48 protein-coding genes and 2 CRISPR repeat arrays (1 of these 50 only partly in view) are annotated in these 57,671 nt (G+C 48.5%); of the genes, 5 read left to right on the forward strand and 43 right to left on the reverse strand.

Translation table 11 applies throughout. The annotated features are described in order from the left end of the window. From BUA14_RS12370 to BUA14_RS12475, 21 genes are all read right to left on the reverse strand, one after another. A protein-coding gene (locus tag BUA14_RS12370; protein ID WP_072772860.1) for a hypothetical protein crosses the window boundary here: on the reverse strand, positions 1-1,206 show its 5' portion. The gene continues 852 nt to the left of window position 1, outside the view; only the first 1,206 of its 2,058 coding nucleotides appear in the window; the start codon lies at positions 1,204-1,206; its stop codon lies beyond the left edge, outside the window. 156 nt (positions 1,207-1,362) lie between these two features. Further along, on the reverse strand, positions 1,363-1,707 hold the full coding sequence (locus BUA14_RS12375) for a HepT-like ribonuclease domain-containing protein (protein WP_018212750.1): 345 nt from the start codon (positions 1,705-1,707) through the stop codon (positions 1,363-1,365). Next, the gene (locus BUA14_RS12380) at positions 1,697-1,996 is read right to left on the reverse strand and encodes a nucleotidyltransferase family protein (RefSeq protein ID WP_018212749.1); all 300 of its coding nucleotides are present in this window, start codon (positions 1,994-1,996) and stop codon (positions 1,697-1,699) included. Before BUA14_RS12380 ends, BUA14_RS12375 begins: the two co-directional genes overlap by 11 nt. 493 nt (positions 1,997-2,489) lie before the next feature. Continuing rightward, positions 2,490-3,055: direct repeats of the CRISPR family, unit length 30 nt; unit sequence CTTTCAATCCCTTATAGGTAAGCTAACGAC. 447 nt (positions 3,056-3,502) lie between these two features. Further along, positions 3,503-3,619 (reverse strand): helix-turn-helix domain-containing protein, encoded by a 117-nt coding sequence (locus BUA14_RS28875; protein ID WP_345788635.1) that lies wholly within the window; start codon positions 3,617-3,619, stop codon positions 3,503-3,505. Positions 3,620-3,840: 221 nt separating this feature from the next. Beyond that, entirely contained in the window at positions 3,841-4,953 is a 1,113-nt protein-coding gene (gene cmr6, locus BUA14_RS12390) for a type III-B CRISPR module RAMP protein Cmr6 (RefSeq protein WP_084078579.1), read from the reverse strand. Then, positions 4,940-5,350: a type III-B CRISPR module-associated protein Cmr5 gene (gene cmr5 / locus BUA14_RS12395; protein ID WP_072772862.1), complete on the reverse strand. Its 411-nt coding sequence runs from the start codon at positions 5,348-5,350 to the stop codon at positions 4,940-4,942. The genes cmr6 and cmr5 overlap by 14 nt, the downstream gene beginning before the upstream one ends. Continuing rightward, entirely contained in the window at positions 5,347-6,291 is a 945-nt protein-coding gene (gene cmr4 / locus BUA14_RS12400) for a type III-B CRISPR module RAMP protein Cmr4 (protein WP_072772863.1), read from the reverse strand. The genes cmr5 and cmr4 overlap by 4 nt, the downstream gene beginning before the upstream one ends. A gap of 20 nt (positions 6,292-6,311) precedes the next feature. Continuing rightward, positions 6,312-7,532: a hypothetical protein gene (locus tag BUA14_RS12405; protein WP_072772864.1), complete on the reverse strand. Its 1,221-nt coding sequence runs from the start codon at positions 7,530-7,532 to the stop codon at positions 6,312-6,314. Then, complete coding sequence (gene cmr3, locus BUA14_RS12410; RefSeq protein ID WP_072772865.1) at positions 7,529-8,569, reverse strand: type III-B CRISPR module-associated protein Cmr3; 1,041 nt, start codon at positions 8,567-8,569, stop codon at positions 7,529-7,531. The genes BUA14_RS12405 and cmr3 overlap by 4 nt, the downstream gene beginning before the upstream one ends. 2 nt (positions 8,570-8,571) lie before the next feature. Continuing rightward, positions 8,572-10,290, reverse strand: a complete 1,719-nt coding sequence (cas10, locus tag BUA14_RS12415) for a type III-B CRISPR-associated protein Cas10/Cmr2 (RefSeq protein WP_072772866.1) — start codon at positions 10,288-10,290, stop codon at positions 8,572-8,574. Beyond that, on the reverse strand, positions 10,287-11,159 hold the full coding sequence (gene cmr1 / locus BUA14_RS12420) for a type III-B CRISPR module RAMP protein Cmr1 (RefSeq protein ID WP_072772867.1): 873 nt from the start codon (positions 11,157-11,159) through the stop codon (positions 10,287-10,289). The genes cas10 and cmr1 overlap by 4 nt, the downstream gene beginning before the upstream one ends. A 712-nt stretch (positions 11,160-11,871) precedes the next feature. After that, positions 11,872-12,755: a CRISPR direct-repeat array (repeat unit 30 nt; unit sequence GTTTCAATCCCTCATAGGTAAGCTAACAAC). Positions 12,756-13,162: 407 nt separating this feature from the next. Then, the gene (cas6, locus tag BUA14_RS12430) at positions 13,163-13,903 is read right to left on the reverse strand and encodes a CRISPR-associated endoribonuclease Cas6 (RefSeq protein WP_072772869.1); all 741 of its coding nucleotides are present in this window, start codon (positions 13,901-13,903) and stop codon (positions 13,163-13,165) included. Positions 13,904-14,529: 626 nt separating this feature from the next. Continuing rightward, on the reverse strand, positions 14,530-15,060 hold the full coding sequence (locus BUA14_RS12435; protein ID WP_072772870.1) for a GNAT family N-acetyltransferase: 531 nt from the start codon (positions 15,058-15,060) through the stop codon (positions 14,530-14,532). 231 nt (positions 15,061-15,291) lie between these two features. Then, entirely contained in the window at positions 15,292-15,489 is a 198-nt protein-coding gene (locus BUA14_RS12440; protein WP_072772871.1) for a HepT-like ribonuclease domain-containing protein, read from the reverse strand. Then, a complete protein-coding gene (locus BUA14_RS12445) occupies positions 15,486-15,776 on the reverse strand; it encodes a nucleotidyltransferase family protein (protein ID WP_072772872.1) in 291 nt (96 codons plus the stop codon). The genes BUA14_RS12440 and BUA14_RS12445 overlap by 4 nt, the downstream gene beginning before the upstream one ends. 383 nt (positions 15,777-16,159) lie before the next feature. Beyond that, complete coding sequence (locus tag BUA14_RS27915) at positions 16,160-16,327, reverse strand: hypothetical protein (protein ID WP_178371682.1); 168 nt, start codon at positions 16,325-16,327, stop codon at positions 16,160-16,162. A 1,263-nt stretch (positions 16,328-17,590) separates the two neighbouring features. Then, a complete protein-coding gene (locus tag BUA14_RS12455; RefSeq protein WP_005817543.1) occupies positions 17,591-17,845 on the reverse strand; it encodes a zinc ribbon domain-containing protein in 255 nt (84 codons plus the stop codon). Between the two features lie 89 nt (positions 17,846-17,934). Continuing rightward, positions 17,935-18,135, reverse strand: coding sequence for a hypothetical protein (locus BUA14_RS12460; RefSeq protein ID WP_072772874.1), 201 nt, complete (start codon positions 18,133-18,135; stop codon positions 17,935-17,937). A gap of 15 nt (positions 18,136-18,150) precedes the next feature. After that, positions 18,151-18,759: a TetR/AcrR family transcriptional regulator gene (locus BUA14_RS12465; protein WP_072772875.1), complete on the reverse strand. Its 609-nt coding sequence runs from the start codon at positions 18,757-18,759 to the stop codon at positions 18,151-18,153. A gap of 255 nt (positions 18,760-19,014) precedes the next feature. Next, positions 19,015-21,063 (reverse strand): HelD family protein, encoded by a 2,049-nt coding sequence (locus tag BUA14_RS12470; protein ID WP_072772876.1) that lies wholly within the window; start codon positions 21,061-21,063, stop codon positions 19,015-19,017. Positions 21,064-21,302: 239 nt separating this feature from the next. Beyond that, positions 21,303-21,536 (reverse strand): helix-turn-helix domain-containing protein, encoded by a 234-nt coding sequence (locus BUA14_RS12475; protein ID WP_072772877.1) that lies wholly within the window; start codon positions 21,534-21,536, stop codon positions 21,303-21,305. Between the two features lie 104 nt (positions 21,537-21,640). On the opposite strand from BUA14_RS12475, the gene BUA14_RS12480 reads away from it, so the two are divergent. Further along, positions 21,641-21,829, forward strand: coding sequence for a hypothetical protein (locus tag BUA14_RS12480; RefSeq protein WP_058491696.1), 189 nt, complete (start codon positions 21,641-21,643; stop codon positions 21,827-21,829). 103 nt (positions 21,830-21,932) lie between these two features. Here the strand turns inward: BUA14_RS12480 and BUA14_RS12485 are convergent, their stop codons facing one another. Next, complete coding sequence (locus BUA14_RS12485; RefSeq protein ID WP_072772878.1) at positions 21,933-23,666, reverse strand: FAD-binding protein; 1,734 nt, start codon at positions 23,664-23,666, stop codon at positions 21,933-21,935. Between the two features lie 102 nt (positions 23,667-23,768). Between BUA14_RS12485 and BUA14_RS12490 the strand changes: the two genes are divergently transcribed. Beyond that, on the forward strand, positions 23,769-24,566 hold the full coding sequence (locus tag BUA14_RS12490) for a MerR family transcriptional regulator (RefSeq protein ID WP_072772879.1): 798 nt from the start codon (positions 23,769-23,771) through the stop codon (positions 24,564-24,566). Here the strand turns inward: BUA14_RS12490 and BUA14_RS12495 are convergent. The 16 genes from BUA14_RS12495 to BUA14_RS12575 all read right to left on the reverse strand — a co-directional run bounded on the left by BUA14_RS12495 (position 24,563) and on the right by BUA14_RS12575 (position 50,872). Continuing rightward, entirely contained in the window at positions 24,563-25,891 is a 1,329-nt protein-coding gene (locus BUA14_RS12495; RefSeq protein ID WP_072772880.1) for a salicylate synthase, read from the reverse strand. The two genes, BUA14_RS12490 and BUA14_RS12495, sit on opposite strands and share 4 nt — an antisense overlap. Before the next feature lie 207 nt (positions 25,892-26,098). Continuing rightward, on the reverse strand, positions 26,099-26,875 hold the full coding sequence (locus tag BUA14_RS12500; protein WP_072772921.1) for an alpha/beta fold hydrolase: 777 nt from the start codon (positions 26,873-26,875) through the stop codon (positions 26,099-26,101). After that, positions 26,856-27,938, reverse strand: coding sequence for an NAD-dependent epimerase/dehydratase family protein (locus tag BUA14_RS12505; RefSeq protein WP_072772881.1), 1,083 nt, complete (start codon positions 27,936-27,938; stop codon positions 26,856-26,858). Before BUA14_RS12505 ends, BUA14_RS12500 begins: the two co-directional genes overlap by 20 nt. Positions 27,939-27,956: 18 nt before the next feature. Continuing rightward, a complete protein-coding gene (locus BUA14_RS12510) occupies positions 27,957-33,716 on the reverse strand; it encodes an AMP-binding protein (RefSeq protein ID WP_072772882.1) in 5,760 nt (1,919 codons plus the stop codon). A 37-nt stretch (positions 33,717-33,753) separates the two neighbouring features. After that, on the reverse strand, positions 33,754-37,320 hold the full coding sequence (locus tag BUA14_RS12515; protein ID WP_072772883.1) for a non-ribosomal peptide synthetase: 3,567 nt from the start codon (positions 37,318-37,320) through the stop codon (positions 33,754-33,756). Positions 37,321-37,334: 14 nt separating this feature from the next. Then, a complete protein-coding gene (locus BUA14_RS12520) occupies positions 37,335-38,924 on the reverse strand; it encodes a (2,3-dihydroxybenzoyl)adenylate synthase (protein ID WP_072772884.1) in 1,590 nt (529 codons plus the stop codon). A gap of 194 nt (positions 38,925-39,118) precedes the next feature. Further along, positions 39,119-39,817 carry a 4'-phosphopantetheinyl transferase family protein gene (locus tag BUA14_RS12525; protein WP_072772885.1) on the reverse strand — a complete coding sequence of 233 codons (699 nt, stop codon included), beginning with the start codon at positions 39,815-39,817 and terminating at the stop codon, positions 39,119-39,121. Continuing rightward, positions 39,814-40,551, reverse strand: coding sequence for a thioesterase II family protein (locus BUA14_RS12530; protein WP_242954643.1), 738 nt, complete (start codon positions 40,549-40,551; stop codon positions 39,814-39,816). The genes BUA14_RS12525 and BUA14_RS12530 overlap by 4 nt, the downstream gene beginning before the upstream one ends. 129 nt (positions 40,552-40,680) lie before the next feature. After that, positions 40,681-42,405 carry an ABC transporter ATP-binding protein gene (locus BUA14_RS12535; RefSeq protein ID WP_072772887.1) on the reverse strand — a complete coding sequence of 575 codons (1,725 nt, stop codon included), beginning with the start codon at positions 42,403-42,405 and terminating at the stop codon, positions 40,681-40,683. After that, positions 42,399-44,189 (reverse strand): ABC transporter ATP-binding protein, encoded by a 1,791-nt coding sequence (locus BUA14_RS12540; RefSeq protein WP_072772888.1) that lies wholly within the window; start codon positions 44,187-44,189, stop codon positions 42,399-42,401. The genes BUA14_RS12535 and BUA14_RS12540 overlap by 7 nt, the downstream gene beginning before the upstream one ends. Positions 44,190-44,560: 371 nt before the next feature. Continuing rightward, the gene (locus BUA14_RS12550; RefSeq protein ID WP_072772922.1) at positions 44,561-46,234 is read right to left on the reverse strand and encodes a nickel ABC transporter substrate-binding protein; all 1,674 of its coding nucleotides are present in this window, start codon (positions 46,232-46,234) and stop codon (positions 44,561-44,563) included. An 8-nt stretch (positions 46,235-46,242) separates the two neighbouring features. Next, positions 46,243-47,034, reverse strand: a complete 792-nt coding sequence (locus BUA14_RS12555) for an ABC transporter ATP-binding protein (RefSeq protein WP_178371683.1) — start codon at positions 47,032-47,034, stop codon at positions 46,243-46,245. Between the two features lie 2 nt (positions 47,035-47,036). Then, the gene (locus tag BUA14_RS12560) at positions 47,037-47,810 is read right to left on the reverse strand and encodes an ATP-binding cassette domain-containing protein (protein WP_072772891.1); all 774 of its coding nucleotides are present in this window, start codon (positions 47,808-47,810) and stop codon (positions 47,037-47,039) included. Beyond that, on the reverse strand, positions 47,800-48,618 hold the full coding sequence (locus BUA14_RS12565) for an ABC transporter permease (protein ID WP_072772892.1): 819 nt from the start codon (positions 48,616-48,618) through the stop codon (positions 47,800-47,802). Before BUA14_RS12565 ends, BUA14_RS12560 begins: the two co-directional genes overlap by 11 nt. Continuing rightward, positions 48,615-49,544 carry an ABC transporter permease gene (locus BUA14_RS12570; protein WP_072772893.1) on the reverse strand — a complete coding sequence of 310 codons (930 nt, stop codon included), beginning with the start codon at positions 49,542-49,544 and terminating at the stop codon, positions 48,615-48,617. Before BUA14_RS12570 ends, BUA14_RS12565 begins: the two co-directional genes overlap by 4 nt. Positions 49,545-49,915: 371 nt before the next feature. Then, positions 49,916-50,872, reverse strand: a complete 957-nt coding sequence (locus BUA14_RS12575) for a helix-turn-helix domain-containing protein (protein ID WP_072772894.1) — start codon at positions 50,870-50,872, stop codon at positions 49,916-49,918. Between the two features lie 562 nt (positions 50,873-51,434). Here BUA14_RS12575 and BUA14_RS12585 point away from each other — a divergent pair. From BUA14_RS12585 to BUA14_RS12595, 3 genes are read left to right on the forward strand one after another with little or no spacing between them, the layout of a single operon-like run. Further along, complete coding sequence (locus BUA14_RS12585) at positions 51,435-52,052, forward strand: TetR/AcrR family transcriptional regulator (RefSeq protein WP_018212717.1); 618 nt, start codon at positions 51,435-51,437, stop codon at positions 52,050-52,052. Next, the gene (locus BUA14_RS12590; protein ID WP_072772896.1) at positions 52,039-53,205 is read left to right on the forward strand and encodes an alpha/beta hydrolase; all 1,167 of its coding nucleotides are present in this window, start codon (positions 52,039-52,041) and stop codon (positions 53,203-53,205) included. The genes BUA14_RS12585 and BUA14_RS12590 overlap by 14 nt, the downstream gene beginning before the upstream one ends. Next, the gene (locus BUA14_RS12595; protein WP_072772897.1) at positions 53,202-53,864 is read left to right on the forward strand and encodes an L-2-amino-thiazoline-4-carboxylic acid hydrolase; all 663 of its coding nucleotides are present in this window, start codon (positions 53,202-53,204) and stop codon (positions 53,862-53,864) included. Before BUA14_RS12590 ends, BUA14_RS12595 begins: the two co-directional genes overlap by 4 nt. 14 nt (positions 53,865-53,878) lie before the next feature. Here the strand turns inward: BUA14_RS12595 and BUA14_RS12600 are convergent, their stop codons facing one another. From BUA14_RS12600 to BUA14_RS12615, 5 genes are all read right to left on the reverse strand, one after another. After that, a complete protein-coding gene (locus BUA14_RS12600) occupies positions 53,879-54,406 on the reverse strand; it encodes a GNAT family N-acetyltransferase (protein ID WP_072772898.1) in 528 nt (175 codons plus the stop codon). A gap of 121 nt (positions 54,407-54,527) precedes the next feature. Next, positions 54,528-55,016 carry a GNAT family N-acetyltransferase gene (locus tag BUA14_RS12605; protein WP_072772899.1) on the reverse strand — a complete coding sequence of 163 codons (489 nt, stop codon included), beginning with the start codon at positions 55,014-55,016 and terminating at the stop codon, positions 54,528-54,530. A 116-nt stretch (positions 55,017-55,132) separates the two neighbouring features. Next, on the reverse strand, positions 55,133-55,297 hold the full coding sequence (locus BUA14_RS27920; protein WP_018212710.1) for a hypothetical protein: 165 nt from the start codon (positions 55,295-55,297) through the stop codon (positions 55,133-55,135). A gap of 107 nt (positions 55,298-55,404) precedes the next feature. Continuing rightward, positions 55,405-56,001, reverse strand: coding sequence for a VanZ family protein (locus BUA14_RS12610; protein ID WP_072772900.1), 597 nt, complete (start codon positions 55,999-56,001; stop codon positions 55,405-55,407). A 156-nt stretch (positions 56,002-56,157) separates the two neighbouring features. Beyond that, complete coding sequence (locus BUA14_RS12615; RefSeq protein ID WP_072772901.1) at positions 56,158-57,423, reverse strand: hypothetical protein; 1,266 nt, start codon at positions 57,421-57,423, stop codon at positions 56,158-56,160. Positions 57,424-57,671 lie beyond the last annotated feature (248 nt).

Raw genomic sequence — 57,671 nt, forward strand, 5'->3', positions numbered from 1 at the left:
ATTGCCACGGGACAAATCACCGGAATAATAGAGGATGGTCAAGCGATGCTCATCTCCCATTTCCGGAACGATCCTGTCGATGCCTGCCAGCACTTTAAGCTGCAGATCGCCGTCACTTTGTTTCTCGTCGCGCTTTTTCAGCAGCCTTTGATACTTGGCAAAAAGCTGCTGTGAGTCGCCGTCCGTCAGAGGCAGAACCATGGGAATACCGTAAATGGATTCAAAGCTTTCCACGCTCATCATCTTCTTCGCTTCCACACTGGTAATAGGCGCAAACATCTCCTTAAGAACAGCACTGGAAATGGGCACCTGAATTTCCTTGAGGAATTGTACTCCGTATAAATAGGCGGCATAGCTTTCCTCATCCACTTTAATTCCTTTAGTCCATTCATCGTCATTCCAGTAGATGGAGCGTGGAGATTCCCAGGTAGGGGACAGCCAAAGCCAGGATTTGTTGTAGATGGAGACCACCTCATCCGTCTTGCGATTGGTGAAGGTGGATAGGGCATTCTTCTCTTTGCCCAACTCAGCAGCCTCGTAAAACTTGGCCCGGCCAATTCTTTTCAGGACCTCTTCCCCGTCTAAATGGAGGTGAGCTCCTGGAGTCAGCGGGCTTTCAGCGATCCACATGGACAGCTCATTCTCTCTCTTTTCCTGATATTTATGAAACATCGGCAGCTCTTGGTCGAAGATCATCATGACTCCCAGCTGCTTGTCCTCAGTGATCAGTTCGGCCCCCCGAGCAGCTAATAATTCAGTAATCCGGTCGGCTAAAGCAACTCTCTCTGCCTCCGTTCTATCCCGATAGCCTAGAGTCTTGCCCAGGCGGGGAAGAAGAAACTCTTTTTTAAAGGCCTCTTCATCCTTCATGGCTTTAATATGAGGGTCGTACACCAAATAACACGGGAGAGGATAAATGCCTTGGGCATGGAGAGGATTGCCCCCATTGGGATAGAAAATGGGAAAGGCCACATTTCTTACGGGATTGACTTGGAAGGTTTCTTTCTTTTCCTTGGTCTCCCTGTCCCCTACCTCCATCGGCTGAAAGCCGATGTCCTTCTCCGTGATCTCAAGCAAGAAGACATGGCGGAAAAAATTTTTGCAGTTTTCACTGCTTACATCGGTCAACAGCCGGATTTTATCCCGGCAAGGCATGTCGCTGTCTTTGATCGGACGGCCGATGCGGATGATGGCTTCGGCTAGCATTGGATCACCTTCTTGTAGTTTTCTTCAACCGTTCTAATATTTGAACCATCTACTGAGAAATACAGAAAACAAGGACAGGTTTTTACCTATCCTTGTTTTCATTCGACTAAATAATACCAATTCCTGCATATACTTCTATTTATTTTCGCCAAAAAATTAAGTTCTCTTTTCACCCAAGAGCTGATTTATTTGTCGCACTAGCTCGGGAAGGCTTTCCCTGATAGTACCCCATAAAACCCCCAAGTCGACATTTTCATAATCATGAACAATTTTATTGCGCATACCACGAATACTTTTCCAAGCAATCTCAGGATTTAATTCTTGTGTCTCGGCACTGATGTCTTTTGCCAGCTCCCCAATTTGTCCGATACAAAAGGCACAAGCAGCTATTGTTTTACGATCACCCACAAACTGTTTATAGTCCATATTATCGACATAGCCGATTATCTCCTGGGCATAATTCATAATCTTATGAAGAATGATTCTATCTTTATCGGTCATAGAGCAAAACTCCCTGCTGCCTAATCTCGTAGTCGATGGGTGAACCAGGCCTTATTTCGGAAATTTCAAAGAGATCTACTTTGCGCCCTAACGTCTGAGTAATATCCTCCAGCACCCCATAAAATTTGATATTTAACAATTCTCCCCGGCTGTCAATTACAATATCCACATCACTGCTGTCGGTAGCCTTATTTTGGGCAAAAGAACCGAAGAGTATCGCCTGGTAAATAGGGGCAGCCTCAAATATAGGGAAAAGCTTATCTTTTATCTCCGCTACGTCCATTGACATCGTGATCATCCTCCGTTATGAAACTATCACTATCGGCCTCAATATCCATTGTATGGAAATAGTATATCATAGCCTGCTTTTATTCTCCATATCTAATCCCTTAATATAGAATTCCCCGGCAATGTTGTCACACCTGACACCATTGCCGGGGGAAATTTATCTGTGATGCTGATTATCAACTCAGTAAATGCTTGTCAAGGGGCGGCGTCAGCCGAGACAAAGTCCTTGCCCCTGATTGGCTAACATAGCCAAAGACCCTTATGCCTCAGAACAGTTTAAAGACCGTTCTTCTGCCACCCGGCGGAGGCGGGGTTTCAGGGGCGGGCCCCTGAGAGAGCAGCTTGGAGTATTTACCTGAGATGAAAAAAGAAGCAATCTTGCGATTCTGAGAGAATCTCTAACTCTGGAGTGTCTGTTTTATCGAGACAAGGTCACTTATAGGTAAGCTAACAACACTTACCGGCCTTTCTCATGCTCAGCTCAAAGAATACGGGTTTCAATTCCTTATAGGTAAGCTAACGACATGAAAGAAGGGGAACGATTACAAATGACCACAATGAGTTTCAATCCCTTATAGGTAAGCTAACGACGGTGAATATTCCCCTTATTTCGACTCGACAGTAAGTAGTTTCAATCCCTTATAGGTAAGCTAACGACTCTTCTTCCACCCTTACTCGCTTCTCTTCTGCAAGCTCCTTTCAATCCCTTATAGGTAAGCTAACGACAATGTATATTCTGTTTGAATGTGCCGGATGCAATGCCTCTTTCAATCCCTTATAGGTAAGCTAACGACCCCTGCCGCTTTGCCTAATTTCCTTTGGTCAGGAGCTTTCAATCCCTTATAGGTAAGCTAACGACACCTCTTTCGAATCATCCGGGAGCAGCCCGATGAGTTGGCTTTCAATCCCTTATAGGTAAGCTAACGACTCTGCCAAAGAATAGCACATGTCTTCTTTGTAGACATCTTTCAATCCCTTATAGGTAAGCTAACGACTGATGAGAACGGAGGAATTGGAAAGTGAGTGAAATCTTTCAATCCCTTATAGGTAAGCTAACGACCCATTTCACCCGCATTAAATCAGCAAGTCCAGCAAACATCAAAATTATCCTAACTTAACCCTTTGCTCCTCAATCCGCTTATTAAGCCATATTCTTTGTCGTCGGTCTCAGGGCATTTTTACCTTACTGCACATCGACGACAAATTTACATAATTGAATCCAACCGCTTACTAACCTCATGTACTTCGAATCATAAACTCTAGCTGATCTCTTCTTTCACCTCTTTAGCGTCAGGTCATCAATTTTACCCTACTAAAATAATGTTAGCATATAAAGCGATGAAATCAAAGACAAACTCCTTTAAAAGGATTTTGTCTCAGAGTTCTTAAAACCTTTTTGTGTAACCACCTCTGCTCTAGAATGAGCGGCAGGAGGTGACTTGAATGAAGCTCTCAAAGTCCCATGCTCAATCGATAAGCCAGCTTCGGAATTGCATAGATTCTCATTTCACTTTCTAAAAAGACCATCGTAAGTAATTTCCAAGATAGTCCTTATTGCATGTAATTCTTCAACTGAAATATGCCTGATCCCAGCCTCTATTTTCGCCAGTGTTCCTCGCGAAATATCACAGCCATGAGTCTGTAATTAAGCCGAGAGCTGTTCCTGAGTCATGCCCTTGGCACTTCTCTCTTTGCGAATATTCTCGCCAATGCTTTAGCTGCTTTAATGCTTTGTCCCATAATAGCATACCTTTCTTCGTTCTAATTTCGGAGCATATTTACCTTGATTATAAAAGTAACCTGCTCGCACTTAATTAAGTTTTTCTTTTTTAACATCACTCATATCTACACCTGATTCAACTCGCCCACACCATAGCCTACAGCTGTTTTCGCACCTGCACCATGTTCCGCTAAACACTCGGTCATCCATTGCTCCACAACTTGCATTGGAGTTTTTTCACTGAATACGCCGGTTTGGAGAGGTTTATCGTCTTCTTTCTTGATGCCAACTGTCACTATAAACGCTGTATTTTCCACAGCAAGAAAATCTATCGGGTTAGGAGAATAGTAATCGGCAGGTGGTTCTCCATTTGAATAATACGGTCCGTAATGAGGTGTCATCACATCAAAGACAATTTTAGGCTCCACTATAGGTAAAGCATCAAAAAAGCACACTTCTCCCTGATAATTTCCATAAATGCTATTTTTGGGGCTCCCGAAAATTTTGCAAAAGCCCCTATCACTTAATGCTCCTTTTTCGCCATTGCCCTCCACCTGAGCAAAGACCCTCGTAATGATCCAATTTCTCACCAAGCCCTTTAAGGCACTGGCTGGAATATAAGGAAACCCATAAATGTGGTGCAAGCAAATAGAAGTCTCAAAAATCGAATGCTGCCCTAAGCCAACAATAAGCCGCCAATCCGGTTCAAATCTCATCTGGATGAAATCGAAACCGGCATCGGCAATAGCAGACTTTTGGCGCTGACATAAGCCGGAAAAATCAATATTCTTAAAAACAGGGGTCACCTGAAATGGCGGCTTCTTTCTATCCAACATTACAAAACTAAATTTCCTTGAATCTTTATTTTGAAAAGAAGCAGCTGCCTTGTTTAGCTTTAAGTAATAATTATCAATGTCACACGGATCAATAATCTGCTGCGTATCTTTGGGAAAGTAATGCTGCTTATCAGGTTCAGGAACACCTTTGGGCAGTGCCTTGCTTTTTTGATACGTTCCATTTGCTCCCTTATCATGGGGCAGCGTTAGTATATTTTTCGCTTCCCAGCGACCTTTGCTGTCTTTTTTTATTTCAAACTCCACCCAAGCTCCTTCCCCTATATTCTCCAAGTTATCAACTTGAGAGCAATGGAAAAAGATTTTTCGATCACTGTTATCGTCAATAAAGCCATATCCCTGATTACTAAAATATTTTTTAACAATCCCTTTAAGCTTCATCATCAGCTCCTCCTTCTAAAAGCCCTTCGGAAAAACGGCTTAACCAAGAAAAGAGTGCTAATATTTCCACCGTAACCGCCCTATACGCGGATGAGTCAAGACTGATGATAGCCTCTGTCAGGCTTGTTTGAGAAAGATCAACCAAATTTTTATCATCCTTTTTTAACCACTGGGCAATTTGTTTATAAATTTCCATGTATGCCTTTTTGGTTTTTCCTTTTGCTTCTATATAAGCTATTGTCGCACCTAGTCCGTTTGTTTTAATCAACATGGGAATTTTCTTGGCATAGGCTTTATAATCCCCTTCTCCCGCTGTATCTTTTTGTGATGCCACCGCTAGATAAGCGAATTGTGCTCTTCCTTGCTCCAAACCTTTAATGGTTGACTTTTGTGTATTCATGCCTCCACCACCTTAAGCCTGACCAGCCCTTTTCCGAGGGTAGCATTGCCCCCCAGCTGGATAACCCCCGGCAGATTTGTGATGAAATATTCCATAACCGATTTTTCTCCCGCTCCAATCCCCTGAGCTGTAAACGGACTTTTTTCCGATGAAAAAACAGGCGTACTCAAAGCCAAAGTATAGAGCAGCGTTTCTGCCGGCAAGTATTCTTCTGTGAATAACGCGCCATTCTCCACAGTCCCGGTTTTTGCATTGATTTTTGTCCTTGTCGCGACCTCTGTGGAAATCTTAACAAAATCGGTGAAATCCGAATCGGAAAGAACAACCAAACTGGCCGCCAACTTTTTGCGCCAATACGCATATTCGTCATTTTGAGGCACCAGATTATTGCTTATCCATCGAATTAATTCCGTACAATGCTCATTATCGGGATGCTCAATTTCGAAGGTAAATTCCTCCAAGACTATCTTATTATCTTTCACAAATAATCCCGACTCTTTAGGGGTCGAATTTTCCGGCGGCAAGCCGAATTCCGGCTTCAAGCCGCATCGCTCCAGATCCTTTTTCAATCGTTCCAGAATAAAAGGGCAAGTAATCCAGGCAAAGATCCCTTTCATGGATTTAATCGGAAAAAGCAGTAATCTGGCATCCGTAAAGCCTAATGCTCCTGCGTAAAGGTCTCCTTTTTCCGGACCAAAACTTAGGTTAATACACCTCTCTCGTTCAACTCTGTCCCTAAAAAACGTACCCTTGAAGGAAACTTCTTCTAAACCTTCAAAAGCCTCCCGTAAAGCTCCTTTCAGGCCCGAGGCCTCCACTTTGGGAAAACCCGTGTGTTTTTCTCTCTGGATCGGAAGATCCACCACACCCAAATCATTACCGCAACCGACATGAAGCGGTGTTTCGCAAATCAACCCAAGGGGCTTTGCCAGTTTATACATTGAATAACCTCCTGCCTATTCTAACATTTTTTAATCGGTATGGTTATAAACTCTATAGTGCCTGCCGCTCGCTGAATTTTGTATTTTCTTCTAAATTTAGAAATATATCGGGTGTGATCAAAACTCCCCCGCAAATATTCATAGATTTTTATACTCAAATAATTTTTGATAAATTCCGGTTGGTAAACAATCCTTATTTGGGCTTTGTCTGTTGATTTAAAGATAAATATATTTTTTTGAGGATTCTCTCCATGCCGTAAATCATGCTCAGTTCCCAAACTTTCAATATGTTTAAGAAGACCTTCTTGAGATTTTAAGAAGTTATTCTTGATTTCATTATCTAACCTTTGATAAAGCTCCCTTGTTGCTTCTATCACTTCTTTCAATTTCCCAGGCGGTTCAGAAGAGAACTGATTTGATTCTTTCGGCACCTTCACCAAGATATGTTCTTTAAAACGATGCCACAATATATCCCATACCGAATTAAGACCTACTAAACCTTCATCTTCCCATATGCAATCCGGAAATTCAGGCTCCAGATTGTTCCTCCGCTTGAACTGAGCCCAATCCTCCTCGAGTCCTTCATCTAGCTTTTCAAATATATCCACATATTTTTCGAATAGACCCCAGTTAATATCTACTGGCATCTGAGGAATTTTAATCAGTTCATCCGTATCTTCGAAGATATAATAAAGGGGAATATTTTTAAGCATTCCGAGCATTGAAAGGTAAGGAATAAGCGCTTTATATCCTCCGGTAATATTAAACAAATCACCATTGCCAAAGTCTTGAGCATCTAAGTATCGTGCTAATCTAGACACCCCTTCCTTTTCAAACAACTTCCGTTTTCTTATCTGAAGGTTTTTAATCACATCGTTTTCCGGATCAAAGATTACGCTAATTTGACAATTGTTGATTATCTTTCCTTGAAGCTCATCTCGAATAATTTCTGCCGCTAAACGGGATAATATGGTGTCTGTCGCCACTAACTGTACTAAAATATTATCATGCACTTCTTTTTGAATCTTTAAAATGCTTTTAATTTCTGCTGATGCCGTATTATTCTTCTTTACCCAACTTGATAGAACATCTTTTAATGGTTTAATCCGCTCAAGTTGATCATCCCATTGCCAATTCAAACTATTTTCTATCTGCTTGAAGTGAGCATCAATGTCTCCATGCTTTTCTTTAATATAATTTGTAAATATAGAAGCGCCTACCATTGTCATAACCCGCATCATCTTATTTCTCCCATATAGGCCAGTCCAAACCCCTGTTCAGCCAAATTATCCGATATGTTTTTTCCATGGAAACTTTGAATTACCTCTTCCCACTGTCCTTCTATAATTTCGAAATAATAAACGCTTCCCGCTGGAACTGCTTTTTGCATGGGCTTAGGCCTTTTCTGTTTCATATCGAATCCGCCGATAAAAACAGGGCGACCGACGGCTGCCGCGAGCATTTTTACATGTATCCCTTGGTAAACCCCTTCCAGTGTGTTCTGATCCATCCACTGAGGGATCCATCCTTTGCCATAGATTGCCGGCGTAGCCAGATACAGTTTGAACCGTTTGCTCTCACTTTGAGGCGCAGGAATTGGTCTCATTGAAATCGGTTTACAAATTGCCCCCTTTCCTTCCCCTCCCAATTTGATAAATCCCTCCTGTGGTAAACTGATACCCGTGTAACCAACCACAAAAGATGCCTTATCCATTCGGCGCATATCTACCCGGTAAAGCATATGCTCTTGACTGGAGTGGGTTTGTTTGCTTCGTGTTATACCGATTTTCGGCTCGTTATGAATATAGTCACTTAATTTTTTATAGTAAAATTCTTCAGCCCCTGAGTTTAGATATTCTTTAAATGTTACCGAATCAAGATAACCCTCTAAATCCTGCTCAACTTCCTCCTGATTTTTGGGCTGTAAAAGAAAGGACATCGGGGAGCTGTTAACCCCATCGTTTTTTATGAGAGAGAGAAGACATGCCTTACTATTCCGGGATTTTTTGGGAGTCACGCAATCTAAGGGCATCGGGAAACAGATATCCTGACCCAGTTTCATAAACAAACCGTTAATTATTAGAGCAGCAGTAGGGTCGTCAGGTAGCTGGGCTTTGGCAAAACTCTCCATATGATTGGAAAAGTAGACACTGCGCAAGGCCCCGTAGAAAACAGCCGGAGACGGAGGAAAGTTGCTGTTTGCCCATGTGTCCTCTCCTTTGGCAAAAGATTTACCGTCGCGAAAAAAAAGAGTATCCAATGCTTCAATTTCCAGCATAGCTAAATCACCTCTCTTTGCAGGAATGTTACAATATTTAAAACACTCAAGAAATCCATCGGGTTTTTGCATGAGAAATACAGTTTACTAAGATCCTCTGTCAAAACATTGACCAAATCTGTTCTTCTGTTCTCAAATCTTTCTCTATCCTCTCCTATCAGTTTTTCAACTGTAACAGACCTTCCAACCAATCTCTTTATCTCCGCTTTTATGATAAGGTCGGCGTGGTCAAAGGTATTTCCGTCCGACTCAAAAAGTTTGAGAAAAATTTGATTAAGCTGTTTTATAAATGTCGTAGAAACGTCTTCTTTCTTGACACGCTCCATTAATCTTTCAATCAGCTGAGGTATCCACAAATCATTGCTTCGCCATTTCAAACGGGTCATTTGAGTTTCGCCGGAATGTTTCAAAACGGCTATACCGAAAGCATCTTTGTGTGTATCTATCTCTTTCGCCCACTTTTCCATCTTCTTTGCCCATTTTAAAACTTCAGACAAAGGCGTTTTATAATGAGCAATCGCTATTCCCGCAGAAAACGTAGGTCTATCTTCTGTATATTCCTGGATATTCAATCTTCCAAACCGCTCTCTCAACTCAACCATAACTTTTAAAAGATAGTTTATATTGATGAACCCTAAAAAGTCTTCCCCTCCCGCATAAATAACTCTACCCCTGGGTTCAATAAGTATTTTTTGCACCTCATCGGCAAAATCAACCATCCGGGCGCTTAATGCACTATGGAAGTCATATTGAGAAACCCCCGCTTTTAAATGAGGTTCCCCGTACCATTTCCCCATATCATCTCCATCAAAAAGCATAATGGCGTAATAAGGGGAGCAATGAATTTTATGCTCCTTTATTAACGCGGCTGCTTGAATGGTTTCTTTATTTAAGCTGTCTGATTTTTCTTCAGCGGAAGAATTTTCTACCAGCTTAAATAGGGCCAACTCTTCAACACCTTTCCAAATCCTTTGGTGATCCGGTCTTTCCTTTTTCAGCCGTTCTCCTGCCTCCATCAATGCAATCCGAGCAGTTGACGGAAAACTGCTATCAAAATCTTCCTTAAAATATGGGCCTAAACAGCGTTTTATAAAGTTCGCTGCGTCCAACCCTTCATTATCATCTATCAAACGAATCGGAAAACTCCGGGGCAAGGCCGATCCGGTAGGCCCTCTTTCTCCGCCTCTATCTTTTCGGTAGAATACAATATTATGTTCGCCGCTGACGGAACACTTCTTCCCAGGTGCTTCAGTTATTTGCTCAAATATTTTTGTACCCTTTATGGTTCTTAATCCCGCTATAATGCTCCGATAATTATCAAGATAATCCGATTGGCCCCATGGCTGAAATAACCAATAGAATTCCAAATGTTGCGCTATCTGTTCCTTGAATTCAGTAGATTCTTCTAAAGAAAAACTTGCTAGGACTCCATTGGCTATAGTCCGAAACTCGTGTTGTACAGCGCCTTGTATCGACTGTCCTATAGCTTTAAGCTTTTCGTTGTCGCTTTCAGAGAAATAAGCTAAAAGCCGATTAGGAATAGATCTTTTATGCGGATCAGGAAATATGATTTCGCCGCCTAACTCAATTGTCTTTTTAACAGCAATATCCGCAAGGTGAGAAAGCAAGTAACTGCCTGCGTAAAGATCCTGGGTTTTACGTGCCTGAAAAATAAAGGACTGTACGGGGCCCAGGGTGAATAAAAAAAGCGTTTTATTCATAGAATCGCCTCCTTAAACTCCCTTTGCTTGTTTTTTCCAACAGGATGAAAGCCCTCTTGGAAAGCAACGTGTAACGTCGTAACCAAAGGATGATAATTCTCTCCCAGTTTGATTACAGAAACATATACAGGAGAAGCTAGCCTCTTATCAAAGTGTGCAAATCCTGTGTATTCTGAGCCGCCATCCAAACAAACCTGGTGAGAAACTTGTCCAATCTTCTTTAGCAAATTATTGTAATCGGAATAGGACTTACCGATTTCTACAGTCTCTATGTAAGGATATTCACTTGGAAAAGTACCGAAAAAAGATAGTTTGTTCTCCTCTCGTTTGACCTCACATTCTTCATTAACAAGAGCTATTAAAGCTGAAATTCCCTCTATATTTTTAGGTGTAACATACTCCTCATTATTTTTTTCCAAAATCAATATGGAGCCGAATCCACGTCTGACTCTTTTCCCTATTCCTCCCAACAATAATGTGGTCTCAAGTAAATGTTCATAATAAGTATGTTCGGAGCTTGGTAAAAAATCGCTTAGAATAATATCTATTTCAGAACCGGGCACAAACGCACTCGATATTCCTTTATCTTTATGAGGCAAAAGATTTTCTCTTCTCGTTACTATACTTTTGGAAATTAATCTTAGATTTACAGGAGATCTACCTATGTCAATATTGCTACTTCCAAAAAGGGAAGCCTCCTTTTTTCTCAGTTCATCCAAAGATAAATTTCTATTAATCGCCCTCCACCAAAAGCGCATTGCCCCTTTCAGCGAAGAAGCCCGCAATTCTGGTTCATTAGATCTGCCGTATAAAAACATTGGCGTGATTAATCTGCATTTGTAAACAGTTTTATTGAGCTCTTTGAGCATCTATGTTCCTCCCTCGAAAAATTCCATTTATTAAAACATTCATCAAATCTCTTCCATGGTAAAATATTCTACAAAAAAATACTCATACCTCCTTAATGTGGTTTTAAATAAACGAAAAAAGGAGGTGTTTCAAAGTGTTTCCATATCTTTTATGGTTCTACCAGATAGACTTAGGCCAAAGCATAAAACTATTACCAAAGCAATTTTTAGCAAACAAAAGTCTGTCCGAAATTGGTACGCGCGTACCGATTTCGGACAGACTTTTCTCTCAGCCTATAACTGTTATAAGGATTGATACCTGCGGATGAGAGATTACCAATTTCAAGCCCTCACAAAGTAAGCCAAAAACCATTTACCCGTACCAAATCAACCATAAAGCCAGTAATTCTAATTTCACTTCATAAAAAAATCGTCGTAAGCAATCATCTTCAGGATGCCCAGCGTGATGGAGAAAGTGAATACATTGAGACACAGGATGTTTCTCGAACTATTTTACCCGCTTCAGTTGATGAAAAACTACCGAATAGACGGTGGCTTTTGTCAAGAAATTGGTTATTGTCGAAAAGTACTCTCACTTGAAACAGTTGAACTATCCCCAGACCCTCCTTCATTCATAAAAAGGTCTGTCCGAAATTAGTATGCGCGTACTGATTTCAGACAGACCTTTCCTTCTACGTAGTTAAGCTTGGAATGGAATGATCGATACTTGGCAGTTTCAATTCCTCATAGGTAAACTAACAACGTGGATGGGAAGATTGATTTCGACGGTGCCCTGGCTGTTTCAATCCCTTATAGGTAAGCTAACAACTATCGATGAGAAACTTGCTGCAGCCGTTCAGCTTGCGTTTCAATCCCTCATAGGTAAGCTAACAACTCCGGAGAGACCTCATCCGTCCCCTGGTACTCTTGTTTCAATTCCTTATAGGTAAGCTAACAACGGAATTGGTTAAACCATATATTTAGTTAGTAGGTGGTTTCAATTCCTTATAGGTAAGCTAACAACTTTCGAATGAAGCCTTGAGGGCCGCCCGGCGCGATGTTTCAATCCCTCATAGGTAAGCTAACAACATGAACCTTAGGCCGTTAACTAAACGGGCTGCAGGAAGTTTCAATCCCTCATAGGTAAGCTAACAACGGAAGAGGCCGAAAGGAGAAAAGAGATGTTATCATCGTTTCAATCCCTCATAGGTAAGCTAACAACTACCACGGGTGACAATTGCTTCTCCACCACTGCCCATGTTTCAATCCCTCATAGGTAAGCTAACAACGCTTATATGCAGCATGGGATACAGACAAATATGAAGTTTCAATCCCTCATAGGTAAGCTAACAACGATGGCGGAGCGCGGAGAGATGCCAAGGATAGAGGGTTTCAATCCCTCATAGGTAAGCTAACAACCTGTGCCAAGTGTGCGTCAGGAAGTTATACGATACTGTGTTTCAATCCCTCATAGGTAAGCTAACAACGAAACGTGCGCGGTCAAGCTCAAGCTTCGAACACGGTTTCAATCCCTCATAGGTAAGCTAACAACACTACTCAACCGGCTTTCCCTCGCTGTATTTCAGGGTTTCAATCCCTCATAGGTAAGCTAACAACCCATTTCACCAGCATTAAATAAGCCATTACAGCCATTGACCAAAATTAACCAAATCAGCACTTCTCTTCTTAGCCCGCTTATTTAGCCATATTCTTTGTCGTCGATCCCCGGGCATTTTTACCTCACTGCACATCGACGACAAGAGCTACGATTAAAACCTAGCCTTTTATCCTCCCCCTAATCTAGTGGTAGAAGTAATAAACCGGCTAGTTTATCTAAATCGAAATCAGGCCCATCTCTCATGTTAATATTAGCACAGCAAGGGATTAGATCAAAATCGAAATTCTGGGATTGTTGAAAAAGTAAACTCTTTAATACTAAACTCCAGTATCACTTTGCCAGGAAAAGGTCCGTCCGAAATAGGTACGCGCGTACCTATTTCGGACAGACCCAGCGACGACGTTTACTATCCATTGATAATCTCCACACACCCAAACCCCTGGCTGTTCTTACTTCCTATTCCTCCATCGACGGCCAATTGAAGCAGCTCTTTCGGCCCCGATAAAAACAGCTTACCGGCATACCCTTTAATTACCGTGTTTTTATAATTGACGATCCTCATCCTTTGTATACCCAGCGGTCGTATTTCCACTTCCCCTTCCGGTCCTTCTGATCCATAAAGGGCCCGGTATTTCTTGCGCAGATTTTCATTGAATAAACGGCTATAATCCGTTTCCCCCGGTTGAAAGTAGACCGTATACTTCCTGCCATCCGGCCTGAGCAGCGTACTGTACAGCACCACCGGGGAAAGGGTTCTCACCATAACCTTATTTTCTCTCACCTTATACTGACCGGCACTTATTCTATCGATCTCCAGCTCCTGGGGCCCTAAGCGCATAACCCCTTTTGTAAGCAGCACATTGACCAGGGACTGACAAAAATCCTGCAACGGAGAGGATACCGTCAACTTCAGCTCTCCTTCAAAAGCAATCCTTTTATTCACCCTATCCATTTGATACATACCCTGGATTAAAGAAAAACAAAACATCTTAAAGGCGCGGTTTCCGTCGCTATAGCCCTTCTCATGCAAAAAAGCCGCCAGCTCCTGATCAATGGAATTGTATAACGCTGCCTGAACCAAATAATTATAGTGAATAGGCAATACAACCGGTTCCCTCAAAGGTTTAAAATAAATCTCTAAATTCATTTTCTGCCACTCCCCATCCTTCCTCGGTATGGCCTGAATTAACAACCACGTTTCAATTCCTCATAGGCAAGCTAACAACATAACGTCATGAAGACTGCACCGACAACGACCACGATGTTTCAATCCCTCATAGGCAGACTAAAGACCCAGAGCATCCTTACCTTACTCCATACCGACGGCAAATTCACATAATTAAACCTAACCCATGCCCTTCTAACATCCGCCCGTCCCCTACCCTTCCTGATAATGTTAGCATATGGAACACTAAAATCAAAGACAGCAGTCCTTTAAGCCTTCCTATTCAACTATTCCAACTATCCCGAACCAGACAGGACAGGACCTTGATTCTTTCATCCTTCTCCCTCCCGGCTTTGCCCCTATGACTATACGGTTTTGTGAACTATACGGTATACGATGAAGCAGCCACAGAATCAATACCCGGAGGTATCTGTCCGAAAGCAGTACGCTCTGCTAATTTCTGACAGACCTCTGTTATAAAGCCACTCTATACCTTTAAGACAGTTGCTTCCGCTCCCTTGAACCGCTCTGCTTCCGTCTATTTTATTACCCTATACCAGCAGGCCGGACACCATTCTAGCTGCCAACCCCATTTACCCTTAAGTGAGCTAACCTTTCAATTGACACATATAAAGAACATGTTCAGATAGAGGACTATTCTCAGCAACATGGGGGTGTTTAAATTCCATAACCTTTTTCATACCAAGCTTCTTCATCACATTTTCCGATGGAAGATTAACTTTCGCCGTGAAGCTATAGACTTTCTCCAATCCCAAGCTATTAAATCCATAGTCCAAACATGCTTTTGCCCCTTCAGTAGCATAGCCATTTCCCCATGCCGCATAGTTAAGCCGCCATCCTATTTCCACACAAGGAGTGAATGCCGCCTCAAATGTTGCTCTATGAAAGCCTATAAACCCGATAAACTCATGATTGTGTTTGGTTTCCACAGCATAAAGTCCATATCCCAAACTGAGTTCATCGCCAATCTTCTCATAGAGTGAATCGGTTTCCTGCTCTGTAAGGGTTTCGGGGAAATATCTCATCACCCTTGAATCCTTATTCATCATTCTGAATTCCCTTAGATCCTGTTCCTTCCAGTCACGAAAAATTAACCTTGGCGTCTCAAAATAAATCATTACCTGCTCCCCCTAAACATAATCGCCCATCGGGCATTGAGTTTGCATCATTCTCATAGCCCAGCCCTAAATGGCATTAAGCACTGAACAAAATCATCCAGTGCTTATTCCAAGCATTCCACCATCTTTCGTTTGAGCTGTGGCAACTCATTTCGCACCACATTCCTATAATGTTTAAACTAATGCCCATGTAATCATGGATCACACATCACGAAGTCCGGCCATTTGCCTCTATGGAATTTCAGGCGTTTGCTTCTTAAGCCCTTGGGAAACCCGCTTTGCCGCTTCACCAATAATTTCAAGATTCCGAATCACCGCATCCTGGATAATTCCTGATGTCATGAATTCCTCTTTTCCTGAGATCGTATATGTTTCAATCTTTACAATGCTCTCCAGAATACTGTGAAGATAGACCTTGTCATCTTTCATATAGGCCTGGCCTCCTGGAGAATCTTATCTTTTAACGTCCAATGAACAGAATCGGGAGTGACCACATCTATCTTTCTGCCCAGGATTTCTTCAAGATCATATTTAAGGGAGATTAAATCGAATAAAGAACAATCCTCGCCGCACTCAACCAAAAAGTCTATATCGCTTTCCGTCTTTTCTTCCCCTCTCAGTACAGAACCAAACAGCCTCACATTAAAAAACTTGTATTGAGCTGCTGTGGATAGAATTTGGTCACGTTTAGCCATAATCTCATTAATCGCCGGCATAGCTTCACCCCCTAAGCCTATTCTACCGTATTTTTCCACAATTATAAAGCCTCTATCAAACCTTCCCCGCCACCCGCCAAGCCTGCTGATCCTCTGATGAAATCAGACTTAAGCCAATTAATCAAAGGAGATGGTTTCATGGGAAAAATCCCTGAATTTGATTTTAATTTTATAGTAGCTGAACTAGAGCGGATTCAAAACAATCTTTAGACCTCTTTTCTGGGAGGTCTATTTTTTCAGGAAGAAGGCTCCTTTAAAAAAACTGGTGCGAGGGACGGCCGGCACAAACATGTCCAAAAAACATGTCCCCAAACACGACAACGTTGTCGCATTTGGGGACAAACCCGGTTTCCGGCATTTTACTAATCAGAGCCAAGACTTCCTTATTCACACTCACAGCTTTCATCTTGAATGACCATGACTTTCCCCTCAGGAAACGGCTCCCCATCCATGTATTCCTTCTCACCCTCCCGCTGTGCTTTTAAAAGGATGTCCATGACATCGGCAACCTTAGCCGCCAGTTGAAAATACATCTTTTTATAGTCCGTCATTTTCCTCTATACCCCCTATTTCAAGCAGCGGCAAGGCTCCGGGCCCTGGCCCGGTCCTGCCGTCTGCTTTGATAGGGGAAATTAAAAAGCACATATGCGAGGTTTTTCTACCCTACACATGTGCCATGCTTCGTTATCTGCTGAATCCTAACACCTAACCCCACTCAACCGGAAACAAACCGGCTGTGAACAGAAAAGCGGTCCGCATAACCGGTATGCGAACAATTCCTTTCCGCTGCCTGGGTCAGGAATAGGCTGAATCTCCTGCTGCGTGAAGCCGCACAGTCTGCTCTGTTCCCTGCCGGCACCTCATTACACTCACTTCACCCGCGGCACAGGCAGCTTGCTTGTGCAGAAAGGGGCGGCATTGTATAATAAGAATGTCGTCGTGGACAGCTGGACTGTTACGTGTAGGTGCTGTTCCACCTGCTCGTGCCTGGAAGTGCTCCAACACTTTCAGGTCACGGCGACTTTTTAATTTCCACCTATTACTAATTATAGCTTGTTTGAAGGAAAATGCAAGGGAGCATGCATATTGGCTAAGTTTATGGGAACACGGAACACCTTGCCATCTGGAGCCGGAAGCCCCAGATATATACTATAAAAAAGGCCCGGATAGGTTGTCTTTTGTTCTTATTTTCTTATCAATCCTTAAAGGGTTTGAAACCGTCAATTAACAGGCGATCCAAGTCCTCGCGGTCCGTTGTTAGCTTACCTATGAGGGATTGAAACCTTATATCACTTTGGGGGATGCCCGTCTTGGCCGAGTTGTTAGCTTACCTATGAGGAATTGAAACACTGGCTCTCCGTAAATATCAACTGCTCTCCAACACAGTTGTTAGCTTACCTATGAGGAATTGAAACACCAATGCTTGTGGTTCCCCGGCTCCTTTGGCAAACGTTGTTAGCTTACCTTAAAGTAATGGTCGATATCAAGCAGCCAAGTGAAACCAGTAGAAAAAACCTGACCTCATTCAGTATGGATTGCTGGGACTGGTTTCAAACCCTATGTATTTCCGCCCCTGTTTGCGGTGGCCCTCAGTGTCCTGCTGCCCCCCTGCCTATCGCTGCTTTAAACATCATCAGATTGCCTAGGCCGGGCCTAACTTAAATCTCCTTGCACTTCGGTTTATAAAAGGTCTGTCCGAAATAGGTACGCGCGTACCAATTTCGGACAGACCTTTTTGCTTAAAGCCACTCCAGTGCATTTAAGCCTATGCCTTAAAATCAAAGCCTATCCCTGTTCGTTCAGTGCTGTCAGGTCTAACAAGACGTTATTTCCCGATCCTGCCACGCCGGGAGCTTGCTCAAGGTGCGGATGGCCGTCTGCCGGGCCGCCTCTTGGTCCAGACCTTGAGTGCGAATGAGAAAATCCGTCATCCCCTCCACTTTCTCCGGATAAGACTGCATGGAGCCGTCGGGCCTCGCGCAGTAGAGACAATAATCCTTGCTCTCGTCCCCCAAAGCATAATCGGCGGCTTTCGTCATGGGCATACCACAGGCAATACAGGTTTTCATGGTCAATCCTTCTTTCTCAAATTCTTAATTTAGAAATTCAACTATCTAAAAGAGCATCAACAAGATCATCAGCGGATTTTGCAGAATTGTTACCTTCTTTTCTCATAAATGTCCACCCCTAATTCCTCAAACCCTTGTTTACCCCGCTCCGTCAATAAGTAAACCGTAGACTTTTCCTGCTCGAACCAGCCCAGTTCCACCAGCCGCTCAAACAGCCTTCCCCCTAAGGTTCCGCCGAGATGCCCGTAGCATGATCGCCCTTTAAGGACCTGGGGCGTTTTGGCCATCATTCCCTCCCCCCTCCTTTACTCCCATCCTTTACCCCCATCCCTGCGGATCATCTTCATATAATGATCCACCAGGGTGTCACCGTAACGGCCGACCACATTGCCTTCCGGGGCAAACAAATCGCCGTTGGCCAGATAATAGTGAACCAACCCTACCCAGGTATTGAAAAGGAAATAGAGGGGAAGGTCGATACTTTGACCCGACCCTATTTCCCGCTGGGCCACCTGGCTGAAGTGAAAGGAAATAGCGGATTGAATGGAAACCCAGACATCCCTTGCCTCAGGCGGCAACAGCCGGTTCTCAATCACCAGCCTGGCATAAAAAGGTTCAAATTCCCCAATTCCGGCCAGATGTGCCGCCAGAAGTTCTTCCATATGCTCGCAGGTGCCTGCCGCCTCATGGGTACGCCGGGCAATCCTCTCTCCATAGGTTTCGATCACTTCCGTGATCAGCATTTCCTGGGTCTGAAAATGGGCGAATACCGTACCGTGAGATACTCCTGCCGCCTGGGCAATGTCGGACATGCGGGTATTCATAATGCCCTGCTTAGCGAATAGCTGATAAGCCGCCTTCAGAAGGGCCTCTTTCGTCTGCTCTTTTTGCAGTTGGCGGTTGCTTTTTTTCATAGTTTATTGACTCCAAAATTATTGACTATAAAATCATTGAATTTAAAGTCATTATACTCTCTGCCTTTTTATCTGTCAATATCAGGCACGGGAAAAATCTTTTCTCAATAACCGCTCCATAAAATGCACACCAAAACATGCTTGCCGTATACGCTTACCATATATGCTTGTCGTACATACTTGCCATATATACTTGCCGTACATACTTGCCATATATACTTGCCGTATAGAACGATGGCCAATACCCAACCGGCTTCAGTTCAAAAACCCCGTTTTCTCGCCGCAACAGGTTAAATCCAATTGGTGCATGGCTCTTGTGCAGGCGATATACAAAAGACTGCGGTCCATTTGTGTTTTATAAAGCTCATCGGCCACATCGGGGACGATCACCTGATCAAATTCAAGTCCCTTTGCCATGTGTACAGAAGTAATCACGATGCCATCCTGAAACTCGCTGCTGTCAAAGCTCAATAAAACCATCGCGTCATAAGCGGTGCGGAGTTGTTCGAAAAGAAGCCTGGCCTGTTTTTGGGATTTGCAGATAATGCCCAGGGAGGCATGCCCGGACTGTCTGAACTGGTCGAGCAAATGCCGTATCTTATCCAGCTGCTCCTTGGGAGTCCGGCATACGGTTATGGTGGGCACCTGGCCATGCCGCTCGATGGGAATCAGTTTTTTGTTCTCCAAAATCTTTTGGGCTAACCCGCTGATTTCGAGGGTTGAACGGTAGCTCCGGCACAACTCCATAGCCTGACATCCGGCAAAGTAGGGCTGGATTTTTTCCACTGAGGAGGAACTGTAAGGATTGACGCTTTGATAGCTGTCCCCCAAAATAGTCATGTTGCAGGAAAACAGCTTCGCCAACACCCCATATTGAATAGGGGTATAATCCTGCATCTCATCAACCAACAAATGCTTTATGCCCTTATAATCCTGTTCCGCTCCTTCAAAATACAGTTTCACATAAATAAAGGGATACACATCACAGAACTCAAAGGTATTTTTACGGCTGAAGCAGAACAACTCCTCCCGGCCGATGGCGTGATAGAAATTTTGATACAGGGAAAGGGTGTCGGCAAAGCGGAACATTTTTTGCACCCTGTCTCTTATTTGGCGGGATACTGCGGAGTCCATCCTTCGGCCGGTATTTCTTTTATATTTTTCCATGAGATCGTCTGCTATTTTGCGCAGCCGTTTCTTGACGGGCAGCCTTTGCAGAGCGCGATACTCGGAAAGCAGCTTTTCTTTGGCAGCAAAAAAACTTCCGAAAGCCAGATCCTCGGGAACAAAATATTCTTCCTCCGCCTCTTCCAAATAGGATTGGAGTTGGTCCACAAAGAGATTGGTAGCCTTAAACTCAATTCTGGCAATCCTTTCGGCATCCTCATCCTCCAACAGACTTTCGACTTGTTCAGAAAAGCTCTCATAGCGGTACTTTCCCAGCAGACCTGCGGCAATATCGTCAAAACTTATTTCCGCCATATTCTCTTCCCCTAATTCCGGCAGCACATTGGAGATATAGTTGCCGAATACTTTATTAGGAGAAATAATCAGGAGATCCTTTGCGGTTAACGTCTCTTTATGGCGGTACAGCAAAAATGCCACCCGGTGCAAGGCTATGGAGGTTTTTCCGGAACCTGCCGCCCCCTGTATGATCAGGACTTGGGCACTGTCATTTCTGATGATGGCATTTTGCTCTCTTTGGATGGTTGCCACAATGTTCTTCATCTTGTCGTCGGAATTCCGGCTCAGTTCCTTTTGCAAAATCTCGTCACCGATATTCAACGAGCTTTCAATCATATACTCCATCTGAGTGTGCCTGATTCTGTATTGCCGTTTGAGGGTCAGCACCCCAGCAATTTTTCCGGCAGGAGCCTCATAAAAAGCCGGGCCGGTTTCAAAATCATAGAACATGCTGGAGACAGGCGCCCGCCAGTCGAAAATAATGTTGTAAGCTGTGACAGGATCGGCAAAAGCATGGATGCCAATATAGAATGTCTCTTCTTTACTTCCCTTCGTCTCAGCAAAGTCAATTCTTCCGAAATAGGGGGATTGAATCAGTTTTTGCAGCTTCCCCCGTTCTTTGATCGCTTTTTCCCCAAAGGCGACGCTATCATGAACAGCGATTCTATTGGCCGCTTTTTCGGCAAGGTCAAGATGGTTTTCATAGATATACCGCTTGGTCTCTAATATTTCCCGGGAATAATTCTCTATCGTCGCTTGCATTTGTTCCAGCGCCGCTTCCAGCTTTCTCTGCACTCCGCTCAGATGCTTTCTTTCATCACTTTCCTTTTGATTCAGCATGATAGACTCCTTTATCCCTTGAATTTACACCCTTAAGTTACATCCTCAAGTATAGAAGGAAATTCAAAAAATACTAGACTTATCATTTTCAATGAGGTATTATTTAGATTAAGTATTGCCCCTCGGAAATGATCATAATAATTACATTAATGACATTTTTAACCTATCAATATAATATAGCCCTTCCAACCGTCTGTATTGGAAAGGCTATATTTTTTACTTTTTATAGCTATTTCATTTTACTTTGCAAAAAAATCCTCGTAAGTAATCTCCAAGATTATCTTTATAGCCTGCAACTCATCAACAGAAATATGCCTGATACCCGCCTCGATTTTGGCCAGTGTTCCCCGGGAAATATCGCAGCCATGTATCTGCAATTGGCTTGAAAGTTCCTCCTGAGTCATACCCTTGGCGTTTCTCCATTTGCGAATATTATCCCCAAAACTTTTATCCGCTTTGATGTTTTGTCCCATAGCCATAAACCTTTCTTTGTTCCGATTTCCGAGCACATTCACCTTGATTATAGAGGATAATCATGTTATGATTGCTCCGATAACGGAGCAAAAAGGTGGTCGGCATGGTGGATTACAAAAAAATGTATTTTGCACTTTTCAACGCAGTTACAACTGCAATCAATCAGCTTCAAGATGCTCAACGCAAGGGAGAAAGTGAGTATATTGAGGCCCAGGATATCTCTTTAACTATTTTGCCCACTTCAACTGATGACGAAACGAAAACCACGAAAAAACCGCAAGCCACCGAATAAACGGTGGCTTCGATATAATCCTAAAGCCACAGGGCAACCCAGAAAATAGCTGGATTCGCCCTGTCCTTTTTGCATTACGAAATGAAATCAGCAGATTCCGCTGTTATTTGACATAGGCAGCAGCATTCTGGCCCGCAATGCGGCCAAACACAAGGTTCACAGCGGCCGGGTTGGCTCCCCAAGTCCCGTCGTTAGCGCATTCACCGGCGGCGAATAGCCCGGGAATAGGAGTTCCGTCAGCTTTAAGCACCTGGGTATTTACATCCGTGTCAATACCTCCGAAAGTGCCTTGCACGCGGCAGGTCATGAGGGAGGCATAGTAGGGCGCCTCATCAAAGGTCATGTTCAGCATGGCGCGGCCGAACTCCTCATCCTTGCCGGCAGCCACATAACCCTTGTAGTTGTTGATGGTCTTAACGAGGTTCTCCTTGTTCACGCCGATTTTGTCCGCGAGCTCCTCAATGCTGTCCGCACTCACAAAGAGGCCCAGCTTCTCGTACTCACGCACATCCTTGACACCCGCCACAAGGGAGTTGTCGAAGACCGCCCAGCCGCTGCCGCCCTGGGCAACGACCTGGGGACCTACCCCATATCCGCCCTGATCGTTCACAAAACGCTGGCCATCCTTGTTCACGAAAATCGCGCCGGTGTTGAACAAACTGCCCATATAATAGAAGTAGCCGTTCTCCGCGGTGGTATAGGTGAAGTTAACGCGGATATAATCCATATTTTTCAGATCCGCACCCGCAGTTTGAGCCATCAAATGACCGTCTCCCGTCCCGCCGGGGGAGCAGGAACTCTTATAATCTTTCAGAGTGGGGGCATATTCGGCCACCATCTCCTTGTTGGCCCCAAACCCGCCGGAAGCGATGACCACCGCTTTAGCGGAAATGGTGTAGTCACCCTGCTTGGTGGAAACCTTGACCCCGTCCACAGCCCCGTCCTTCATCACCAGCTCAGTGGCTTTGCTGTTGACCCGCACGTCCACGCCGGCCTTTTCGCATTCCGCTTTAAGGGCCGACACGATGGTGTTGCCAAACTCACCCACCTCGCGGGAAGCGGTGGAGCTGATCTGGCCGCCCGCCACCGTCAGTTGTGCGCCGATACTGCGCAGCCAGTCCGCTGCCGCGCCATTGTTGCCGGTCAGCACGCTGAAGGCCTCCGCCGTTCCTTTAGGGTTTTGCTTTGTTAAAGTTGCCGCTTGTTCCTCCGGGGTCACATCGCTGCCCAGGGCGACATGGGTCTTATCCCCTATGGCCCCAAAGCTCTCGATGGAATAATTAGAGGTACCGCCCACAATGCCAAGCTTCTCCAGCAGGATGACTTTCTTTCCCTCATTGGCCGCACTGATCGCGGCGGTCATGCCGGCGCCCCCCGCTCCCACCACCACCACATCGGCGGTGGTGTCTTCATGGGGCACATCGGCGGCAACCTTGCCCGCAAACTTGGCCGGGTCGCCCCCCGCCTGGGTGATGGCATTCCTGACGGCGTTCAGGAAGGCGGCGCTGCTGATTGTGGCCCCGCTCACCACATCCAGATCCAGGGTCTGATTCTGCACGATCAGCTCAGGGTATTGCTTAATGGGCACGGAACCGGTGTTGTAAGTCTCCTTTTCACTGACAACCTTAACGGCGTCGATGCTGTCCGCCCCCAGTGTGACCTTAACCACGATGGGGCCGTTGCGGCCATTGCCCACGCCAAGATAGTCCCCGGGGACTATCCCCCCCTTCTCCTGAGCTGAGCTTTTGGCACCGTCAGGAGCAGCGGTACAACCCGACAGCCCCAGCGTCAGGCACAATAAAACCGCTAGAATTGAGATAACCTTTTTCTTTTTCATCTTCTACCTCCTAATTTTGGCCGTATAGACTATACGACTTTGTGAAATATATGGTATACTATGGGGCAACCACAGAGTCAATACCCGGAGGTGAAATTATTTATGAAAGTCACCATTCGCAAACTGGCGGATTGCATCGGCGTAACACCGGAGACCATCCGGCATTACCGGGAGATCGGGCTGCTGAACCCCAAGGTGAGGGAAAACGGCTATTACGACTACACTGTAAACGATGCCCTTGCCGCCCTGTTGACCAGAGAAATGCGCACCTATGGCATGCAGCTGGAATCCATACGGGATTCCTCCGGCAGCATCGGGGAGTACAACCAGCTTTTGGCCGCTCGGGAAGGGGAGCTGGAGCGGGAAATGGAGATGATCCGGCTGGAGCTTTCCCGCATGCAGGAGACCCGGATCTACGCCAGCTGCGGGGTACGGATTCTCAATAAGGTGGAGGAATTCGAAGGGCCCCCCACCTGGGCGGTAGCGGCAATTAACCGGAAGAAGGGCTTTCTCCCCGACTGCGGGGTGGAGCAGTGGGTAAAGCATTTTCCCTTCACCTATGTATCCGCCACCATCCCCCTGGAGGAACTGAACAGCCGAAAAGGACCGGAGCTTTACGACATTCAGATTGGCTTGGGCGCCCTTATTCATTATGTGGAGAAGTTTCAGCTCCCCCTGAGTGGCCGCGCCTATTACCAGCCCGGGGGCCGCTTCATCCGCACCTGTATCACCACCCGGGACCTTTTCTCACTGTGCCCCCAGGATATCTCTCCCCTGCTGGAACACGCAGAAGCCCACGGCTATGTCTTTGCCAGCTGCACGGGGGGACGGCTCCTCTATATTGACCGCACGGAAAAGGGGCCCCTTTTCTACCTGCTGGTCTGGGTCCGCGTCAATTAACCTTCTTTAACCAATTGCCCTGCCACACTGCTGACCTTTTCCTGAGTTTCCGTCAACTCTCTTGCCGGATGTGACATTTCCACAATTCCGGCTCCTACTCTAACCCATGTTTCCTCCGAATCCTGAACTATGCTTCTCAATACCAGCGCCGCATCCAAGGTTCCATTGTCATCATAGGTTAACACACCGCCACTGTACAAATTGCGGGCATCCTTTTCCATCCTGCCAATGGCTTCGATTGCTTCTTTTTTGGGGATTCCGGAAGCCGTGACCGCCGGAAACAGGCTGCAAAAGGCATGCCATGAATTGTATTCCGCCCTGAGCTTTCCTCTTAATCGGGAACCCAAATGCTGCACAGTTCCCCGTTCAATCACCGACATAAACTCGATTACCGCTACCGAACCCGGTTCACACACCTGTTCCAGCTCTGCATCAGCCAACTTTACCGACATGGCATGTTCGGCGACCTCCTTGGCATCGTGCAGCAATTCCTCTTTTAAATAGTTATTGGTTTCCGAATCATTAAGCAAAGCTCTGGTCCCGGCCAGGGGAAATGTATAAACGGTACCGGCATCATCCACTTCAGCGATGGTTTCCGGACTGAAGCCTGCCACCTCTAACTCGGGAAATCTGTAATAGTAGGACCTGGCCGGCGTGTTTCCGCGTCTTCCCTGCAGGTAGGTCTGCAGCATATCCAATCGATGGTGCACCGGAATCTTTCTGGATAAGATAACTTTCTGATATTTTTTATTCCTGATCTCTTTAACCCCAAGTTCGACGATCTCTTTATAATACTCTTGATCAAATAACAAGATCTCTTGCCCATCATAAAGTATGGCATTTTCTTCTCCTGCCCTGTTTTGCAATACATTGACGATATTTTTCTCCATCCTTTCTATATCTTCCTCATTAAGAGCACGCAACAGAATTCTATCCTGATGGACCCTGTATTCTTTATCGGGTATGATGAAATGAAAGAGTTCCTCTGTTTCCCCTCCCCTGTTCAGATCATATAGGTATCTGGCCAACCCGAAGTTGGCAATTCCATAGGCTCGCCAGGAATCAACAGCCACAGATTTAAACAGCTTATCAAGATCCCGGCAGAGCTCGGATACCTTGATGCTCTGTCTGACACTCTCCTTTTCCATAACCATCTCCTCCGGAGTAACGATGATCTCGCAATATATCCCTACTCCTACGGAAACACAATCCTTGTTTTCATATAAATAGACATTTTCCTTTTCACCATCGCACAGGCGGCCGGCAATCTCATAAATTGCCTTGCTGCTTTCTATTGAGATGTTTTTCTCATAGTATTTTTTCATAAGATGCTCCCCGCTTTCCGGTTTAAGCTTGATATCCCCGTTTGTTGTGAGGGAAAAATTAAAACGGCATGGCTGATACCTGCTTTAACAAAGCCCATGTGTCGGGCGGGATCGACACATGGGCTTCGCCTTTGGGCCTTTTCAGTATCAGTATGGCAGCCAGGCAATCCCCGCCAGACGCTTATCATCTCACGCAGATACCCCACATCAGCAATAATTCAAAATCTCCCTGATCAACCGGGATATTTTCTCCGGCTCCTTGCTCAGCACTTCCGCATGCCCGCGGTTGGGAAACTCATAGATATCAAGAGGCTGTTTGCTGATTTCTTCCAGCAAGGGGGTGAACTGGGCCCCATAGATCTCATTGCCTCCGATCATCACCGAGACCCGGGCCTCCACCCTGGCGTTTTTCCCTTTCAGATCATAGCGGTAAGCGGCTAAAAAGGCATGGAGCAGCGCTTCCCGGGTTATCTGCCCGTAAATGAGGGGTTGGAGAACCTCCACATCATTGTTGGCGGCAAAACCCATATTTTCTTTAACCGGGGAGGGGAGGTGTTCCCCGGCCAGCAGTTTTAAAAAGGCATCGGCCATGATATTGGCGTATTGTTCCGTCATTTCCCCCATCGCTTCATACTGACCCCCATCCAGGAGCAGGTTCATGACCTTGATCTTACCCCTGATGGCCATTTCCACCGCTACACTGGCACCCAAAGAAACCCCATAGATGGCCTGAACCTTATCAACCCTAAGTCCCTCTAAAGCTTCGCCAAGCTTGCCGGCCGTTTCCTCCACCGAGACCATGTATTCCCTGGGGTGGGCGGTATGCCCTTCCAGTTCCGGAATCAGGAGGCAATACCGGTCTTTCAGATCCCTCATGATCCTGGCAAAGCAGGTTTGCCAATAAAATCCCGCCCCATGGATCAAGAGCACCTTGGGGCCATGGGGTTCCCCCATCCTGTGCAGCTTACAACTCCCCTTCTTCATACTCATCATCAACCTCCTGTTCCAAAACTACCTTATTGATCCGGATCTCTGCCTTCAGCTCAGCAAGATCCTTGAGTATTTCCTCCATATTGATAATGTCCATGGCGTAATAGATGCCAGGGGGCAAAGGCTTCGCCAAAACCGCTTTCGCTGCATAAGCGGCTATGATGGCGCTGATCTCGCTGCTGCAATGACTGGCTGCCTCCGCCCTCATCAGGGCCCGCTCCTTCCCCAGCAGCCCCTGCCCCTCAATCCTTGTATAGCTGAAGGGTTCACGGCCTGCCATGGTTTGCCGGAATATCTCAATCACCTCCCGGACAATGCTTTTGTAGCCAGCTCTCCCCAGCTTATACTGGATGACCGCCTCCTGCAGTTTGCGGATCACCTGGTCGCCAAAGGATGAATGGTACCAATGGGCTTCCTGCAGCCCATAGCGTTGAGCAACCCTTGCCGTTTCAACGGTCAGATAATTTTGAAAGCAGAACTCCCTGCCCCTGATCCTTTCCATCCTTTCCCCTTCATCCCTGACCACAGCCCCCTGCTCATAATAGCTGAGCGCCGTCCCAAAACCGGATAAGTTGGTGAGAATAAAATCCTCGATAGCCGACATGCTTGGTATTTCTTCACTTACGCTCAGGCCGCTGATGGTCTCCGGGGTGTCAAAAGACTGGCAGACATGCCGCATCAGCAGCCCGCTCATCCCCGGAAAATAGCCGGCGGACAGCACAAAGACAGCCTCATGCTTTCTGTCCGCCAGCCGCTCCTCCAGAAAGGCCTCCCCCGAGGGATCAATATAAGGGACCTGCCAGTCGGCAGCCATCCGGGCGACCTTCTCCCCATTGAGGAAAGAAGCCCCTGCGCAATTGATCAGGACATCGCACTGCCGGCAGAAGTGTCGCAGCTGCTCAGTATCGGCAATGTCAAGCTTTACATACTCACAACCGGCGGCAGACGGCCTGAATTGGCTATGATAGGAAGCCATCAGGCTGTATTCATCCTTCAGCAGGTTCAGTATTCTGCTCCCTATTTCGCCCGTGCCGCCTAAAACCCCTATACGGTGCATAGAATCCCCTCTTCTCTTTTAGTATCGGAAATCCAGGATCTTGCCGATGTTCTTTTCCAGGTTAGGTTCAACAATACAATCAAAATGCTGGCCGGCGATCACCTCATAGGTGTATTCCCCTTGGAGATAGGGCAGCCAGGTCTCCAGGTTCTCCCCAAAAAACTCCCGGAAGAAGCTCCCTTCCTGCTGTTCACAAGAGAACAACCGCACCTGCCCCCCATAGGGTCTGGGCTCATGGCTGGCCACGCAGCCGAAATTCTGGGAAAAAATATTAAACAAGGTATTGAGCATCCTCCGTTCATGCTCCATTAAATTGGACTCAGACCGCTCAATGGTGGCGTAGAGATCGTTCAGCCTTTCCGAAATCGGCTTTCTGGACAGCTCCTTAAAGTTATCCCCAATCTCCTGATACGGACCGTCCAAAGAGCACAAGGCTTCGGCGCTTACCTCACCCTGGCGTTCTTTGACCAGGAATTCAATGCACCTTTCCAGATCCGCCTCTTGGGTGGTATATCCCGCTTCATATTCATTGGCGTTAATCAGCCGGGCAAAGGTGCGTTCCAGCAGCAGCTCGTTGTCCAGGCTGGTTTCCAAGGCTCGGGCATACACCTGGTCGGGCAGCTCCCGGTAGTGGGTCATCTCTTTCTGCATTTGAATGGTGGCGCTGATCAAGGTGACATCGGAAACCCGATGCCCGGACTCCCGCAGATGCTCCGCCGCCTCCAGGGCAATCACCCCGCCTACACAATGCCCAATCAGAATATAATTGGCAAACCCTAAGCCGCTGAGAATTTTGCCGTATTTTTTGCCCAGCAGCTTGAAGGTATCCTGGGTCTCCATGGAGATATAGTCAACCTCATTGCCAAAGGAAAATCCCAAGACACTTTCATCCTCTTTGCTGTCCTTTTCAATATAGGCGATGAGATCCGTATAGGCCGAGAGGGTCCCTGTTCCCGCATGGAACAGCACCTTGGCCACAGACTGCTCCCGGGGCAGCCGGCTGTCTTTGATTTGGATCAGGGAGGGATCAATAAAGGTGTCCCTATGGCTGAAGAATCTCTCTATTTTGGCGGCGACCTCTTTGACCGTGGGCGTTTGCATCATCTCCGTCAGCAAGGCGCTCCATTCCCAGCCTTCCGCCTCTTCGATCTCTTCCACCATCTTGCCCACCACCTGGGCGATCAGAAGTGAATCTCCCCCTACCTCATAGAAATTGTCCTCCCTGCCTAAGGAAGCTATTTTTAATTCCCGGCACCAGATGGCGGCAATCCGCTTCTCCAGCTCCGTTTCCGGCAGGGCTTTTTCTCCCGGCTCCGTCCCGGAAGCTTGGTGGTTTTGCTCCAGATAGGCCCTTACCCTGCCCATATCCACTTTCTTATTGTCCGTCAGAGGCAGAGCCGGCAGCACCAGCATGGTGCTTGGAATCATGTAGGGGGCAACCGTATTGGCTAAATGCTCCTGGACCCGCCCTTTGTCCAAGGGCTCATACTCCCCGGCATACCTGGTGATATAAATGGTTTGGCCGGAGATATCCAGCTTGCTGTCCTGACCGGGAAATTCAAAAACAATCTCCCCGCCGTGGCGGCTGAAAATCTTTTCCCACTGGGCCCTGGTGAAAAAGGTTTGCTCCTCCCCCCGCTCGTCCTGGAATCCGGTCAGTCCGTCCTTAAATTCCATGGAGGTCAGCAGCATGTAGCTGACGCGGGTCTCCTCCAGAATGATCATGGTTCCCCGGTCCACCAGCAGGTGCTTCAGGTTATCCATCACCTCATGAATATCCCTGGCGTTGTGCAGAACATTGGCGCAGAGAATCAAATCGAAGGAAAAGGCCTCATAGCCCTGGAGGGCAAAATCCTGATTGATGTCAAACAGCCCATAGTTCACCCATTCATAGGAGCGGAAATTCTCCTGGGCATGATTGAGAAAAAAGGCGGACAGGTCGGTAAAATGATATTCCACCTGCCGGCCCTCCAGCTGGGGAATCAGGTCCAGGGATGTTCCGCCCACCCCCGCCCCCACCTCTAAAATCCGGAAGGGCCGGCCCGGCTCTTTTTGGTTGGCTTGCCGGCACAGATAAAGAACCTCCTTAACCGCAATCCCATTCTGGATCTGATTGATTTTGTTATCATGGTAGGCCGCCATGGCCGGTGCTACATCCCCTTTGGGGAAGAGCACGTTGAGAGGGTTTTCCTGTCCCTGAATCATTTCCGGCAGCACATCGCTGGATTTTTTCAGATAATCCACAAATTCCCGGCTGTAGTTGAACTCCTCTTCAATCCGGTAGAACTCATCCCAGAGGGCCCCGGAATTGAGGTGAAGGTTATGTTCCACCAAAGCAAAGGTTTGCTCTTCTTCCCGGAGCACCCCTTCTTTCACCAGCACCTGCAGCCATAATCTGGTCAGCTTATGGAGCTTTTCGGGAATGTTCATGGTTTGAATGATTTCCTCCCAGGCATGGCGCTTATCCACTTCCGCAAAGATCCCGAAGCCTTTGAAGGTATGATAGATATCGCTGATCACCACTTCTTCCGATTTGGCCGTCCATTTTTCCAGCAATTCCCCGTCCATGCCTGTCTCATAAAACCGGCCCGCGGCGGCCAGCATGGCCAGTTCCTGATCATCCGCCCCGATATCCTGCTGTTCCGACCTGCGCTTGGGCGTCATCACCGCACTGATCTTCAATTCATCGGGGGGCGTCCCTACAGCCAGGGCCAGGGCTGAATCGATCAGGGGATAGTCGGTTAAGGCCGTACGTATTTCAGCCAGCTCGATGCGGTGGCCGTGGATTTTGATCTGCTCATCACCGGCCTCCCTGCCTCTGAACATGATATTGCCATCCCGCCTGTAGTACCCCCTGTCCCCGGTTCGGTAAATTCTCTCCCCCGTCGCCGGCAGTCTGCCATACTTTTCCCCGTTCAGCTTCTCATCGTTCAAATACCCCAGGGATAAGCCGTCACCGGCTATATACAGGTTCCCCTCCACATAATCCGGGCAGGGCCGCCCCTCACCGTTCAGCACATGGAACCTTTGATTGGCCATGGGTTTCCCATAGGGAACACTTTTCCCAAAGACTTCACCTTTGGCAATATCATAATAAATCGACCAAATGGAGGCCTCCGTGGCCCCGCCCATGCTGACCACCCTGGCCTGGGGAAACATGGCGCCAATGCGCTCAGGCAGGTTGACCGGTATCCAATCCCCGGATAAAAACACCTTGCTCAAGGAGGTTTTCTTCTTCATGCTCTCCACAGATTCCAGATAATTGACCACCATCTGCATTTGCGCCGGAACCGAGTTCCACACACTGATCCTGTTCAGCAGGATCAGATCATACAAATATTTGGGGTCCCTGATCTGTGACGAAGCGGGCATAACCAGGGTGCCCCCCGCCGCAAAGCAGCCGAAAATATCATAGACCGACAGATCAAAGGAGAGATTGGCCAGGCAAAGAAACACATCGGATTCGTCTATCCCATAGCGGTGATTGACATCCATAATGGTATTCATAGCTGCCCGGTGGGAAATCACCACCCCTTTGGGCTCTCCGGTGGTCCCGGAAGTGAAGATAATATAGGCCGGCCGGTCGTAATCAGGGCCGGAGGAGGCAGAGCCTAGGGCAGCAGAGTCAGGGGCATTAGCGTCGGAGGCAGCAGGGCTGGGAGTAGCAGAGCCGGAAGCAGCAGAGCCGGGGGCACCAGCGTCGGAAGCAGCAGAGCCAAGGGCACCAGCGTCGAAGGTGGCAGCGCAGGGGGCATCAGGGCTGGAGGTAAAGGCATCCAAAAGCTCACTTCCCAAGGACACTCCGTGCAGATTGATGGTGGTGCAGCCTTCCCAGGGTGGGCAGCCTTCCTGTACAAAGCAGCCTTCCCGGGCGGGACGGCCCTTCTGGGAGGAGCAGCCCTCATCCTGGGTTAACAGCACTTTAATGCCGGCCCCTTTCATGATTTTTTTCCGGCGGGCAGAGGGTTGGTGGACATCAATGGGCACATAGGTCCCCTTCACCAACAGGACGGCTACGACCGCCGCGATCTGCCATTGGTTTTTATCGATGCTGATGCCCACTTTGTCCCCGGGCCGCACATCCTGTTCTTTCAACAGATCCACCACGGTCTTCACATAGCGGGAAAAGGATGCATAGGTAAACTCCTCCCGGTCTGTGATCAACGCCGTCTTGTTGGGATAGTGCCTCAGGGAATGAAGGAACCCCTCCTCCATCATCCGGGGAGGATACTCCCTGGCCGTGGCGTTAATGATTTTTCTCACTTCCCTGGTTCCCAGGGGCAATTCCACTGGAAAATAGTCTCCCAGAACCTGCTGCTCAGGATCACAAAGGGAGCTGATTAAGCGGGAAAAGCTTTCAAACATATCGTTGATCACCGGCTCTTCAAAAACCCCGTCCCTGACATCCCAATTTATTTTCGCCCCCCCATTTTCATCCGCTACCTGGCAGTCAAGATACACTTGGGGGGTTTGGCTGATCTTATACCGAACCCTTCTGCGGACTGTGGCGTCCTCCTTGCCGGCAATCCCTGCCGTACTTGTGAAAACCACCGGGATAATGATATTCTTTTTACGTTCTTTGGTCATTTTTCTGAGCACTTCCACCCCGGACAGGGCGCTGTGTTCCAAATCTGCCCAAAGATCCTTTTGGATAGCCTGGGCCCTTTGGCTGAAGGGGATACTGAAATCCAGATCGATGGAGGAAACGATGACATCGGTAAAATCCCCCACAACCTGCTGGATATCTTCGGCAAGAGGCGGACGATTGAAGATGGTTGTGTTGATGCTGAACTTATGGCTTGAGGACCATAAAGCGGTCACTTCCGCCAGGGCCGCCATGACCAGCACGGAGGGAGTAATCTGAGCCTCTTGGGCCCGCTCGCAGAAGGCCTGCCACCTTTCCTTCTCCAGGAACAGCTTTTTTTGCGAAAACGTATGCTCCGCCAGTCCGGTTTTCTTGATGACCGGAAGCTCCGGGGCTTCGCCCAGAGAAGGAAGCTTTTGCTCCCAATAGGCTTCGGCAGCCTGCCGCTCCCGGGGATTCAGCCTCTTCCGGTCATTTTGATACATGACACTATCCCGGTAAAGGGTGGGGTAGCTGATGGGCTCCTCAGGGTTTCTGTAAAAATGCTCCAGATCATTGAGGATAATGTTCATACTGGAAAAATCAGCGATCAGCATATCCACTGAAAAATGGACCACCGATTTTTCGGCATCCAGGCTGACCGCCACCTCGCACATGGGCCACCGGCCCAAGGGGTATTGCTTATGGGCCAGGCTTTCCCGCAAGGCTTCCCGGCCCCTGTCATTCCCCTCCCCGCCCAGATCAAGGACCGGAATCCTTACCAGGGGAACCGTTTCCTGAACGATTTGGTATCCCACATCGTAGACGATGGCCCGCAGCATATCATGCTTTTGGATGACCTTATTCCAGGCTGCCTCCAGCCTCCTCATATCCAGGATTTCCTCAAACTCGATTTCCAGATAGCCGTGGCAGGCCACCCCGCCTAATTCATAGTGCTTATTGCGGCCCACCACATAAGAATTCTGGATATCGGTCAAAGGAAACTTGTTGAACCGGCCCCCCGTGTTCCTGGCCAAACCGGCCTGCTGATTCCCCTCCAGGTACTGGATAATCCCCTGTTTATTTTCTTTTAAAAAGCTTCTTATCTCTTCCGTAACCACACCTTTTGGCGCTTTGAATTTCAAGGCTGACCCTTCAGGCCATAAAGCAATCCCCTGGTTGCGGAATTCGTTCATTCTTTTTTCAATCATCATTGACGGCAACCTCCTCTAACCTAGCTCATAAACTTCTTCAGATAATCTCTTCTTCATAGCCGCTGCCCAGCTTGGCTATTTCCAAGGCAAATTCCCCCAGGGTGGGGAAGCGGAAGAGGGTTTGGATGGATATCATCAGGGGAAGCTTTAACACCGCCCCTGCTTTGGTGACGATCTCCACCGCTTTCAGACTATCCCCCCCTAATTTAAAGAAATTATCATGGCGGGATATTTCTTGTTTATGCAGCACCTCCTGCCACACTTTGGCTATCTGCTCTTCCATCTCCCCCTGCGGCGGCGCGAAAGACCTCTTCTGCCAACGGTTCTTTAACAGCTCACGGATCTGTTTCTTGTCAGGTTTTCCATTGACCGTTAAAGGCAGTTCCCCGGCACAAACATAGACCGCCGGGATCATATAATGGGGAAGGCAGGCTGCCAGAGCCTCTTTTACCCCCTCGCTCTCCAGATACCTTTTTTCCTTGGCCACCAGATAGGCCGCCAGCACCTGATCCCCATGTTCTTCGCTGAGGCACACCACAGCATTGGCCACATGGGGCAGCTTCATCAGGGCACTTTCCACTTCTCCGGTCTCAATGCGGTGACCCTTGATTTTGACTTGATTGTCCAGCCTGCCCAATAATTCAATGGTGCCGTCTTCCCACATTCTTCCTGAATCGCCGGTTTTGTACCAGGGGATGGTGTCCGTTTTAAATTTCTGCCCGGTCAAGGCTTCATCACCCCTATAGCCTTTGGCCACCCCGGCTCCCCCTATCCAAAACTCCCCGGCCACATCATTGGGGCAGACCCTGGCCCAATGGTCCATGACCTTATAGATCTGGTTTTTTAAGGGTTGACCATAAGGAATGGTGATCCAGTCCGGGGGCAGCCTCTCCGGCACAACCTGATAATTGGACCATATGGAAGCCTCCGTCGCCCCTCCCAGGGCCACCACCGTGGCCTTTCTGTTCAGAGCATAGAATCGCCGGGGCAGCTCAAGCCCTATCCAATCGCCGGAAAGCATGACCAGCCTTAAGTCAACAGGCGCACCCCGCTGCTCCGCCATGGTCACCAGCATATCGAAAAGGACCGGAACGGAATTCCAAACCGACAGAGAATAGCGTTGCATGAGCTTCAGCCAGACATCAGGGTCCTTATGATTCTCTTCATTCAGGACAATGACCCTGCCCCCCGCCGAGAGCATGCCAAAGAGATCGTACACCGAAAGATCAAAATCGATGGCGGAAACCATCAGGACGGAATCCCCGGCTGATATCCCGAATTTCCCATTGATATCCTCAATGGTATTCACCGCCCCCTCATGGCTGATCTCCACTCCTTTGGGACTCCCGGTACTTCCGGAGGTCATAATGACATAAGCGCTGTCCTGGGGCGAAACCATAATTGGCTTTGCCAGGCCCCCTTTGTTCGTCCCCACTTCCGGACCCTCTGTGTCTGTCCCCACCCCCAGACCTCTTGTGCCCATTTCCGCTTCCAGCCCTCCTGTGTCCATCGCCCCTCTATCCATCCCCGCTTTATTGATCACCTGTTCCAGATTCACCACCAGGATACCCTCATGATCCGGAGGCCTGCCGGGGAAGGTTTCCCTATGGGTTACCAGCGCTTTTAAGCCGATCTGCTTATACAGCTTCCGCCGCCGCTCCTCCGGCTGGTTGATGCCGATGGGAACATAAGCCCCGCCGGCCATGAGAATACCCAATATGGCATAGATCTGTCCGCATCCCCTTGGCAGGAAAATGCCGACATAGTCGCCGGGTTGGACTCCCTTCCGGACCAATAATCCAGCCACGGCCAATGCCCTGCGGTATAATTCCCCGTAAGTGATCTCCCTCTGAGTCCCGCTGTCGATAAGCGCGATGCTGTCAGGGTTTTGGCGGACATGACTCAGGAAGCCGTCAAGCAGGGTCCCGGGGGGAGGGCTTAAGGGAAGGAGCTTTGCCAGCTCCCTGGCCCGTTGGACTTGTTGCCTCGGAGGCAGGACATCGAACCCCTGATTCCAGTCATCATGTTGAGCCAGTCCCTGAATCAGGTCTTGGAGAGCGCCAAACATATCGTCCAATAAACCCTCGGGGAATAACTCATCCACCGCATCCCAGCAGAGCATCAGCTCTTCATCATGGACATAGGTTTGAAAATCAAGCCATACCTGGGGTGTCTGGGACACCATATAGCCTACTTTGCCAAAGGCCTGGCGGGATAGGGGAGTCTCCAGGGGGTAGTCGATGTTGCAGGCGAACACAACCGGCGCCACAAAACCCGTCCCCCCCATCTTTCCAAAGTGATCTCTTTGCACGCGCACACCGGAATAACCGCTGTGGGCGACATTCTCCAAAAATGTGCTCTTAACCCGTTCCATGGTCATGAGAAAGGTTTCCCCGGGTTTTCTCCTGAATTCAACCAGCAGGAGATTGGTGAAATCCGCCACCATGGTGCTGATCCTCTCGTCCTCCAGATCCCGGTTGAATAAGGGAATATTGATGAAAAAGCTCTCCTGGCTGCACCATCTTTCCAGGACGAGGGCATAGGCGGTCAGCAGGAGCATGGAGGGGGTGAACTGATAGCGGGCTGCGGTTTGCCTGATTCTTTGCCAATCCTCCCGGCTTACGCTGGCCTGCCTTCTGCTGAATTTGGTTTTGCCGATCAACTCAGGCTTGGTTTGCAGGGGCAACTGCAGCCCTGCCCAGTCCATGGCCTGCAGTTTGCCCTCCCAAAACCCTTTATCTTCCTCCCGGTCCTGGTGTGCGGATTCCGCTTCTTTGCTGCGGATATAATCCTGAAAGGTATATTCCGGCGGTTCGGCAAGCTTCTTCCCCAGATAAGCCTCCGCCAGATCCCGGATGATCAGGCTGAGGCTTAAAACATCGGCAACCAGCAGGTCAACATCGAGGAAAAGCCTGCCGGTGTTGTCCGGAAGGAGAGCCAGAGCGAGGCCGGCCACCTCACCTTCTTCCACCCGTAGTTTGCGGTGGGACAGAGCGGACCTGATGGATAAAAGCTCTTCCTCCAGCTCATCCGGGGCCAATCCCCCCAGATCAAACACCTCCATCTCCTCACTGTAAGGGGAAGGCATGATGGCCTGCCGGCCATTGGGGAAGAATTTCGCCCTCAGCATGGGATGATGTCTCTGCAGAGCATTCCAGGCCTGCTTCAGCCTTAAGGGATCGATAAACTGTCCATGAAATTCCAGATAAGCATGGCATCCTACACCGCCTAAAGGCTGGCCGTCATCCCTGCCCACCCAGTAGGCGTATTGCACATCCGTAAGGGGGAATTGACCCCCTGATTCTTCCGCCGCCCTTTCCACTGCCCGTTCCGCCGCCCCTTCCGGGACCTTCCCGGCTTCCCTGATCGTTGCCTTGTTGATGATTTCCGCCCAGTCCCTCAGGGTGGGCTTCTCGATTAAAGCGGCAAAGGAAATCTTCAGCTTGTATTTGCGGAGGCCGCCGGCAATCTGCATGATCATGAGGGAGCTGAGCCCCTCCTCAATGAGGTTGCTATGGGCGGCGATCTGCTCCGCGGCCAACAGGTCCCGGACTTTTTGGCCCACAAACTCCATGGCCGCTGTTTTTAGCTCCTTATGTTCCATGAAAAACCTCCTGCTTACCTCTGTGTTCCCAAGACTCTTAATTGCTTTCTGTCGATTTTCCCTACATTGGTGAGGGGCCAGGCTTCCAAATAAACAAGCTGATCCGGCAGTTTGTATGAAGCCACCTGCTGCCCCACTAAATAATTCCGCAGCCCATTCAGCGTCAGCCCCTTATTCTGAGCCAGGATAAAGACACAAATCCTCTCCCCCAGCTCCTGATCCTCAATCCCCACCACTTGAACATCCCCTATGTCTTCATGTCTCAGCAGCAGTTCTTCCAGCTCCGACGGGGTGATCTTCTCCCCGGCCCGGTTGATCATCTCTTTCAGCCTTCCTGCCACTTGGAGATTGCCATTCTGCCAGCGGGCTTTGTCTCCGGTTTTAAAGTAGCCCTGGTCCGACAGGCAGCTTTGGTTGGCTTCTTCAAGGTTATAGTAGCCATAGATGGTATAGGGACCCCTGACCGTCAGCTCACCATACTCTCCCACCGGAACCTCTCTGCCCTTTTCATCCACAATCATTATTTCATCGTATGCCGAGATGGGTTTCCCCTGGGTGTGATACCGGATCTCCTCCCCGTCTGCCAAATCCGTACAACAAATCAAGCCCTCGGCGATTCCGAATATTTGCTGCAGGGTGCAGGCAAAGGCCTTTTCGATCCGGGCGGCTAAATAGGAATCCAAGACCGCTCCCCCCACCTGGATGACTTTAAGGGAAGAGATGTCGTACCCGTCATCCTCCAAAAACTCAATACACATATGGGCCAGGGCCGGCACCAGGCCCGTTATGGTCACCCCTTCCTCCTCAATCAGGGGGATGATTTCGTCCGGGCTGGCCACTGCACAAATCACGACCCTGCCGCCAACAGTCAGGGTACCCAGCAAACCTGGGCAACCCAGGGGAAAATTGTGGGCCACCGGCAGGGCCGCCAAATAGACGGACTCCTGATCCAGGCGGCAGCGCTCCGCCGTCTTTTGCGCCACATAGAGATAATCGGCATGCCTCCTGGGAATCAGCTTGGGGATTCCCGTTGTCCCTCCCGATAATAAAAACAAACCCACTTCCCCGGAGCCGATCTCCGGTTCATCGCTTAATTCCGGGCCTTCCCGCAAATCCTCATAAGCGATAAATTCGTCACTTTGGCCAATGACGATCACCGCCGGAGGGGTTTGGCTTTCCCGGCAGATTTCCCTGGCCAGGCTTTTATAGTCAAATCCCAGGTAGTTATCCTTGATCACATACCCTTTGGCTCCGGATTTTTCCATAATCCCTTTGATTTCTGTTTTTCTCTGGGCCGGCAGGGCCATGACGGGGATAACCCCTAATTTGAACAGGGCAAAAGCGCTGACGACAAACTCAATGGAGTTGGGAAGCTGCAGGACGATCTTATCCCCCTTGCCGAATCCCCGTCTTTGCAAACCGGCCCCTATTCTCCTGGCTTCCCTTTCCAGCTCCTGATAGGTCACTTGCCGGTCCGCTTCGGTTAAGGCGATGTTGTCCCCATAGTTTTCGCTCCAAGCCGACAGCGCTTTGCCCAGGGTGATATCCTCCCACACCTTGGCGGCATAGAAGCTTTCCAGACTCTCTTTTAGCCTTCCAGTCATGAACTCCCCCACTTTCTTTTACAGGCATTTTCTTCTCCAGACACTTTCCCTTGCAGACACTTCCTTTTGCAGACATTTTTCTCTACAAACACTTCCCTCTACAGGCACTTTCCTCTACAAACACTTCCCTTTGCAGACATTTTTCTCTACAAACACTCCCCTCTCCAGACACTCCCCTCTCCAGGCACTTTCCTTTACAGACAACTGAATCCTATGCTGCAGGACAGATGCTCCGCCATAAAGACCGGGTGACAGGACCCCCTGGTTTTGTCCAGCAGGATGATCTTCCCCTCTTCTTCCCCTTTGAGGGCAAGGTCTTTCAGATCACTGTAAAACCCTGTTCCCCTGAATTTCAGATAAGACTCCTTGGCCACCCAAAGCCTGAAAAAATTCCCGGGCTCCCTCTGTATGTATTTCCGCTCTTCCTGGGTGAACAGGCCCCGGGCAATGGCTGTACAGTCCAGCCCCTCATCAATACACTCGATATCCACCCCCAGCTCCCGGCCATGGAGCCCCACCAGGGCAAAGTTTTTCGAATGAGCCAGGTTATAGTGATAATTCAAATCATTGCTTATAAAAGGCTTTTGGTACTTTCCCCGCCGGAAAAGCAGCTCCTCAATCCCGCAATCCAATAAATTGGCATAGATAGAGTTGACGATACTATGGGTCACCCGGTAATTGTTTCGATCAGATTCTTTCCTGTAGGAGCCAAGCAGCCGCTCCTCCCCTTTGGTTAAATAGCGGAAGCTTTCCATTCGGCACGCCTCCCTGCTGGTATTAACGAGAAAGAGCTGGGGGATCCCCTTGTTCAGCCCCTCTTTTACTTCAGGGATGACCACTTCCTCACTGCCGGTGATGTGATACAGCTTAAACCTCTCCCCACCAGTGTTCATGAGCCCAGATAGTCCTGAAGTATTCTGAACACAGCCTCTTTATTGGTGAGAATAAACATATGTGCCCCGGCCACGGTCTGAACCCCAAAGTCGCCCTCGGTATAATTTCTCCACATCAGCAGTTCATCAAGGGTAAGCTCCGGGTCCTGCTCCCCCATCAGAGTCAGGATCGGGCACTTAACCTTTTCGATCTCCCGGCGGTGATAGGTTTCGTCCAGGCGGAAATCCGCCCTGAGTGTGGGCAGGAAAAGGCTCATCAATTCCGGGGAGGCCAGGATGGAAGCAGGTGTGGCTGAAAACCTGCCGATTTCCCGGATAAAATGAGCATCATCCAGCTGATGGATGGGATGGGTTTCCTTGAGGCAGGGGGCCTTTCCGGCGGCGATAATCATTCCCTTGGGTTGGCAGGGAAGATCCCTCTGCTGGATCAGCAGGGCCAGTTCATAAGCCACTTTCGTACCGAGACTGTGTCCGAATAGGTAATAGGGGGTCCCATCCCTGAGCAGGGGCTCCATCCCGGCCCACAATTCCTCAACCAGAAGGGTCAGGCTTTCCAGCGGCCTTTCCTTGATTCTGGTCTCCCGGCCCGGATAGTGGGCCGGAAGAATCTCTGTGTCTGTAAAATGCTTTTGCCAGGAATGGAAAGCCGACGCTCCGCCCCCTGCATAGGGAAACAAAAAAAGTTTGTTGCGGGCCGCCCCCTTGAAAGTCCTTACAAAATAGGGATTGCTCATCATGCCTTCTCTTCGTCACCTCCCAGTGGGTTGTTGATCATACCTTCTTTTCTGTACCTCCCAGCCATTCCCAAAAGTTAGTACAAACTAACTTTTTCTTTAAAAAAATGGGTCCTGCCCCGACAAGACCTAAATTTGCTGAAGGGATACCAAATGGGCATAAAGTCCGCCTTGCTCGATCAACTGGGCCGGAGTGCCCTGTTCACGGATGCGGCCCTTGTCCAGAACCACAATCTTATCCGCATTGGCCACGGTCCTCATCCGATGGGCAATGACCATCACGGTTTTATTTTTCAACAAGACCGACAAGGCCTCCTGGACCAGGGTTTCACTTTCAGCGTCCATGGAAGCCGTGGCCTCATCCAGCAGGACAACCGGCGCATCCTTCAACAACGCCCGGGCAATGGAAATACGCTGCCGCTCCCCGCCCGACAAAGCACTGCCGTTTTCGCCGATGTTCGTCCGGTAGCCTTCCGGCAGGCGCTCGATGAATTCTTCACACTGAGCGGCCCGGGCAGCTGCCCTGACTTCCTCATCCGTGGCCTCCCGGCGGCCCAGCCTGATGTTCTCCATGACCGTATCATCAAACAGCATCACATCCTGAAAGACAATGGCGAAATTCCGGAACAGAGTTTCCGGCTCAACCCTGGTTATATCCACTCCGCCCAGGGTAATCCGGCCGGAATCCGCATCCCAGAAACGGGCGGCCAGTCTGGAAACGGTGGATTTCCCGCTGCCTGAAGGTCCCACCAGGGCTGTGATCTCCCCCTGTTTGGCCAGGAAGGAAATCCCGTTCAGTACGGGTTCATCGTTATAAGAGAACACGACCCCGTCGAACTCTATATCATATCCCTGATTGTTGCAAACCGGGTCCCCGGTCTGCTCCGGTGTGGCGTCGATCTGCTTCATTCTCCCCACACTGACCAGGGAGGAAAAGACTTCCGCCAGCATCATAAAGCAACTGGTGAAGGGATCATAAATCCGGCCGGCAAACAACAGGAAGAGGATGAACATGGGAATGGACAGGGAACCCTTGGCAACCAGGTAGCCCCCCACCAGCAGCACGGCCACCAGGCCGAAGCGCAGGATAAACTGGGCTGCCGTGGTAGCCGCCCCCGGGGCCAGCTCATTGCGGAAGGAGCAGCGCACCACCTGATCCAGCTTTTGTTCCAGCCCCTCCAGATACTCCTTTTCCCGGGAGCAGGCTTTGAGCTCCCCAATCGTCTCCAGATATTCCTGGACCCCGTCATAAGCGGTGCGCTTGGCGTCCAGATTGGCTCTTTCCGCTTTCTGCTGGGCTTGGCGGGCAGCGATGACCACCAGGGCGGCCACCGGCACCGGCAGGGCAATGCACAGGCCCAGCCGCCAATCCAGGATAATTAGGCCAAGGACTGTCAGCATAAACATGAAGACTGTTCCCAGCAGCTGGGGAATGGCGTTGGCAAAAACCCGCTCCAGGGCTGTGCAATCCCCCATAATGGTCGCCGTTAAATCGGCCAGATTCTTCTGCCCGAAGAAGGATAAGGGCAGCTTGCGGAGCTTTTCCGCCAGCACAATTCTGCGGTTGGCACTTTCCTGATAGGCCACCGTATAAGTCTTGTTGTACTGCAGCCATTGGCTGGCAAAGACCATCACGAACAGCACCACTGTCAGCACCCCATACAAGGGCATCCAGGAAACGGTTCTCTGCAGTCCGGCGGTTTCCCCCCCGATCCCATTGAGCAGCTCCATGACCACCAGGATCAGCAGGCTGACCGGCAGAATCAGGACGATATTGCTGAGGGTGGTGGCGGCGATCCCTTTGTTTAAATCCCTTGCCCCCTGATCGCTCAGGGCAAACATACGCTTCAGCATGACTTTACCTCGCCTCCAATATGCCATTGGGTTGATTTTGTGTAGTTATCCCACATCCGGGCATATTCCCCTCCCTGAGCCACCAGCCCATCGTGGGTTCCCTTTTCCACAATCCCCCCCTGCTTCATCACCACAATCTGTTCGGCATCCCGCACCGTGGACAGCCGGTGGGCAATCATGACCACGGTTTTGCCCTTGGTAAGCCCCTTAAAGGCCTGCTGAATCTGCTGCTCACTCTCCGGATCGGCATAGGCGGTGGCCTCATCCAGCAGGACGATGGGAGCGTCCTTCAGAATCGCCCTGGCGATGGCAATCCGCTGGGTTTCACCGCCGGAAAGATAAACCCCCTTACTGCCCACCACCGTATCGATCCCTTGGGGCAGCTTGGCTAAAATATCATCGCATTGGGCCAGATGGGCCGCCTGCAGGGCTTCCTCCCTGGTGGCCTCCGGCCGGGCGGCGCAAATATTGGCCAGCAGGGTATCCTTGAACAGCCTGGGGTTTTGAAAGACAAAGGCCACCTTTTTCATCAAATCCTCAGAGGCCATCTCCCTGATGTCCACCCCGCCGATCCTAACCACACCCTCCTGAACATCGTAAAAACGGGGGATCAGGCTGGCCGTGGTGCTCTTACCGGAACCGGAATGCCCCACCAGGGCCGTTGTGGTCCCCGGCTTGGCGATAAAGCTGAGGTGGGATACCGCCGGATGGTCCGTCCCCTCATACCTAAAGGTGACGTCTGCGAAGGAGATATCATGGCCGCCGGCCGTCTGGGGCCGGTCCGTTTCCCTTTGGGGCTTGGCGCTCAGAATCCCATCAATCCTGCGCATGGATTCCTCGGCCTGCATTTTGTAGCTGGTCATATACATGATTTTGTTGAGCATGACGGCACAGGCCGGCGAAAAGATCAGGTAGAACAGAAAGCTCTGCATAAAGCCCGGCAAATCGGGAGAAACCAGCCCGATGAGCAAGGCCGCCGGCACCAGCACCAGAAAGCTGGCATTGACGATGGAGTTAAAGGCCACCATCCCTTTTTTACAGGACATGGTAAAGGCCAGGGCGTCATCCCGATAGGATTGGATAGCGGCATTGAATTTGCTGAAGGAATGCACCGTCTGCCCGAACACCTTGACCACCGAGATCCCTCTTATATACTCTACGGCCTCATGATTCATGGTCTCCAGAGCATCCTGATAGCTTTGCATAAACTTCATGCTGTCCTTGCCGTTCAGGGAGCCTTGCAGGTAAAAGCCCACCCCAAACAACAGCAGCAGCGGCAGACCCACCCGCCAGTCGAAGAGCAGCATGAGGACGAGGCTGGCGGCCATGGTAACCTGGGCTCCCACCAAATCCGGGAGCTGGTGGGCGATAAAGGTCTGGGTCTGAAAGCTGTTGTCATCAATAATTTTACGCAGCTTGCCGCTGGGGTTCCGATCAAAATAGCCCAGAGGCATTTTGGCCAGATGGGTGAGGGCGGCCATTTTTAAATTCTTTTCCGTGCGGAAAGCCACCACATGGGAGCAAAGCAGGGCCGCAAAATAGAGGGCCAGCCCGATCAACTCCAGGATAAGGGCCAGCACTCCCCACCGGACAAGGCTCTCCGTGTCCAGGGAGCCCCCCGCAAAGACATCCAGCAAATCCTTGGCGGCAAAGTAGACACACAGAAACGGTCCCAGGATAAACAGGGCGCTGATCCCGGATAAGATACGGGATAGGGTGAGCAGCCCCCGGCTTGGGCCGGTAAATTCAAGAAGCCGTTTTATCCCGCTTGATTGCTGATTCATAACATTTCCCCGTCCTTATGGTTCTTTATGGTTTATGGTTCTTGCTGTCTCGCTTCCCGCTGTCTTTTTGTGTCGTTGTCTTTTTGTCTCACTGTCTTTCTGTCTCGCTGTCCTTCTATCTCGTTGTCCTTCTGTCTCGCTGTCCTTCTATCTCGTTGTCCTTCTGTCTCGCTGTCCTTCTGTCTCGTTGTCCTTCTATCTCGCTGTCTTTCTGTCTCGCTGTCCTTCTGTCTCGTTGTCCTTCTATCTCGCTGTCTTTCTCTCTCGTTGTCCTTCTGTCTCGCTTTCCTTCTGTCTCGCTTTCCTTTTGTCTCGCTATCCTTTTGTCTCACTGTCCTTGCTGTCTCGCTTTCGCGCCGTCCTGCCGTCCTTTACTTGGCCGCCCTTATGTTCTGAATGGAGGTGAAGCTGGCATCTCCCGGGAAATCATAGCCGGCAACCTTATCATTATACAAGGCGACCTGATGGGTGTAATAAAGGGGGGTCATAAGGCAATTATCCGCGATGGTGTTTAGAATAGTGGCATAAATCTCCTCTATTCTGGCCTCATCCGTTGTTGAATTCACTTCATTGATCAGATTCACACCATCCGGCAAAAACCCGCCGGCCTGCATGATGATGGGGTCCATGGACTGGCTGGGATTCATAGCGCTGACAATATTCGCCGGATCATAATAGCCTCCCTGGGTTTTGAAAACAGTCACTCCGTACTGTCCTCCCGTAATCATGGCATACCACTCCATCATCGGGGCCGATTTCGGCGTCAATTCCACGCCAATCTTTTTAAACTGGTCGCAGAGATAAACCACCATATCATTGTTGGCTACGGACTCGGTCTGATAGACAAACTCAGCGGCCAGTCTGGTTCCGTTGATCTCGCGGATACCGTCCCCGTCCTTATTCACATAGCCGGCATCATCCAGCAAACGGTTGGCCTTGGCCAGGTCAAATTCATAGGTGGTTTGCTCCACATCGCAATAGGGCAGAGATTTGGCAAAGAAGGTATCCGCCTGCTCATGAATGCCGCCGAAAATCCCCTCCACTATATTCCCTTTGTCGATAGCGGCGGCCATGGCTTCCCTGACCACTTGCTCCGCGAACAGGGGATTCTTCAGGTTATAGCCCAGATAATAGGTTTGAGTGGGGGCCTTATCCACCGCGGCCCCAAAGCCCTTGGTGTTTTTCATTTCCTGATAGCTTTCCGAGGATACTTTGGCAATACCCGACATAAAATCCAGTTCCCCGTTCTTCAGGGCCAGTACCTTGGCATCGTTATCAGCGATCACCTTGATGGTGAAACTGTCCACATCCGGCCGCTCTCCCCAGTAATGAGGATTTCTCACAAAGGTATACTTTTTGCCGTCTCCGTCCCCCCCGTACATATAAGGCCCTGTTCCATAACTTACCGTGTTGAAGCTTGTTTTTGCCGTCAAATCCCCGTTGAGCTGCTCACTGGACACGATGGCAAAGGGGTTGGCCAGGCATAAATCCCGCAAGGTGCTGTAATAAGGCTGGGTCAGATGCAATTCCACCGTATGATCGTCCTTGGCCACAGCATCGGCAATAATGGTGGACAGCTTGCCATAGCCGCCGTTATATTGGCCCAGATTGACCGGAACCGCCAGCAGGGACCGGGCTGCATCCTCGGCAGTCAACGGGGTTCCGTCGGAGAATTTCACCCCTTCCCGGAGTTTAAAGGTATAGACCTTGCCGTCGGTGCTCACAGACCATTCCTCCGCCAGCAGTCCGGCCAACTCACCCTTTTCATCATAAGTAACCAGAGTATCGTAAAAACTGGTCAAATAATAAGTGATTCCATAGCCGCTTGATGAATTAGCCGGCGTAATGACAGGATAAAATGACTCAAAGCCCCAGCTCTCGGGCAGATTCAAATGAACGGCCTGCTCCCCTGAGCCGGAAGTCTGTGAGCCGCCTTGATGGCTGACGTCCTGAGAACAAGCGGCCAGTGAAAGCACCAGCACCCCGGACCATACAACCGCCAACCATCTTTTCATCCTCATCTTTATCTTCATGTTCATGTTCATCTTCATTGCTAAGCATTCCTTTCATATTGATTTACCGGCTCAGCTATGCCGCTGGCCGCCAGCAGCACCTTCGTGTATGGATTCTGAAACACGGCGTAATCCCCCCCGAAGGGCACCTGCTCGACCAGCACCGAATCCCGCATCACCAAAATGTGGTCTGCCGCCGCCAGGGCCAGCTCCATATCATGGGTGATAGAAATCAAGGTAAAACTGAGCTTTTCCTGTAAATCCAGAATTTCTTCCATGATCTTCTTCCTTAAGGGCAAATCAAAGCCATTGGTCGCTTCATCAAAAATCAGACAAGCGGGTTCCGCAGCCAAAGCCCTGGCAATAGCTACCCTTTTTTGTTCCCCGCCCGATAATTCCGCGGGCAGGCGTCTGTAATAGTCCGCCGGGAGGTTGCAGAGAGCCAACAATTCTGCACACCGCTTCCGGCGTTCCTGCCTGTTCAGCCGGAAAAAACACAGCAGGGGCTCCTCAATGGCTTTGCCGATGGTCATTTTGGGGTTTAAGGCCCCAGCGGAATTCTGCTGAATCAACTGCACCTGCTTGAAGTGGCTTTTGCCCGCTCTGTGCCGGCCAAACACCGGCCTTCCCTCCACATACACATTGCCCCCATGGGGCTTCTGCAAGCCGGCCATCATCCTGGCCAGGGTGGTCTTGCCGGAACCGGATTCCCCCACAATGGCGTACCGCCCTCCTTTTTTGAAGCTGACGCTCAGGGGCGATACAGCGGTTAATGTCCCTCCCCACAGGATGCCCCCGGAAAATATACAACTTAAATCCCGCACTTCGATCATCCTCATGACCTCCTCTCCAGCCGGCAGGCCAACAGCAAATGTTTTGTGTACTCCTTCTGCGGGTCATTAAAGATCTGCTCCGTAGGCCCGGACTCGATGATTCTCCCCTGACTCATAATCAGGATGCGCTCCGAACAGGCCGCCGAACGCAAGTCGTGGGTCACAAACAACACCGACATTCCCTCATGGCAGAGCATGCGCAGCTCCTTCATCAGCTCCATCCGGTTGCAGGCATCAATGGCCGTGGTCACTTCGTCCGCAATCAGCAGACGGGGCTCGTTCAGCAAAGCCGCCACGATCATCAGCCTTTGCAGCATCCCCCCGGAGAGAGCGAAGGGATAGCTTTGCCAGACCCGTTTTGTATCCTCTATGCCCAGGCGGCGCAGGATAGGGGCCGCCCTGGGCAAAACCTCCCCCCTGGAGCTTTGGGGATGATGCTGAAGAAAGGTCTTCTCCAGCTGTCTGCCCATCCGCAAAGAGGGATTGAAGGCTGTCATGGGGTTTTGCATGATATAGCAGATATCCTTGCCGTAAATCCGGGCCAGACGCGCTCTGGACAAAGTCAGGAGGTTTTCCCCGCCGTAATCAATGACTCCCTCTGCCTGGTAGTTCCCTCCCAACAAACCCATAACCGCCTTGCACAAGGTTGTTTTTCCCGCCCCTGAGCTGCCGACAATGGAAACCATCTCACCTTTTTTGATGGGAAAGGAAATATCCTGGGCCACCCGTTGGCCTCCGGCCAGTGAAATCTGTAAATTCTTTACCTCAAGAGACATGGCTTTCCCCCTCCTTCCCGATGGTATCCCTGAGGCCTTCACCCAGCAGGTTAAAGCCGGCACAGCAAATTATCAGGCAAATCCCAGGATAGACAATCAAACCGGGGTTGGTATAGATACTGTTGCGGGCCTCATTGAGCATGGCCCCCCATTCCGGCGTTCCCGCGATCAGGCCCACACCCAAAAAGGCAAAGCCGGAAACGGCTATAATCGCTGTGGCAATCCCGGTTGTGAAATAGACAACGAACTGAGGAAACACATTGGGGATTAAATGGCGCACCACAATGCGCAGTTCGGAGGCCCCGGCAATCCGGGCCGATTCCATATACTCTTTGCCGCATTCCGTTTTGGCGTAGGAGCGAACCATACGCAGGAACCAGGCCGTCATGGAAATGCCGATGGCCACAATGATGCTGGCCACCGAATTATCTATGGTGGATACCAAGGCCATGGCAATGACAATTAAAGGAAAGGCCATAAAAATATCGCAGAAGATCCGGACCGCTCCATCCCAAATCCCCCCCCGATAGCTGGCATAGCTGCCGGCAAACAGGGAAAAAGCCGCCAAGGCGATCAGGACGGGCACGGATAAGCCGAGGGAATATCTGGCTCCATAAAGCAACCGGGAAAGCTCGCATCTGCCCAGCTGGTCGCAGCCTAAAGGATATTCTGCCGTAGGCGGCCCGTTCTTCAGGGCAAGATTGGTGGTGTTGGGATCATGAGGCGCCAGCCAGGGAGCCGCCAAGGCCATCAGAACAAAAAAACCGATCAGAATCAGCCCCGCCAGGATTTGCTTGTTTCTTTTCATATCCTTTTCCTCCCGTATGCAGGGCAAACCGCACTGGACAAAAGATCCGCCGCTATGTTAAACAACACAAACAGCACCGCACAGACCAAAATAGCTCCCGAAATTCCGTAGACATCCATGCTTTCACAGGACTCCATCAGATAGATGCCCAGCCCCCGGATAGAAAAAACACTTTCCACCAAGGCCGAAGTGCCGAAAAGTGCGGCGCAATACTGTGCAAACAGGGTAATGGCCGGGGGCAGGGCATTTTTCAAAACCTCCCCATAGATGATCTGGCCATTGGTAAAGCCCCGGGCCCTGGCATACGTAACATAATCGCTGTTCAGTTCATTAAGCACCGAAGCCCGCAGGACCCGGATGGAAATGCAGATAATCGGGAAGGCCATGGCTATGGAGGGCAGAATAAAGGACTTCAGGCTCCCATCTGCAATCACCTGAAAGATCGGAATCCTGACGGCAAAGACCGCAAGCAGGATCAGGCCCAACCAGAAACTGGGCACACAAATTCCGATGATGCAGATGATCCGCGTCACATTGTCAAAGGCTCTGTCCTTCCTGAGTACAGCAGCCGCCGCGACCACGATGCTGAACAGGACCACCCACAGCATAGACAGCAGGATAAGCATCGTCGTAACCGGCAGCACCTCCCTGATATTTTCCGCCACCGGCCGCCTGTTCATAATGGCCGTGCCCAGATCGCCCCGGGCCACACCCCCCAGGTAATCCAGATACCTTACCTGAAAGGGGGCATCCAGCTTCAGCTCCTCCCGGACTGCCTGGATCTGTGCCTCCGTGGCAAAAATATTCTGCTTGCGCACGATCATTTCCGCCGGATCGGTCCCGGTGAAAAGCTGAAGGCAAAAACTCAACGTAACCACACCAAAGATGACGGCCACCAAACGCAACAGCTCTTTTATGATAGTCATACCGCTACTTATCCCTATCAGAACATTCTTCCTCTCCACTTTTGATGTCCCTATTGGCGCATGCTTCCTCTCCATTTTTTATGCCCCTATTGGCACGTGTTTCCTCTCCATTTTTTATGTCCCTATTGGCGCGTGCTTCCTCTCCATTTTTATGTCCCTGTTGGCACGTGCTTCCTCTTCACTCTCTAGTTAGCTGCGGCTAACCAGGGACTTAAATGAAAGAGCCGCAACAAGGGGCTCACTCTCAAAATAAGTACCGTATTTTGGATTATTGTATCATAGGAGAACTTCCCAATCTATGCCATATAAGGTCATTTAAACTCCAATCAGCTCATAGATGCTTATTCCGGATCATAGGTGCCTGTTCCGGCTCATAGATGCCTGTTCTGGTATAGCAAAGGGGTCACACCATAGACAGATTTGAACGCGGCGGAAAACTTGCTTTGATTCTCATATCCGGCCCTTTCGGCAATTTCGCCGATGCTGAGTTTCTCCCCCGCCGTCAGCAATTCCGCTGCCGCCTCCATCCGTTTGGCCTTCATAAAGGTGCCGATGGAACTGCCGGAAATCGAGCGGAAGCATCTTTTCAGGCTGGATTCCGTGATATCGAACTGAGAGGCCAGTTCGGAAATGGTCACTTTGGCCAAGGGATTTTCCAGGATATAGTGATAAACCGCTTTCGTACTCCTGGCTACCTCCCCGGAAAATATTTTCAGGGGCTGCCTCTGCCCCTCATCCAACACGCTCAGGAACAAGAGCAGCTCCATGGCCTTTAGCCAGTAATAGGGAGCTTGAATCCGTTCATCCACCTCACTCAGTTTGCCGAAGATGCGCTCAACATCCTCTCTGGATTTGACAAGCAGGGACTGTTCTTTGCCACACAGCTCATTCACAATCCCGGCCAGGTTGATTTCAGCTTGAGGAAACCCCGCAGATAAAGTATGCTGAGCCTTCTCCACCTCCAAAAACAGCGTAACCCCACGGTATTTCCTGAGGGGAAGGCGGGAACTGACAAATACCTGCCTGCTTAGATCGGTTACACACAGATCCCCTTCACCCAAAAAGCTGACCGTCCCATTCTGGTACTCAACCTCATAGCAGCCTTCGATACAATAATCAATTTGCAGAAACTTCTTAACGGGAGCGATGGATTGAAATGTCGAATCCATCGTCAGCTGATTAAAGGACATTTGGATGCCCGGGGCTATGTCATAGCAAACCATTTCACCGGAACCCCCTTCGCCCTTGAGCTGATACACAGTGCAGCCGTTCTTCTGCCCGCGGCCGGCAAAGCCATAGCCGCGATAAGCCTGTTCAATATTACTCATAACAACCTCTCACCCAATCACCCTTTCTCATAACAACCTCTCACCCATTCACCATTATTTATAATAACCTTCCACCCTTCACCCATCCACCCTTTCTCAAATCCTAAAGAATTCTATCTAATTATTTCCGTACGGATTCAGCAGATTCCTATCTGAAAGCTCATTTTTTCATCCATAAATTTCGACTTATTCCAACAATTCACATCCTAACCCGGGGAAGAGGGATAAGCCGAAACTTCACTGTCAGCCGCAGGCTTCCCGATTAACCGGTAGTATATCCGTGACTCAAGAACAAGCTGCCCCCCACCCTGCATCCGGCAGCTGCAGCCCGGAAGCGGAAAAAACAGCTCGAAAAAGAGTCTGTCCGAAATAGGTACGCGCGTACCTATTTCGGACAGCCCTTTCCCTTCTGCCCAGTTCATCTGCTCAGATGCACACTTATGAAATGAAAGCATCCCATTCTCAATCGACGTAAGGCCGCTGTTTTAAAAAGCATTGACTGAACTTGGTTCAGTGCACTATACTATCCTTACTGAATCAAATTCAGTAAGGAGGAATCTCATTGTCAAGAACGATCAAGGCGCCTGACGAACGGCGGCAAGAATTGCTGGGAATCGGCTTGAATTTATTTATGCGCAAAGGGGCCGAGGGGGTTTCCATAAAAGAAGTAGTGCAGCAGGCTAATGTTGCCACCGGTTTATTTTACTATTATTTCAAGTCCAAAGACGCTTTTTTAGAAGAAGCCATCAATGCCCATATTGAAGGAACGATTGGGAATATGCTGGAGGGGCTGCAGAACGGGGAAATACCTTTATTGCAACGTGTAAAAAGCGCTCTTGCGGCTTTTCAGGAACATGCCCTCAGACTCGCTCCCCTGATGGGGGAAGAGGCCATAACATCCTTGCAGCATCATGTGCTGATGGATAATATGCTGCAAAGATTATGTCCAATCATTCAGGAAATCATTGAGCAGGGCAATGGCGAAGGGGTGTTTCATGTCGAAAATCCTGCGGTTGCAGCCCCCTTTATCATCCACGGGCTATCAGGCGTCTTGCATGAAAACTTAAGCGATGAACTAAAGGATAATTTTCAGAAGGATATTCAAACCCTGTTATTTATGGTACTGGGTGTCACCCATGACCGTACGCCTTCGGAGGTAAACCTTGATGGAAACAACTGAATTCAGGACAGGAACCTATCCCTTACACCATGACCCTAACTTCAATTACCAGCTGAACAGGGCGGTCATGCTTTCAGATGGCGTACTGGACGAGATTCGCAGTGTGACGAACCAAATCAAAGATATTCCCACCTGGATAGAGACCTTGCTCTCTTTGGCCGACAAGGCCAAGGCGGAAAAGCGCACCCCAAACGCTTTGGCCTATATCCGGGCGGCGGAGTTTTTTATGAATGAAAGCAACGCCGCTAAGGAAACGTTGTACCGGGAATATAAAGCATTATTTTATGAAACGCATGGCGGTTTTATCGATAGCCAGGGGATTAAGCGTATTGATATAGGTTACGAAAAGGGAAGTCTGCCCGTTTTCTATGCTGCTCCTGAAACAGGCAGCCTGGGTACCCTCGTCATTCATGGCGGCTTTGATTCCTATATGGAAGAATTTCTTCCCGCTTTGCTTTATTGCAAGGAGCTCGGATTTGCAGTATACCTGTTTGAAGGCCCCGGCCAAGGGGAATGCATCCATAAACAAAAAATACCGTTTACCTTGGATTGGCATAAGCCGGTGGGCGCAGTTTTAAATTATTTCGGTCTTGAGGATGTGACCTTGATCGGCATATCCCTGGGCTCCCTTTTGGCCCTCCGCGCCGCCGCCTGGGAGAAGAGAATTAAAAGAGTGGTGGCATGGAGCATCATGGAAAATTTTTATGATGTCCTCCTCTCTTCACGCCCTAAGGCGCTTCGGGTAGTGTTAGACAGTTTAATAAAAGTCCATGCCAAAGGTGCTGTCAACAGCTTGGCTAAGACCATGATGGAGAAAGAGCCTTACGCAGCATGGGGAATTGAACAAGGAAAATATGTCTTCGGTCAACCGTCTGCTTATGATTTTTTAGCAGAAGCAAAAAAATACAATCTCCGCTCTCTGTCAGGACAAATCACCCAAGATGTTTTGCTGCTCGGAGCGGCGGAAGATCACTTTATCCCTCTGTCCATGTATAAAAATGAAATAGATTGCTTGACAAAGGTTAAATCATTAACCTTCCGCCTATTTACAAAAGAAGAAAGTGCCGAAAGCCACTGCAATATCGGGAATATGCCTTTAGCTCTCAACACCGTCTGCAGCTGGATCACAGCTATGGAGACCCCTGGCCTATGATCAGCAGGTTTATTTTCCACATGGGATTATGGGCCTCTAAAAAGAGACTGCAGCAGGAATATGGCAAGGAATTCTATAAAGATTTCGTCAGAATGGCCGGAAAAAATTTCAACTATGTTTTGCCCTTGACACCCGATATTGGGGAAAGTACTTTCAAATTCAATTTTGCCTTTACACCCTGCTATATTGCATGGTACAAGGCGTTTTTATCACTGATGATGGATAACAAAACGGCTGTCACTTGGATCTGGAACATCAACGAAGAGATGATGCTCCTTATCCCCCGCTTCTTACTCAAACATTATGGTGCCAAGGTTTATTTAGGCGGCTTTCGGAAAAAAGCCCCGGCTCACGAAATCAACTCAGACCAAAACAAGCTCCATGCCTATGATTATAAAATTCGCTACAGGGCTATTGATGAGCATACCTTTGAGATCGATTTTTATCAATGCGGGATGAAAAGGCTGTGCGAGGAGCAAGGAGCGGCAGGGTTGTTCCCCGGGGTATGCCGAATTGACTATTTGATTTCACACTATATAGGGTGCGGTTTTTGCCGTACCAAAACACTTGGCGATGGCGATGAAGTCTGCAATTGCCGCTATTCTACCCATGGTCACTGTTCATGGCCCCTGGAAGAAGGTTTAACGGAGAAAAAATAGCAAGGGTGGACCGGCTACTCGGGTGTTCCAATGGGGAAATTCATCACATTGACGATATTTGTTTTCTGTTCCGTCTTCAAAACAGCCTCCTTGGTTTTCATGTAACCTAAATCAGTCCAAAATTTCTTGCCCTTATAATTATCCTCAATTACACCAATTCGAAACGATGTTGCTCCTAAGGTTATTGCCCACCGGACCAATGCGTCATGAATCTTCCTGCCCAATCCATGATTCCTTTCTTTCGGTTTAATCAGCAATAAGCCCAGCATCCATTCTCCAGTAACTGGGAAGTCTCTCACAATATCAATCATTCCGATCAGTTCATTTATATCGTTAAATACTCCCAGAGAATATTTATCCTCATAGTGCTTTCCTGGTGGCAATTCGTTGAGTATTTCCAATGCTTTCTTCTCCGACGGCAATTCTCTTTCATGCAATAGATAATAATCCGAACACTCCTGGTTCAACCTTTCAATAGCTTTTAAACTATCCATTGTCAAAGATTTAATCGTATATTCATTTGCAAGCGTTAAGCTCACCATGTTCCAATTCTCCTTGCTGATTTATTCAAACTTAATAGTAAGCCTATTCAACCCGCCCATGGACGCACGGCTTTCTTGCGTACGGTTTCGAACATCTTGGCCCTTCCCGCAGATAAGGTGTCTAATTCAAATCCAGTAACATTAAATAATCCTGTTCTTGCTCGGCAAAAATCTCAAAGCCTACATTTTGGTACATTTTTAGAGCATAGTTATCTTTCGCTACACTCAAAGAAGCCTGCTTGTACCCATGTTCTTTCAGCTTTTCTATCATCATTTTCATCAAAACAGTTCCAATGCCTTTGTCTCTGTACTCTTTAAATAAGGAAATAACAAACTCCGGGGTTTGGTCATCTATATTCCCATAGCCTTTGATATTTCCTGCTAAAATTCTTGTCCAAACAGCGCCGATAATTTTTCCGTCAACATCTGCAACAAGGCACAAATCATCAGGTTTTCCCCAATTGTCTATATAAACACCGATTTTAGGTTGTTTGATGACTTCCCTTGGCAAAAGGTTATTTTCATCAGGTTGAAAAATAGCCTCATAAAGCATATCTTCAAGTATTCCTAACTCATGCGCTTGTATTTCCCTAATTAAATAGTTGCTCATTCTATCCTCCCGTCCATTTCATCCGCGCCAAGGATGACGCGGCCTTTGCACGATATGTCGTAGAATGTTTCGCAAGTTCCCGCTGCGTCATAAAATAAGAATGATGCGCCACTATATTATCTAGAATTCTTATTGATATATATATTTAAAGCTTGCACTGCTTTAAATGATACAATAATTGCTGATATATAAAGTAGAACTTCTAATATTGATTTGATAAACCCTAAACTAATACTTAAATACCCAAGGCCTCCTATGAAACCTCCCATATTTTGCATCATATCAATTCCCCCCTTTCAAGAGTTCTTGCCGCGTCCAACCACTTGCATCATCCTCCACTTGCGGGAACGCCGTGTTATCTGATGGGATATGGTTCCACAAGAAATACTTAATCCACTTTAGTAAATGTACTGTATTTGCGGAAACATTTTATCCCACAGGAAATTGCTTGGAATACCATGTATCCAATTATCACTCCTATAGAATTAAGTATCACATCATCGATGTCCGATGCCCTCCCGCTGCTTAATCCAAGGTAAGCCAATATGTATTGTACAGTTTCTATTGACAATGAGCTAAGAATACCAATTAACACGGTTCTTTTAAATGACCTAAACTTACTCCAAAACGTTGGTAAGAAGAAACCTAAGGGGAGCAGCAACAGAATATTGCCAATAAGATTCGACTCCAAATGCCTTATCATATACCCAAACGAAAAATGGTTCGGATGAAATCCTCTGAACATTTCCGTAAAGGGGATGATGTTCACAGAGGGGGTACCACTTTGTCCGTAACTTGCACTCGGATGAAGCGAAAATATCGTCACTCTGATTACCGCAAGGCAGTAAATAACAAAGGCCATCACCAGTAACTCTCTGCTGATTGATATTTGTTTATAGTTCTTACTCCATAACAAAAAGATGCCACGAAGCACAACCCACGGAACTCCTCCCAATACAACTCCAAACACAATTACCTCGAACATATCTAACATCCTTCACTAAGAATTGAAACATCAAAGCCTAAAGTCTGCTCACCAATACCATATCCTTTCCGATGCAGTCCCGCGAATTGACGAAGAGTCATGCTAATTGCATATATCCCAGATTCCGTAAATTCGCTGTTATACGACGGACCCACTTCATTGAAGTTGCCTAAGCAGATCATCAGATTTTAGTACCTCAAATAAAAAGTCATCATCGCCAGGACGATTGTGTTTTGTTACAACAATATAGTCCCCTGACGGACTGACGCTCATATTCACCAGCCAGGTATCGCCGTAGTCGCCAATTTCGATGAGTTTATTGCTCCTTGTGCTATAGGCTAAATATTCTTCAATATATTTTTCCTGTGATTTGCTGTAGTTTTCAACGCTGAACAAAAATACACATTCCCCATCCTGTTCGAATGCCCCCATAAAATGCCCAAACTGTCGTTGATCAATATCTTGATCAGGAAAATCCCGCTCTCCGTTGTAAATATCAACTATCTGGGACTGCCCTGTGTCAGGATTATAAATTACCCCCTGGTAGACGCCTCCAGTCATATTACCGGTCATGAACACTAACTTCCCTTCATTTGTGCGGAATATCCCTTCTTCTAAACAGCGTTCGGCCGTTATAAGTGAGGAGCTTCCTATGGAAATATCATAAAGAAAAGTTTCAGTAACATCAGGTTTGGTCTCCTTAAGGTAGACGAAACGCTTGTCATCCACTGCTAATAACAACCATGCATTTTTTAGCAGCTCATGCTCACCGGTTTTATCACCATAGTAAATGCTGCCCAACCCCGGAGTCTTGGGTTGGCGCTTGCTATAGTAGTATAGTTTGTCACCCATCTTCTTCACGTTAAATGCCCATGAAAGGTAGGGTGCTTCAGTGTTATGACTTACCCGGGTAGTAACCGGAGAGCATTCTTCGGTCACTTGAATTTCGTCCCCTGTTTTGATGTTGATAATGAAAAGACGGAATTCGGTAGATAAAAAGATAGTATCGTTGTCCAGCCATTCAACCTGCCCCACCGGAGGACTGTAATCCCCGACTCCTTCACGATATTTATCAACATCCAGCTGCAAAACGGCTTGATCGGTCTCCGAGTCACGAATTTCAACCGTATTGTCATAATGTCCCATGGTTATGACGATATACTTCGATTTATCAGGAGACAAATTGCAGTTTAGCCAGTTAATATCTTTCTTTGCTATATCGTCCGACATTAAGTTTTCTGTTCTCCCATCAGCGGGGGAGTAGGTAAATATCCCGTCACTGGTAGCATACAGTAATTGATCGTCCTGCCATTTGGCTGATATTGCTCGTACATCTTTGGGCTGTTCAGTTTCCCTTTTGTTTCCACATCCAGTAAAAATAATCAGAATGATGCAAAGCCAAACACATAACTTTTTTCTCATTCCTGCTCTCCTCTTAAAACGTGTCCGTCATACAGCATTGCGCCTGTTCCCGAAGCCTAGTTACTACCTGCCTATTGTCTCAGGATTTTGAGAACACACTGTTAGACGAAGGTCCGCCTTATGTCATGCATAATCTCCTACTTTGTAATCCTTCCAAGCATCAATAAGCCATGGATGTATAGAGTCCAATTTATCCTTCTGCTTCCATGTCCAAGTTAAGAAAACACCAACCGCCTCGTCCAGAGACT

It is taken from the genome of Desulfitobacterium chlororespirans DSM 11544, assembly GCF_900143285.1.
GTDB lineage: Bacteria > Bacillota > Desulfitobacteriia > Desulfitobacteriales > Desulfitobacteriaceae > Desulfitobacterium > Desulfitobacterium chlororespirans.

Coding starts and splice junctions, on each gene's coding strand:
- BUA14_RS12375 (WP_018212750.1), bottom strand. CDS start 1,707: ATGACCGATAAAGATAGAATCATTCTTCATAAGATTATGAATTATGCC.
- BUA14_RS12380 (WP_018212749.1), bottom strand. CDS start 1,996: ATGTCAATGGACGTAGCGGAGATAAAAGATAAGCTTTTCCCTATATTT.
- cmr6 (WP_084078579.1), bottom strand. CDS start 4,953: ATGATGAAGCTTAAAGGGATTGTTAAAAAATATTTTAGTAATCAGGGA.
- cmr5 (WP_072772862.1), bottom strand. CDS start 5,350: ATGAATACACAAAAGTCAACCATTAAAGGTTTGGAGCAAGGAAGAGCA.
- cmr4 (WP_072772863.1), bottom strand. CDS start 6,291: ATGTATAAACTGGCAAAGCCCCTTGGGTTGATTTGCGAAACACCGCTT.
- BUA14_RS12405 (WP_072772864.1), bottom strand. CDS start 7,532: ATGATGCGGGTTATGACAATGGTAGGCGCTTCTATATTTACAAATTAT.
- cmr3 (WP_072772865.1), bottom strand. CDS start 8,569: ATGCTGGAAATTGAAGCATTGGATACTCTTTTTTTTCGCGACGGTAAA.
- cas10 (WP_072772866.1), bottom strand. CDS start 10,290: ATGAATAAAACGCTTTTTTTATTCACCCTGGGCCCCGTACAGTCCTTT.
- cmr1 (WP_072772867.1), bottom strand. CDS start 11,159: ATGCTCAAAGAGCTCAATAAAACTGTTTACAAATGCAGATTAATCACG.
- cas6 (WP_072772869.1), bottom strand. CDS start 13,903: ATGAATTTAGAGATTTATTTTAAACCTTTGAGGGAACCGGTTGTATTG.
- BUA14_RS12435 (WP_072772870.1), bottom strand. CDS start 15,060: ATGATTTATTTTGAGACGCCAAGGTTAATTTTTCGTGACTGGAAGGAA.
- BUA14_RS12440 (WP_072772871.1), bottom strand. CDS start 15,489: ATGAAAGATGACAAGGTCTATCTTCACAGTATTCTGGAGAGCATTGTA.
- BUA14_RS12445 (WP_072772872.1), bottom strand. CDS start 15,776: ATGCCGGCGATTAATGAGATTATGGCTAAACGTGACCAAATTCTATCC.
- BUA14_RS27915 (WP_178371682.1), bottom strand. CDS start 16,327: ATGACGGACTATAAAAAGATGTATTTTCAACTGGCGGCTAAGGTTGCC.
- BUA14_RS12455 (WP_005817543.1), bottom strand. CDS start 17,845: ATGAAAACCTGTATTGCCTGTGGTATGCCCATGACGAAAGCCGCCGAT.
- BUA14_RS12460 (WP_072772874.1), bottom strand. CDS start 18,135: ATGATGGCCAAAACGCCCCAGGTCCTTAAAGGGCGATCATGCTACGGG.
- BUA14_RS12465 (WP_072772875.1), bottom strand. CDS start 18,759: ATGAAAAAAAGCAACCGCCAACTGCAAAAAGAGCAGACGAAAGAGGCC.
- BUA14_RS12470 (WP_072772876.1), bottom strand. CDS start 21,063: ATGCTGAATCAAAAGGAAAGTGATGAAAGAAAGCATCTGAGCGGAGTG.
- BUA14_RS12475 (WP_072772877.1), bottom strand. CDS start 21,536: ATGGGACAAAACATCAAAGCGGATAAAAGTTTTGGGGATAATATTCGC.
- BUA14_RS12480 (WP_058491696.1), top strand. CDS start 21,641: ATGGTGGATTACAAAAAAATGTATTTTGCACTTTTCAACGCAGTTACA.
- BUA14_RS12485 (WP_072772878.1), bottom strand. CDS start 23,666: ATGAAAAAGAAAAAGGTTATCTCAATTCTAGCGGTTTTATTGTGCCTG.
- BUA14_RS12490 (WP_072772879.1), top strand. CDS start 23,769: ATGAAAGTCACCATTCGCAAACTGGCGGATTGCATCGGCGTAACACCG.
- BUA14_RS12495 (WP_072772880.1), bottom strand. CDS start 25,891: ATGAAAAAATACTATGAGAAAAACATCTCAATAGAAAGCAGCAAGGCA.
- BUA14_RS12500 (WP_072772921.1), bottom strand. CDS start 26,875: ATGAAGAAGGGGAGTTGTAAGCTGCACAGGATGGGGGAACCCCATGGC.
- BUA14_RS12505 (WP_072772881.1), bottom strand. CDS start 27,938: ATGCACCGTATAGGGGTTTTAGGCGGCACGGGCGAAATAGGGAGCAGA.
- BUA14_RS12510 (WP_072772882.1), bottom strand. CDS start 33,716: ATGATGATTGAAAAAAGAATGAACGAATTCCGCAACCAGGGGATTGCT.
- BUA14_RS12515 (WP_072772883.1), bottom strand. CDS start 37,320: ATGGAACATAAGGAGCTAAAAACAGCGGCCATGGAGTTTGTGGGCCAA.
- BUA14_RS12520 (WP_072772884.1), bottom strand. CDS start 38,924: ATGACTGGAAGGCTAAAAGAGAGTCTGGAAAGCTTCTATGCCGCCAAG.
- BUA14_RS12525 (WP_072772885.1), bottom strand. CDS start 39,817: ATGAACACTGGTGGGGAGAGGTTTAAGCTGTATCACATCACCGGCAGT.
- BUA14_RS12530 (WP_242954643.1), bottom strand. CDS start 40,551: ATGAGCAATCCCTATTTTGTAAGGACTTTCAAGGGGGCGGCCCGCAAC.
- BUA14_RS12535 (WP_072772887.1), bottom strand. CDS start 42,405: ATGCTGAAGCGTATGTTTGCCCTGAGCGATCAGGGGGCAAGGGATTTA.
- BUA14_RS12540 (WP_072772888.1), bottom strand. CDS start 44,189: ATGAATCAGCAATCAAGCGGGATAAAACGGCTTCTTGAATTTACCGGC.
- BUA14_RS12550 (WP_072772922.1), bottom strand. CDS start 46,234: ATGAACATGAACATGAAGATAAAGATGAGGATGAAAAGATGGTTGGCG.
- BUA14_RS12555 (WP_178371683.1), bottom strand. CDS start 47,034: ATGATCGAAGTGCGGGATTTAAGTTGTATATTTTCCGGGGGCATCCTG.
- BUA14_RS12560 (WP_072772891.1), bottom strand. CDS start 47,810: ATGTCTCTTGAGGTAAAGAATTTACAGATTTCACTGGCCGGAGGCCAA.
- BUA14_RS12565 (WP_072772892.1), bottom strand. CDS start 48,618: ATGAAAAGAAACAAGCAAATCCTGGCGGGGCTGATTCTGATCGGTTTT.
- BUA14_RS12570 (WP_072772893.1), bottom strand. CDS start 49,544: ATGACTATCATAAAAGAGCTGTTGCGTTTGGTGGCCGTCATCTTTGGT.
- BUA14_RS12575 (WP_072772894.1), bottom strand. CDS start 50,872: ATGAGTAATATTGAACAGGCTTATCGCGGCTATGGCTTTGCCGGCCGC.
- BUA14_RS12590 (WP_072772896.1), top strand. CDS start 52,039: ATGGAAACAACTGAATTCAGGACAGGAACCTATCCCTTACACCATGAC.
- BUA14_RS12595 (WP_072772897.1), top strand. CDS start 53,202: ATGATCAGCAGGTTTATTTTCCACATGGGATTATGGGCCTCTAAAAAG.
- BUA14_RS12600 (WP_072772898.1), bottom strand. CDS start 54,406: ATGGTGAGCTTAACGCTTGCAAATGAATATACGATTAAATCTTTGACA.
- BUA14_RS12605 (WP_072772899.1), bottom strand. CDS start 55,016: ATGAGCAACTATTTAATTAGGGAAATACAAGCGCATGAGTTAGGAATA.
- BUA14_RS27920 (WP_018212710.1), bottom strand. CDS start 55,297: ATGATGCAAAATATGGGAGGTTTCATAGGAGGCCTTGGGTATTTAAGT.
- BUA14_RS12610 (WP_072772900.1), bottom strand. CDS start 56,001: ATGTTCGAGGTAATTGTGTTTGGAGTTGTATTGGGAGGAGTTCCGTGG.
- BUA14_RS12615 (WP_072772901.1), bottom strand. CDS start 57,423: ATGAGAAAAAAGTTATGTGTTTGGCTTTGCATCATTCTGATTATTTTT.